This is a genomic window from Marinobacter sp. F4216, assembly GCF_019931195.1.
Taxonomy (GTDB): domain Bacteria; phylum Pseudomonadota; class Gammaproteobacteria; order Pseudomonadales; family Oleiphilaceae; genus Marinobacter; species Marinobacter suaedae.
Map to the genome: position 1 here is coordinate 230,687 of NZ_JAIOUO010000004.1, position 56,462 is coordinate 287,148.

A 56,462-nucleotide genomic window follows, 5' to 3' on the forward strand; every position below is an offset into this window, starting at 1 on the left:
GATGAATCCACCGCTGTCGGCGCTCGACGAGCCAAACTGGGGGTACAGGAAACCGGTCTTTCGACGGTCATCGATAGGAAAGCTGGCCCAGGGCCAGTAGAACACCGGCACATCCAGCACCTCCAGGCGCAGATGCTTTGCCGTACCGAAGCCTTCGGCCCGATCCAGCTCGATGTCCGACGCCACAATCGCCCAGTCATTCTGGCCCGGGCCGCAGGTGGTCAGCATGCCATCCTGAATCAGTACCAGATTATTGCTGAGCCGGGTAAGGCTACCGGCGCTGCCCCGCATTTCCTGTTCGTGGAGAAGGAAGGTGGCGGTATTCAGATCGAATTGCCCGGAGTCCACATCGTACCGGGCCGAGTCACCGGTCATCAGGAAGCCTTCACCCCGGCTGACCAGGCCGCCATCCACCGACACCGTACCTTCGGTCTGGCTGTATCGCGCCTGGGAGCCCTGCACCTCAAAGCTGCCCTGCCGTACCCGAACATCGCCTTCCAGGTAGAGCGTCTGGTCAATCTCATAACGCGCACTCAAACCGCTGGCCTGCAGCGGTTGGCCACTGTTGTCCACGCGCCCCTGCGGGGTATCCGTCACCGCGCCCGACGGCAGATAGCCGCCCTCGCAAAACACTGGCAGTTCCGCACGAACGGATTCCGGCAATTCGGCCCTCTGCCGCCAGTCAATTTCTGCCGCCGACGATGACGTTTGTTCCTGCGCCAGGGCAACCGACACTCCGCCCAGCGCAGCCAGCGCAAGGCTCCCTAACCGGGACACTGAGGTCAGCAGACGGCGTTGTGAGATTGGCACAGTAACAGGTCCCTGTTGCAGAAAAGTGGGCCGGGTAAGAAATTCAGGCGCCTAGTTTACACGGGCCCTGAAGGCTTGTTAACGGAAACACCACCACTTGTGTATCGCCGTATTCCGCATGGTGTACCTGCCACCTGACGCGACTGGTCAGCGTCCGGCCGGTCTGCTAACTTTCGCTGACAGCGATTCGCCAACACTTCAGGATAGCAGTCCCCACCATGGATTCCCGTCTGCAGATGCTGACCGACTGGGTCAGACAGTTTTCCGGCCTTGAGCAGGCCGAAGCCGAGCCGGTTTCCGGCGATGCCAGTTTTCGCCGTTACTTCCGGGTTCATCGCCGGGGGGGGGCAGGGCAGTCCACGCCCCTGATCGTCATGGACGCACCGCCTGAACACGAGGATTGCGTACCGTTCGTGACACTGGCCGGGCACTGGCACCAGCATGGTGTTGGTGTGCCCGATATTCTGCAGGAGGACCTGGACCTGGGCTTCCTGCTGCTGGAGGACCTGGGCGACGACCTGATGCTCGGCCAGCTCAACGAACAGACCGCCGACCGGCTTTATCGGGGTGCGCTGACCGAACTGGTGGACATCCAGCGGCTCAAGTCACCGGAAACCTACTCTCTGCCCCGATACGACGAAGCCTTGCTGGATCGTGAAATGGCCCTGTTTCCGGACTGGCTGCTGGAACAATATCTGGGGCTCTCGCTGGGCAACAGTGAACGCGCCCTGCTGGACACCACCTTTGCCTTTCTGCGGGAAAGTGCCCTTGCCCAGCCCGAGGTAACCGTGCATCGGGACTACCACTCCCGCAACCTGCTGGTTCGCCCCGGCACCGACCGCCCTGGCGTCATCGATTTTCAGGATGCCGTCACCGGCCCGATCACGTACGACGCGGTCTCTCTGTTAAAAGATTGCTATATCCAGTGGCCCGAAGAAAACATCTGCGACTGGCTGGAGATCTTCCGCACTCAAAGTGCCGATGCTGGCCTGCACCGGGCGGATCCGGAGACCTTCCGTCAATGGTTTGAGCTCATGGGTATGCAGCGCCACCTCAAAGCCGCCGGCATTTTCGCCCGCCTGTGCATCCGTGACGGCAAGCAGGGCTACCTGGGCGACATCCCCCGAACCGTGGGTTACCTGAAGACCGCCAGCAGTCGCCAGCCTGCGCTCCGGCACTTCCATGAATGGCTAGTAGACAAGGTGATCCCGGCGATCGAGCAACGCATTGCCCCGCTGCCGGAGCAGCCATGAGAGCCATCGTCCTGGCTGCGGGCAAGGGCGAACGGATGCGACCGTTAACCCTGACCACCCCCAAGCCCCTGCTGGAAGCCGGCGGCAAACCGCTGATCGTCCACCATCTGGAGCACCTTCAACGGGCAGGCTTCCGGGACGTGGTCATCAACCACGCATGGCTGGGTTCAAAAATCGAGCAGGCACTCGGTAACGGCGAACAGTTTGGCCTGCAACTTCATTACTCCCGCGAGGGCGAACCGCTGGAAACCGCCGGTGGCATTGCCCGGGCACTGCCCATGCTGGCAGACGAACACAACGAGTGGTTTCTGGTGGTGAACGGCGATGTGTGGAGCGACTTTGAATTCGCCCGCCTGAGCCCGCCTGCACAGGGCGATGCCCTGCTGGTGATGACCGACAACCCCGACCACCATCCCGACGGGGACTTTCACCTTGGCGAAGACGGTCTACTGGTTGAAGATAAGTCGCCGAAACTGACATATACTGGCATCAGCCTGCTGCATCGACGACTGTTCGATGGCCTGGACGACCAGTCCGGCAAACTGGGACCCGTGTTGCGCCAGGCGATGAACAATAAACGTGTACACGGCCTCTACCATTCGGGAAAATGGGTGGACGTTGGCACCCCGGAACGACTCAGGGAACTGGACGAACAACTCCAGCACAGGGAGCTTTAAAGAATGGAGGAAAGCCCGCAGCAGCCGGCCCTGCCGCGCCGCCTGGAGGCGGAATTTACCAGTCTGTTGCGGGAGCTGTCCGCCTGTGGGCACCAGACCACCACACTGCTGGAACGAGTCGGCCTGCCTTTCTGGTGCCGTCAGTCACTGTTCTTTTTTCTCGGTTACATTGCCAAATCCGAAGGCCGGGTGACCGAAGCCGACATCACCTACGCCGAGGGACTGATCAAGGCGCTCCGCCTGTCTCGGCGCCAGCGCCGGAAAGCCATAGGCTGGTTTCAGGACGGAAAAACCGTTGAGGATCTGCCTGCGCGAAGCGGCCTTGCCGTGCGGATCACCCGACGACTGATGCCGGTGCCCTCGCTCATTACAGCCTTCTGTCTTTGCCATGCCTCGCAACTGAAGGGCCGCCCCACCCGGGCCCGCCGTTACCGCTGTGAAGACGCCATTGACCAGATGGGCCTGCCCGTTATCGTCAGCGACGACATCTTTGACAGCTACGCCCGCAAGATCTGGATTCGCCACGCCGAAAACCTGGCCCCACCGGTCAGTTACGAACAGGCCTGCAATCTTCTGGGCGTAACCCGGCGGGACTCACTGCCCATCATCAAACGCGCCTACAAAAAGAAGGTGTCAGGCTGCCATCCTGACAAATTGTCACAACAAGGTGTCACTCCCGAAGAAGCCGAACTGGCGAAACAACGCTTGCTGACCTATCAACAGGCCTGGGAACTGGTCAAGCGCCGTCATCGTGTTGCCAGGTGAACGGCGCTTTTTGCCCATCCGGCACTGAGAAATCACCGGGCATGCTGTTAAACTAAGCCGCGATTTCACATGGCATGGACGGCCGACCACTGATTCTGAACGGATTCGCGCACACAGTTATCGAGAGAGCCTTCATGAACCCATATCTCATCGCACCATCTATCCTGTCTGCCGATTTCGCCCGACTCGGAGAAGAGGTTGATCACGTTCTCGCGGCCGGCGCGGATATCGTTCATTTCGATGTCATGGACAACCACTACGTCCCCAACCTGACCATCGGCCCCATGGTGTGCGAGGCCCTGCGCAAGCACGGCGTTACCGCCCCCATCGATGTACACCTGATGGTCTCCCCGGTCGACGACCTGATCCGCATGTTCATTGATGCTGGCGCCACTTACATCACCTTCCACCCGGAAGCCAGCAACCACATCGACCGCTCCCTCCAGCTGATCCGTGACGGTGGCTGCAAGGCTGGCCTCGTGTTCAACCCGGCCACACCACTGCATTACATGGACCACGTCATGGACAAGCTCGACATGGTGTTGCTGATGTCCGTCAACCCGGGCTTTGGCGGGCAGAAGTTCATTCCGGGCACCCTTGACAAACTGCGGGAAGCGCGCCGACGAATCGATGAGAGCAACTTCAACATCCGTCTGGAAATCGATGGCGGGGTGAAAACCGACAACATCCGTGAGATTGCCGAAGCCGGCGCAGACACCTTTGTCGCCGGCTCGGCAATCTTCAACACCGATGACTACAAAGCCACCATCGATGCCATGCGCCTGGAACTGGAGCAGGCTCGCGGGAGCCTTGCCTGATGAGTCTGTCTGGCCTGTTTAACCCCCGGTGGCCCGGTGTCGCCCTGTTTGACCTGGACGGAACTCTGGTCGACAGCGCACCAGACCTGACCGCCGCCGTCGACCAGATGCTGGCACATTTGGGTCGGTCTCCCGCCGGCATTGACCGTGTCCGCCAGTGGGTGGGTCTGGGCTCACCGGTCCTGGTTCGCCGGGCTCTGGCCGGCGACATTAACTGGGAACCGCCCCGGCCCAAAGACGATGCCCTGTTCAACGATGCACTGAACATTTTCTACCACTGCTATGGGCAGATAAACGGCCAGCACGCCAAGGTCTACGAGGGTGTTGAGTCCTGCATCTACAGGCTCAAGGAACATGGCTGTCGACTGGGCGTGGTCACCAACAAGCCAGAGCAGTTTGTGTCACCTCTCCTGAAACGACTGAGACTTGACCACCATTTCGACATCCAGATCGGTGGCGACACCCTGCCCCAGAAGAAGCCCCATCCATCGCCCCTGCTCCATGCGATGGAAGTGCTCGGCGGCACCCGGGGCACCACGGTGATGGTGGGCGATTCGGCCGCGGACGTGTCGGCGGCGCAAGCCGCGGGCATCCCCTGCGTGGCGGTTCGATACGGGTACAATTTCGGCAAGCCGGTGGACTCGCTGGGCGCCGACGCTGTTGTTGATTCACTGGCCGAGCTTTTGTAAGCTCCCGAGACACTTACACTGACCTTCTGATCTGGGAGATTCCTGCCGTGCAGGGACTGAAGCTGACAGCGAGGCGAGGCGTTCTGACCTCCCGCGCAACACGATGGTGGCGATGGCGCAACGGCTGATGAAAGCCCTGCGGCAGACCGGCACGCGCCCGTCTGTTGCGCACTCACCCGGCAGGCACCGGCACAGGCCGACCCGCCAAGGAAAGCAGTTCAGACTCCAGGAAACCCGATCATGACACCCGAGCAGTTTGCCAAGCTCACACAAGACGGCTTTAACCGCATTCCCGTTCACCGCGAAGTCCTCGCGGACCTCGACACACCACTGAGTACCTACCTGAAACTGGCCAGCGGCCCCTACTCCTACCTGTTCGAATCCGTTCAGGGCGGTGAAAAGTGGGGCCGTTACTCGATCATCGGCCTGCCCAGCCAGGAAGTACTGAAAGTGTTTGATCAGCGGATTGAAGTGCGCCGGTACGGTGAGCTGGTGGAAGAAGCGGAAGTCGAGGATCCGCTCGCTTTTGTCGAGCAATACCAGGCTCGGTTCCGGGCACCGGATCTGGACCACCTGCCCCGATTCAATGGTGGCCTGGTGGGCTACTTTGGCTACGACACCGTTCGCTATATCGAAAAGCGGCTTCGCCAGACCTGTCCGCCGGACAAGATCGGCACGCCGGACATCCTGCTGATGGTGTCTGATGAAATCGTCGTATTCGATAACCTGCGGGGCAAACTGCACCTGATCGTGCACGCCGATCCCGCCATTGAGGGCGCCTTCGAACACGCCCAGGCTCGCATCAACGAACTGGAAAACCGCCTGCATCGCCAGACCTCTGACGCACCGCGCACCCCCGAGCACCTGCGCGGCAAGGCTGTGGATGAGAGCGACTTTGTGTCCGGTTTCAGTCAGGAAAAATTCGAAGCCGCCGTGGGCAAAATCAAGGAATACGTGCTGGATGGCGATGTCATGCAGACCGTCATCTCCCAACGCATGTCCATCCCCTTCGAAGCACCACCCCTCAACCTGTATCGCTCATTGCGCGTGCTCAATCCGTCCCCCTACATGTACTTCCTTGACCTTGAGGATTTCCACATTGTTGGCTCGTCACCGGAAATCCTGGCCCGGGTCGAAGACGACGAAGTGACGGTGCGCCCCATTGCCGGCACCCGCAAACGCGGCGCCACCGACGCCGAAGACAAGGCGCTGGAAGCGGAACTGCTGGCCGACCCGAAAGAGATCGCCGAACACCTGATGCTGATTGACCTGGGCCGGAACGACGCCGGGCGAGTGTCGGAAACCGGCACCGTCAAGCTAACCGACAAGATGATCGTCGAACGCTATTCACACGTGATGCATATCGTCTCCAATGTGACTGGCCGATTGAAGGAAGGCACCAGTTGCCTGGACGTACTGCGGGCGACCCTGCCGGCCGGCACCCTCAGTGGCGCACCGAAGATCCGCGCCATGGAGATCATTGACGAGCTGGAACCGGTCAAGCGGGGCGTTTACGGCGGTGCTGTCGGGTACCTGTCGTTCAACGGCAACATGGACACCGCCATTGCCATCCGCACCGCGGTGATCAAGGACAACACCCTGCACATTCAGGCAGGGGCCGGCGTGGTGGCGGATTCCGTGCCCCGCCTTGAGTGGAAGGAAACCATGAACAAAGGTCGCGCCATTTTCCGCGCAGTCGCCATGACCTACAACGATTTCGACCACTGAGGCGGAGGAAAGATTATGTTGCTGATGATCGATAACTACGATTCCTTCACCTACAACGTGGTGCAGTACCTGGCGGAACTGGGCGCGGACGTGCAGGTATACCGGAACGACGAAATCACCATCGAAGAAATCGAAGCCCTGGCGCCGGAGCGTCTGGTAATTTCACCGGGCCCCTGTACGCCCAACGAGGCGGGCATTTCCATGGAGGCCATCCGTCACTTTGCCGGCAAGCTGCCGATTCTGGGTATCTGCCTGGGGCACCAGTCCATCGGACAGGTGTTTGGCGGTGACGTCATCCGTGCCGGCAAGGTCATGCACGGCAAGGTGTCCCCGGTGTATCACCAGGACACCGGCGTGTTCCGTGGCCTGAACAACCCGCTGCAGGCCACCCGCTACCACAGCCTGGTGATCGACAAGAACACCCTGCCCGACTGCCTGGAAGTGACCGCCTGGACCCGCCACGACGACGGCTCCGTCGAGGAAATCATGGGTGTGCGACACAAGACCCTGCCCATTGAAGGGGTGCAGTTCCACCCCGAATCCATCATGACCGAACAGGGACACGAATTGCTGCGCAACTTCCTGCGAAGCTGAACCTGACCATCAAGAGGCCGCAACACATGGATATGAAACAAGCACTCAATCGGATCGCCTCAAACCTGGACCTGTCCCGGGACGAAATGAAACAGGTGATGCGCGTTGTCATGCAGGGGGAAGCCACCGACGCCCAGATTGGCGCCTTCCTGATGGGGCTGCGCATGAAGAGCGAGACCATCGACGAAATCACCGGCGCCACCGAAGTGATGCGCGAGCTGGCCACCGGCGTTGACGTCAGCGCCGAGCCGCTGATCGATATCGTCGGCACCGGCGGCGATGGCGCCAACCTGTTCAACGTGTCCTCGGCTGCCGCGTTTGTCGTTGCTGCGGCAGGCGGTCACGTGGCCAAGCACGGTAACCGGGGCGTGTCGTCCAGCAGCGGCAGCGCCGACCTGATCGAGAAGGCCGGCATCAACCTGAACATGACGCCGGAACAGGTGGCCCGCGCCATCGAGGAAATCGGTGTCGGCTTCATGTTTGCTCCGGCCCACCACGGCGCCATGAAGCACGCCATCGGCCCGCGCAAGGAAATGGGCTGCCGGACCATCTTTAACATTCTCGGCCCCATGACCAACCCGGCCGGGGTCAAGCGCCAGCTGCTGGGTGTATTCACCCGCGAACTCTGCCGCCCGATGGCAGAGGTTCTTCAGCGCCTCGGTTCCGAGCACATCATGGTGGTGTGCGCCCGTGATGGCCTGGACGAAATCAGCCTGGCCAGCCCGACGTATGTGGCCGAACTGAAAGACGGCGAAATCACCGAATACGAGATCACCCCGGAAGACCTGGGCATCCAGAGCCAGTCACTGGTAGGGCTCAGTGTGGATTCGGCCGAGGAATCCCTGAAACTGATCCGTGCCGCTTTCGGCCGCGGCCACGACGACATGGCCGAAAAGGCCCGCGACATGATCGCCCTGAACGCCGGTGCCGCTATTTATGTGGCTGGTTTGGCGGACACCCCGAAAGCGGGCGTGGACATGGCCCTGGACGCCATCGGCTCTGGCCTGGCGGCGGGCAAGATGTCCGAGCTGGCTGATTTTTCCAAGTGTTTTTGAGCGACAGCTGACATGACCGACCGACACAACGACCGTACCCCCACCATCCTGCGCAAGATCGTCGAGCGCAAATGGGAGGAAATCGCCGAGCGTAAACCTCGGGCATCGCTGGAAGATCTAAAAGCTCGTGCCGGAGACCAGCCGCCAGCCCGCGGGTTCGCAGCTGCCATGGCACAGCGCATCGGTGAGCGTCAGCCGGCGGTCATTGCTGAGATCAAAAAAGCGTCCCCCAGCAAAGGCGTACTCCGGGATCCGTTTGAACCTGCCCCCATTGCGGAGAGCTACGAGCAAGGCGGCGCCACCTGCCTGTCCGTGCTGACCGACAGGGACTTTTTCCAGGGCAGTGAAGACTACCTGCAGGCCGCACGCGCTGCCTGTTCATTACCGGTCATCCGCAAGGACTTCATGGTGGCGCCCTATCAGGTCTACGAAAGCCGGGCCATCGGCGCCGACTGCATCCTGCTGATCGCCGCCTGCCTGACCAAAGACCAGATGCAGGAACTGGAAGGCATCGCCCACGAGATCGGGCTGGACGTGCTGGTGGAAGTCCACAACGACGAAGAAATGGACGACGCCCTGACCCTCACCACTCCATTGGTGGGTATCAACAACCGCAACCTGCACACCTTCGAGGTGTCATTGGACACCACTTACACATTGCACGAGCGGATTGGTTCTGAGCGACTGGCGGTCACCGAAAGCGGCATCATGACCCGCGAAGACGTCATGGCCATGACTGACAGAGGGATTTACGGTTTCCTGGTGGGCGAATCGTTCATGCGGGCCCAAGAGCCCGGACAGAAACTAAAAGAACTGTTTTTCCCGGCAGACTGAAAACCATAGTCTGCACAAGCCAGAGGGTCAGGCCTTCGAAAATCGTACTGCGCCAAGGATGGCGCAGTCGAGCGTACAAGGATGTATTCACAGCGTATTTTCGAAGGCCTGACCCTCTGGCGTTACCTCGATTCTTTAATTACACAGTGCCTAGCCAACCTCAACTCTCCGGCTCCGCCAACGCCTCCTGCAACAATGCCAGCAAATGCTCCGGCATACCCTCTGCCAGCGTCAAAGCTGCCTCATGGCCCCGCGGTGACATTTTGCCCCAGGTCCGGCGCACAATCCGTAGCCATTTCTCCCGATCGTAGTCCGCCTTCTCCTCGTAGAAACCGGCGAAATACTTCTCCAGAAACACCATGCACGCCACGTCCTCCAGCAACTGGGTGTCCGCATCCTTGCGCAGTTCCCGCTTGGTCAGAATGGTTTCCACCCGCTCACACTCGGCGGCGTCATAGCCGCACTCGGCCATAATCTCCGCCGCCCGCTGGCCATGCATGCGACCACAGGCCTGACGCCACTGGTAATAGGCTTTGCGCCCTTCCGGGTAGTCACTGCGCGGCATGGTCCAGCGCTCAATGTGCTGGGCCCGGCAGGCAATCTGCATGCGCTCCGACGGGTTGGGCTCCAGGGCAAACAGCCAGCGGGTCATATGCTCACTGTAAGCCAGCTCACGTGGCACCGCCTCGCCATCCAGCAATTCCTCGTTGGGGTCTGCCCGGTTGGCTCTGTCGATTTTTTCCAATGCACAGGTCAGTTGTGCCGAGGCGGTCATGCCTTACTCCTGGTCGTTCGCTGTTTGGATATGTAAGCCCGGATTTACCGGGTCACCATGGTCTGGGCATGCTTGATCAGTTCATCCGGCTTCTTCGGCCGTTCGGGGCGGTGAATCCCTCTCTGGCAACCCGGACGCTCATAGAGCTCGTCCATCCAGCGCTTCAGATATGCCAAGCCGTCGATGGAGACCCCGGACCAGTTGTAGGTCCGCACCCAGCACCAGTTGGCAAAGTCAGCGATGGTAACTTCGTCTCCCGCCAGATACGGGGATTCTGCCAGCCGGGTGTCCAACACCTCAAACAGGCGCCGGCACTCGTGGTGGTAACGATCGATGGCCGCCGGTATTTTCTCCGGAAAATACCGGTAAAACACATTCGCCTGCCCCATCATCGGACCAACGCCGCCCATCTGGAACATCAGCCACTGCAATGCCCGTGAACGCACCTTTGGGTCAGCCGGGTAAAACTGGCCGTATTTTTCGGCCAGATAAATCATGATGGCCCCGGACTCGACTACCACAAAGTCGTCGTTATCCCGATCCACAATCACCGGGATCCGACCATTCGGATTCATAGCCAGGAATTCTGGTGTCTTCTGATCGCCCTTGGACAGATCAACCGGAATCAGGTTGTACTCAACCCCTAACTCCTCGAGCAAAACAGACACCTTGTAGCCGTTCGGCGTGGGTGCGGTATACAGATCAATCACAGCGTCCTCCTGTGGACAACTCAACATCAAACCTGGGCGGATGGTCGTGCGCTGATACGCTCATACCAGGCCTGGAGATTCGTTTGCTCGGGCTTGATACGGACCTTGATCACCCGGGCAAAGGCAACGGTGACAAAAGCATTGATATCGGCGGCTGTGAACCGGTCCAAACAGATGTACTCTTTTCCCTCAAGCTGGTCGTTCAGAAACGCCATGAACTTCTCGACCTGCTGCACACACTCTGCACCCCATTCCTTGACGGGATTCATTCGATCCTTGAAGTAACCGGTACTGTGCTGGAAGCCCATGCCGGTAGGCAGGAAGAAAAACAGCTCAATCCAGCGCAGCCACTGTTCCAGATAGGCCTTTTCCAGGGGGGTGTCGCCCAGCAAGCTGGGAGCATTGGGGTAGGCCTCTTCAAAGTAGCGGCAGATGGCCATGGTTTCGGCGATGCAGGAGCCATCGTCCAGCTCCATGACCGGGACTTTCTTCATCGGGTTACGGACGACATATTCCGGGGTCAGGTTTTCGCCTTTTTCGATATCCACCTGAATGAACTCGGCCTGATCCAGCAGACCTTTTTCCGCCATGAACATGCGAACGCGGCGGGGATTCGGTGCGGTACTGGTTTCGAATATTTTCATTGTTTTTGACTCCATTCCGGGCAGGTATCTGATGGACAGACGTTCAAATCAGGCTTGAGCCTGCCGGGAACCAGCGGGCGCGTCAAGCGGGGGAAAACGGCCCCGTGGCCCCCGAATCTTTTACATTTCAAAAAATCTTTAGGGTTGTAACTTTTTTCAGGTTCTCTATCCTGAAGAGTGAACATTCAAAACGGGATCAAAGACTTGAGCGAACAATCCTGGTTTCTCACAAGACGTCTTCCCCTGATCGGTTCCGATCACAGTCCCGTAATTTCCCTACACCTCAACATAAATTCAAGAGTGACAGGAGAAGTCATGCGTAAACTTACATCTGCTGTATTGCTATGCGCCGCTGCTGCACCGTCTATGGCACAAGCCAACGAGTGTGGCCAGGTTTCCATTACCGAAATGAACTGGGCTTCCGCCTCGGTGGTAACCAACGTGGCAAAATTCATCATGGAACAAGGCTATGGCTGCGACGTCGCCGTGGTTCCGTCTGACACTGTGCCTGCCGTCACCTCTGTTGCGGAAAACGGCGAGCCGGACATCGTCACCGAGCTGTGGCTGAACTCCGCTGGTGAGGCGTATACCCGTCTTGAAGATGCCGGCAAAGTAGAGCGACTGAGCGAGGTTCTGTCTCCCGGTGGAGTCGAGGGCTGGTGGATCCCGACCTACCTGGTGGAAAAGCACCCGGAACTGAAAACCATCGAAGGCATCATGGCCAATCCAGAGCTGGTTGACGCGCAGTTCAACAACTGCCCGGACGGCTGGGGCTGCCGTATCGTAAACGACAACCTGGTTGAAGCCCTGGACCTGGAAGCTTCCGGTATCGAAGTGTTCAACCACGGCTCTGGTGAAACCCTGGCGTCCTCCATGGCCGCTGCGGTACAGGACGGAGAACCCTGGTTCGGCTACTACTGGGGCCCGACCGTTCCGCTGGGCAAGTTCGACATGACCCGCGTAGATCTGGGTGAGTACGATGCCGACGCGCATCTTGCCAACCAGAGCAAAGACAACGAAAACCCGAAAGTGTCTGACTTCCCGGCTGCGCCGGTTCTGACCTCCGTCACCACTGACTTCCGCGAGCGGGAGCCGGCGGTTGCTGACATGCTCAGCAAAATGACCTTCAAGACCGACACCATGAGCGCTGTCCTGGCCTGGAAGAGCGAAAACAACGCTTCCGCCGAGGAAGCCGCGGTGTACTTCCTGAGCAACAACACCGATACCTGGAAGGAGTGGCTGAACGATTCAGCCCAACAGAAGCTTGCCTCGATTCTGGGCAACTAATCCTTCCACTCCAAGACAGGGCCTCTAACGGCCCTGTCTGCTTCCAAGCGATCCCATTGATGCTTACCTGGCGACTCTCACGCGCAGGAAACGGATAGATCATGGCTACTTACGATTTTGTTTTTTCATCACTGGGTCTGGATGACTGGTGTTCTGCGGGCAAGAGTGACGGCCCCATGTCCATGGCGGACCTGTTATCCAAGGCCAATGGTGGCAAGCAGGAGGACACGTCGATCTGGGACCTGCCGTTCCCCTCCATGGACGCCTTGAACGAAGCTTGCCCCGCGTTCCCCCAATCCCGGGAACTGACCAAAGGGCTGGAGCAAGGCTTCCTCGACATCAAGGACAGCCTCAGCGTTGTACTCGACCCCATTACCCAACCACTGAGCTGGGCACTGGATGGCACCCTGTATGCCATGCTCAGCGCGCCCTGGTGGATTGTGATTCCCCTGTTGCTCGCCGTGGTGTTGGTGGTCAGTAAATCCTGGAAGCTGGTCACCTTCGTTGCGATCAGTTTTTTCACCCTGGCGTTTATTGATTACTACGAATACGCCATGCAGACCCTGGCCATCATATTCGTCTGCGCCTTCATATGTGTGTTACTTGGGGTGCCGATCGGTATCGCCATGTCCCGAAGCGACACGCTGCAGCGCATGACCATACCGATACTCGACATGCTGCAGACCCTGCCGCCCTTCGTGTACCTGATTCCGCTGATCTTCCTGTTCAGCGTGACCGAGTCCAAGCTGTATGGCATTGCCATCATCCTGTACGCCATCGTTCCGGTTATCCGCCTGACCAACCTCGGGATACGACTGGTGGACAAGGATGTGATTGAGGCCGCCGATGCCTTCGGTATGACCCCGCGACAGAAACTGTTCAAGGTACAGATCCCTCTCGCACTGCCGAACATCATGGCAGGGGTAAACCAGACCATCATGATGAGCCTGGCCATGGTGGTGATTGCCTCACTGGTATCGGCACCGGGTCTGGGTGTACTGGTACTGCGAGGCATCCGCAATCTTGAGTTGGGTGTAGGCCTGGTTTCCGGCCTCGGCATCGTAGCGCTGGCCGTCATTCTCGACCGCGTCACCAAGGCATCTCTTGCGCGCATCAATGCCGCCCAGAAGCAGTAAGGATCGAGACATGGCAAACGACATCAAGATTTCCATCAAGAATCTGTACAAGATCTTCGGTCCGACACCGGACGTGGGACTGGAATACGTCAAGCGCGGCATGGACAAGAACGACCTGCTGGAGAAGCAGAATCACGTGCTTGGCCTGAAAGACATCAACGTGGACATGCGAGAGGGCGAGATCACCGTGATCATGGGGCTGTCCGGCTCCGGCAAGTCCACGCTGATCCGCCACCTGAACCGCCTGATCGAACCCACGGCTGGCGAAATCCGGTTCGACGGCGAGGATGTGCTGGACTACGGCGAGGAAGACCTGCGCAAGCTCCGCCGCGAGCGCATGTCCATGGTATTCCAGAAGTTCGCCCTGCTGCCCCACCGCACGGTTCTGGAGAACGCCGGCATGGCCATGGACGTTCGTGGTTTCAAGACGGCGGACTTCGAGAGCGAGGCCCGCAAGTGGCTGGCCCGGGTCGGTCTGGAAGGCAACGAAAACCAGTACCCCCACCAGTTGTCTGGCGGTATGCAGCAGCGGGTCGGCATCGCCCGTGCCCTGGTGTCCAACGCGCCGGTGATGCTGATGGACGAGGCCTTCTCGGCGCTGGACCCGCTGATCCGCTCGGACATGCAGGACCTGCTGCTGGAATTGCAGGAAGAGTTGCAAAAAACCATCGTGTTCATCACCCACGACCTGGATGAGGCCCTCAAGCTGGCTGACCACCTGGTCATACTGAAGGATGGCGAAGTAGTCCAGCAGGGCGACCCGCAGGATATCCTGCTGAATCCGAACGATCCTTACATCGTCGACTTCATCAGTGACATCAACCGCGCCCGCGTACTGCGGACCCGGTCGGTGATGACCGAAGGCGTCGATGACAGCCTGCAATTCGCCGGGGATGTGTCTGACCAGGACAATCTGGAAACCGTGCTTTCCCGCTCCGGCGGCGATACTTCGCTGACTTTCCGGGTCATGCGAGAGAATGAACCGGTGGGTACCCTGGACATGAAAGCTCTGACCAGGGCCTTGGTGCCAACCGAAGCCTCCAGCGAACGGGAAAAGCGCTCAGCCTGAGTGCTTTCCCCGAACAAAAGCCCCCGACGTTCCGGCGCCAGGGCTTTTTTATGTATTCAGCCCGGGGGATCCGGCGCTATCGAAGCTGGCTGTCTTTGCTGCCTCTGCGATTGATGCCCCCGGCGCGGGTATCCTGCTTTTCATGGGCCGACTGGCAGTCTATGCACAACCGGACGCCGGGAATCGCCTTGCGCCGGGCCTCCGGAATCGGGGCGTCACATTCATCGCACTGCGTGGCGCTCTCGCCCCCGGCCAACTGACGGCGTGCGCGCTCAATCTCGTCTTCAACGCTTGCGTCGATCTGCTCCTGAACCGCGCCATCACGCGACCATCCGCCAGCCATAGTTCCCCCATACTCTGGATGCCTGTATCCATTAAAAGGTAGCATCCAGATGCGAATACACCGGAGTTAACGCTGCCGTCATCAGGAGACATCATGTCGTATACCAGCCACTACACACCCGAAACCCTGAGCCGTGACGAGCTGGACCAGAGTTCTGGCCCCATGGTGATCGAGTTCGGCGCTAACTGGTGCGGGATCTGCCGGGGTGCGCAGGCGGCGATCAGGGCGGCCTTGGACAATCACCCCGACGTCCCGCATGTAAAGGTTGAAGATGGCAAAGGCCGCAGATTGGGGCGGACGTTTGGCGTTCAACTGTGGCCGTCGCTGATTTTTTTGAAGGATGGTGAAGAAATGGCGCGGGTCGTCCGCCCGGAAAGCAGCAGCGAGATCGAACGTGCACTGCTAAAAATTTAGTGCTGCTGCCAGAATGACTGGCCCCTGGTCAAAACCTGGCGGTAGTCAGTCAAAACCTCCGTTTGCCTTTGCAGGAGTACCAGCGGCCTCATCACTCGCCGGCCCGATCAACCTGGTCGGAGGGAAATGCCTTGATCACGTCCCCTTCCGGGGTCGCCAGCAGGAGTTCGCCAAAACGCCCGATCCGAATGGAGGATGCCCGACTCAGGAGCTCCAGGAAGCGTTCTTCCTGCAACATGAGCTCCGGGGAACAGGCCATTCGTGAGCTGGCCATCTGACTGAAGCTCACACCACCTTCCTGATCCATCAGGTAGGTTCCGGAATACCGATTACAGGAAGCCGTGCCGGCTACCCGGTTACCGTTCAAAAAGCTGATGCTCATGCGCGAACGATTAATGATGTCAGCACCCGCCAGCTTACCCACCACCCATTCAGCCCCCATATACAAGCGTTCTGGATTGCCGCCACAGCCCACGTAGATGTCCTCGTCCACCGACAACCACACCTGATTGGGATACTGGGCACCCGACATAGAGTCCTGGCAAACCTGCCGGGTCACCGTCAGCTTCACGTTCATGCCTGCGCCGGCCGCGATGAACTGGCGACCGTATCGATCCGTTTTGTCCAGCTTGGCGGGCAAGCGCAGTGTGGTGTCCCGCTCAAATGGCCGGTTGAGGATTAACTCGTCCCCGATCACCCGGGCCTGCCAATAGGGCTCATTGCCCACTGCCCGGAACGGCATCTCTATGGCCCCCGGGGGGAGGCATTCCGGATATTGCTGGCCTCGAATGGTCAGCAAGGCGGTATCGCCGGTGCGCAGGAAGCGGGTACTTTCGTTGCCCGGGGCCACGAACAGTTCGCCCGCATCGCTTTCGGCGGGCTTCACGAGCAGCTGGTTGTCCTGATACGCAATAGTGAGCAGTGGATTCTCATCGTTCGACAGAACCGTGATATCCAGCTGACCACAGGCGTAGCCTTCTTCCACCTTGATCTCGGGTTCCGGCGAGCTCTGGCAGGCAGACAACAACAGGCCAACCATGGCGAGAAAGGGAAACGCCCGAAGGCCTGGTAGGTGCATAATCGGATTCCTTGATATCGAAGCCATTGGAAACAGTGTAAGCCCCATACCCGCGGCAAGCCATTTGTTGGACGCTGGCGATACTTCCGGTCGGGGCCTTCTTATCTTCCGGCCAGCCGATTAAGCTAGTACCAAAGCATCAGGAGGTTACCCATGGCTATCAAGCTGTACCAGTTCGCCATTTCCCATTACTGCGAAAAAGTCCGCTGGGCACTGGACTTCAAGGGTCTCAAGTACCAGACCGTTACGCTCCTGCCCGGCCAGCACATCAAGACCATCCGGCAGTTGACCAGGGGGAAGACCTCCTCGGTACCGGTATTGGAGCACGATGGCCATGTTGTGCAGGACTCCCCGAAGATTCTGGACTACCTGGATGAAACCTTTCCAGACAATCCACTGACCCCAGCCGATCCGGAGCTCAGGGAACAGGCGCTGGCCTGGGAGCAGCGGCTGGACGCCGAGGCAGGCCCGGCCGTACGCTGCTATGCCTACCACCATTTCCTGAAGCGCCCGAAAGTGGTCATCCCGATGCTCGCCGCCGGTACCCCCTTCTACAACCGCTATCTGCTGAGCCTGATCTTCAGTCGGGTGGAGGAGATGATGCGCCAGTGGATGAAGATCAACGAGAAAACCTCAGAACAGTCTCGACTGGTCATGGAACAACTGCTGACGGACCTGACGGAAGCCTATCAGAACAGCCCGTTCCTCGTGGGCGACAGCTTCACCCGTGCAGACCTGACGGCTTCGGCCATGTTTTCCCCCATGTTCCAGCCAGCCGCTTTCCCGGTGCCCTGGCCCAAGCCCGAGAAGATTCCGGCGGATGTCTCCGGCTGGCTGAACCAATGGCAGGAGCAGCTCCAGGTACTGTCCAACCTGTACGAACGGAATCGCCAAGCCGGGTAAACCCGCCCGGGTGTCGCAAACCGCCACCGGCTGTGTCGGAAAACGACAACGCAGCCGGAGCGTGTCCGTGCCAGAATAACACCACATAATAAGAGTAAAACGGATACACCCCATGGCCATCACCGACATGTTGCTGGCTGTCCTTGAGGACAGCGGACTGATGCCTCTCTGGCAGATGGTTGCCCCCTGGCTTGCCCTGGACGAACGCCAGTTGATCTTTGTGATCGCGACACCAGTGTTCATCGCCATCACCCTGTGGGAATACCTGCGCATACGGCATAATCCGGCGCTGATGGACGGGCGCGAGGCCATACGCAATTTTGCCCTGGGCGCCGGCTACCAGACCACGGAACTGCTGTTCGCCGGGCTGATTGCCTTTCCGGTCTATGCCCTGTGCTATCACTACCGCTTGTTTGACCTCGAATTGAACGCGCTGACGGCGTTTCTGACCTTTATCGGCGTGGAATTCTGCTTTTACTGGATGCACCGGACCAGTCACCGGGTGCGCTGGTTCTGGGCGGCGCACATTGTCCACCACTCCTCGGAGCGCATGAACTTTTCCACCGCCATGCGCCAGAACGCCACCAATATTTTCAACGGCAACTGGCTTTTCTACCTGCCCCTGGCTCTGCTGGGCTTCAATCCGGTCTGGATAGGCGTGGCCTACGCCCTGTCGCTGGTCTACCAGTTCTTCATCCACACCACCCTGGTTGGACAGTTGCCGGGCTGGATTGAACTGATCTTCAATACGCCAAGCCACCATCGGGTCCATCACGGCCGAAATCGGGGCTATATTGACCGCAACTTTGGCGGCGTACTGATCATCTGGGACCGTCTCTTTGGCACCTTTACTGCCGAAGACAGCCAGGAGCCGCCAACATACGGCGTCACTACACCGCCCCCGTCCAACAACCTGCTGGTTCTGTGGACTCACGAATACGTCGACCTGTTCCGTGACATGGCTCAGCCGGGAAGATTAATGTTACGGATCAAACACCTATGGAAACCGCCGGAATGGAAACGCCCGGCTTCGCCAAACTCAGGGACCGCCCATGCACGAACACCCGTTAACACTGACCAGTGAGGACGATCACCTCATCAAAGGCACGACCTTTACCACCGATCGCCCTCAAGCCGTTCTGGTCATTGCCCACGGCATGGCTGAACACAATGGACGATACGCGGATTTTGCCCGCTGGCTGGGCCAGCACGGAATTGCGGCAATTACCTTCAATCATCGGGGCCACGGCCCGGACTGCTCACCGAAAGATCTGGGGCATTACAGCGACCGGGACGGCTGGCACAAGGTAACGGACGACTTGCACCGGGTGCTGACCCATGCCCGGCAGCAGTTTCCGGGAATACCGGTCATCCTGCTGGGACACAGCATGGGCTCGTTCATCGCCCAAAGCTGCCTTCAGCAGCACGGCAATGCGGCGGATGCCCTGATCCTGAGCGCCACCAACCGGATCAACAAGCCCGAACTACTGGCCTACCGGACACTGATCATCGGGCTCAAGAAGGTGTTCGGCAAACGCCATCAAAGCCCGATACTGGCCAACCTGTCCTTCGGTCGCTTCAACAAGCACTTTGTTCCGGCCCGAACGGACGCGGATTGGCTTAGCCGTGACCCAGACCAGGTGGATGCCTATCTGGCCGACCCCCTGTGTGGCTTTAATTGCACCAACGGCCTGTGGCACGACCTGGTTCAGGGCATGCTGTCTATCAACCCCAGAGCCTGGCGCAAGGATCTGCCGGTGCACCTGTTTGCCGGCACCGACGACCCGGTGGCAGAGATGGGCAAAGGGGTCACCCGGCATTTTCGGACCATTCGCAATGCAGGGGTAAAACGGGTTACCTTCCGGTTGTTCAATGGCGGCCGACACGAAATGCTGAACGAAACCAATGTGGAAGAAGTTCGCGAGTACATCCTGGCACTGTGCCAGTCTCATCTGCCCAAGGAGGCTCCCGAAAAACAGACCACAGCACCGACAGCCTGATCCGCAACAGCGCCCTATGATGTTTTTCCTTGCCGCCGATGAAGAAGCGCCCCGCCCGGCTGGAGTATGAGGGGGCGGTGTGGATGCAGATAAAGTCAGTGGCGATTGTGGCTCAGGTGGAGAAAGGAAAGGGAGGTCTGGGAGCACGCCGTGCGCAATGGGAACACCCCGGCGAATGATGCCGGCCAGCTCCCTTCCCGGAGCCAGCCTTGCGCCATGCAGAAAGAGCGGTTAGCGGGTGCCGAACACCACCATGGTTTTACCTTTGACCCGAACCAGCCCCTGGTCTTCCAGGGTTTTCAGAACCCGACCAACCATCTCGCGGGAACAACCCACGATACGGCCGATTTCCTGCCGGGTGATTTTGATCTGCATGCCGTCGGGGTGAGTCATGGCATCCGGTTCCTTGCACAGATCCAGCAGGGTGCGGGCCACTCGTCCGGTCACGTCGAGGAACGCCAGGTCGCCCACTTTGCGGGTGGTCTGGCGCAGACGCGATGCCATCTGTTCGCCGATAAAGTAAAGGACGCGGGGATCCTGCTGAGCGATTTCCCGGAACTTGGTGTAGGAGATCTCTGCGACCTCACACTCAGTCTTGGCCTTAACCCAGGCACTGCGGGAATCCAACTTATCGAACAGCCCCATCTCGCCAAAGAAGTCTCCGGCGTTGAGGTAGGCCATAATCATTTCCCGGCCATCATCATCCTCAATGATAACGGTGACCGACCCCTTGACGATGTAAAACAGCGAATCGCTTTTGTCACCTGCGTAGATAATGGTGCTCTTCGCCGGATAACGACGACGGTGACACTGAGAGAGGAAGTAGTCGAGATGCTTGGTCTTCTGCTCAACCGGCTTGATGATAGTGGCCATAATGCGAGCTGTGCCTCCTGAATGCGGGCGCTTCCCAATGGTTATTGTTTATCCCGCCTTCCATGCGGGTTCATTACATTTCGTTCAAAATCACGCACACTTATAGCAAGAAGGCCCACACTGAGCAACAGCAAAACCACTACAACATGTGCTCGCAAGCCCGTCCATTGGCTGTTCGCACCGTTGGTCTGTGCTAGCATCCCGCCAAACCCTGGCAGTACTGGTCTTGCACCGGTATTTTACTGATTGATCATGGAGTGTTTTCGATGAAAGCAACTGTTGACTGGACGGGTAACGTCAGTTTCAAGGCCACCAGTGGCACCGGACACGAGGTCCAGATGGACGGACCACCACACGATGGCGGTCAGAATCTTGGTCCCCGTCCGATGGAAATGCTGCTGATGGGCGTGGGCGGCTGCTCTTCCTACGATGTGGTCACCATCCTGAAAAAGAGCCGTCAGGATGTCACCGCCTGCCACACCGAACTGGAAGCCGAACGTGTCGATGCCGTGCCGGCCATTTTCACCAAGATTCACCTTCACTTTGTGGTCACTGGCCGGGGCCTGAAGGAAAACCAGGTCAAGCGCGCAGTCAGCCTGTCTGCCGAGAAATATTGCTCCGCCTCCATCCTGATGGAAAAGGCGGGTGTGGAGATCACCCACAGCTACGAGATCCGCGAGGCGGAATAACCGCCCAAACAACCATCTTACGGCCGGGCGGCGATCTGTCTGCGAGCACGCCTCCCGGCACCACGTCAAAATGTTCACTTTCGGTACTATTCACGCCCGATGGCTGTGTGCATAATACGCAGCCTCTAAGCCGACCTGATCAAAAGACGTACAGTTTGATCAAGGACGGCCTCGGCAGGGCTCCGGCGAGCTTACTGTTGTCATTCAATCTTTTGCACGGAGGGGGCTGAACATGGAAAACAAACTTCAGCTACACGGGTTCAACAACCTGACCAAATCCCTGAGTTTCAATATTTACGATATCTGCTACGCCCAGACCGAAGAGCAGCGCGAAGCCTATATCGATTATATCGACGAGATGTACAACGCCGAGCGTCTGACCCAGATTCTGACTGACGTGGTCAAGATCATTGGAGCCAATGTACTGAACATTGCGCGCCAGGACTACGACCCCCACGGCGCCTCCGTGACCATGCTGATCGCCGAACATGAGCTGACCAGTCCCGGCGAACGGGATAATGAGGAATCACCAGGCCCCCTGCCTGACGCCATCGTGGCGCATCTCGACAAAAGCCACGTAACGGTTCACACCTATCCGGAAAGCCACCCGCACGACGGCGTCAGCACGTTCCGCGCGGACATCGATGTATCCACCTGTGGCCTGATTTCACCCCTCAAGGTGCTCAACTACCTGATCCACAGCTTCGATTCCGATGTAGTCACCGTCGATTACCGGGTACGCGGCTTTACCCGGGACGTGGACGGCACCAAGCACTACATTGATCATGACATCAACTCGATCCAGAACTACCTGACCGAAGATACCCGGAACGCCTATCAGATGATCGATGTGAACGTGTATCAGGAAAACCTGTTCCACACCAAGATGATGCTGAAGGAATTCAACCTCGAGAACTACCTGTTCGGTTTGAAGCCCAGCGATCTGGATCCGGAAGAAGCGCGGTCCATTGAAGATCGCCTGCGTACTGAAATGCTGGAAATCTTTTACTCCCGCAATCTGGGTTAATCGTCCCGGCGGGCGGGTCTCCTCCAGACCCGCCCAATCATTCAATTATTTTGAATATTCCTGCCAGTTTTCTCCGTTTTATACCGTCGTCCAGAGCGCGTTAAATAGCCTCATATCCTGTCATTCTCACTTGGGAGAACGCATATGAGCCACACCATTCTTGTTGTTACCGCCAGCATGTTTGGCAAGCAAGGCCAGTCATCTCAACTGGTTTCCCGCACACTGGAAAGCTTGAAGGACAACTATCCGGACGCCGAAGTAAACTATCGGGACCTCGCCAGCGAACCCGTACCCCATCTGGATGCAGAACGGTTTCAGTCCTTCCTGACGCCGGAAGAGGATCTCAACGCGGAGCAGAAAGCAGCCCTGAACCACTCAAACGAACTGATTGATGAACTGAAGCAGGCCGATGTCGTTGTGCTTGGCGTTCCCATGTACAACTTCGGCATTCCTTCAGTGCTAAAGGCTTACTTCGACCACATAGCCCGGGCCGGAATTACCTTCCGCTACACGGAGAACGGCCCTGAGGGATTGCTTGAGGATCGTCCGGTTTACATTCTGGCAGCCCGTGGCGGCATGTATGCCAACACACCGAACGACAGCCAGACTCCGTATCTGCGTTCGTTCCTCAATTTCCTTGGCCTGAAGGACCTCCACTTCGTTTATGCCGAAGGGCTGAACATGGGCGACGACCAGAAGCAAAACGCGCTGGAGGAAGCCCACGAACGTATCGAGGCCGTCACGGTCTGACAATACATCTATGGAGGACAGCGTATGACCAGTCGTACCGTGCAAAGAGTCATTCCAGCCCTGGAAACCTCCGATGGCGCCGGCGTTCGCATCAAGCGTTCGCTGGGCCAACACCCGAGCGTGCGGCTGGACCCCTACCTGATGCTGGATGAGTTCGGCTCCGACCAGCCCCAGGACTACATCGCCGGCTTCCCGGCGCACCCGCACCGGGGCTTTGAAACGGTCACCTATATGATTGAGGGGCACATGCTCCATGAAGATCATCTGGGCAACCGCGGCCATCTGCGTAACGGTGGCGTGCAGTGGATGACGGCGGGCCGGGGCATCGTGCACTCGGAAATGCCGCAACAGGAATCCGGCCTGATGCGGGGCTTCCAGCTCTGGCTCAATCTGCCTTCGTCCGAGAAGATGCAGCCAGCGGGATATCGGGATATCCAGCCTGAGGACATTCCGCAGATCCACCAGAAGGGCGCAACGCTGAAGCTGATTGCAGGCTCCCTGAATCTGGCGGAGTCCACGCTCGAAGGCGCCGTGTCAGGTGGTTCAACACGCCCCCTGTATGCAGATGTACAGCTTGAGGCGGGCGCCGACATCCGTATTCCGGTTCAGGCTGGCAATAATGCCGTGGTCTACCTCTACGAGGGCGAGGCCTCGGTCGTAGCGGACAGCGAGAGCAAACCATTACAGGGCTCTGCCGCCAGCGTGCTGACGGACGGCGACGAGGTGCACCTGCGGGCGGGAGGCCAGCCAGCGAGACTGCTGGTGATTGCTGGCAAGCCCATCGGCGAGCCGATCGTGCAGTACGGTCCGTTCGTGATGAACACCCGCGAAGAGATCGAACAGGCCCTGCAAGACTATCGGGATGGACGCCTGACGGCCTAGGCGAAAGGCTTTCCGGCAATCAGCCGCTGCACCATGGGCCTGACCATCAGGTCCATGGCCAGCGGCATCTTTGTACCCGGAATCACCATGGTGTCGTGGCGGGATAAAGTGCTGCCGGGAATAACCTGCAGCAGGTAAGGCAAGTCCACTTCCGAGGGATCACGGATGTGGATCACCAGCAGGCTTTCATCCTCGGTCGGCACATCCCGAACCACAAACGGATTGGAGGTATCCACCAGCGGAATTCGCTGGAAGTTGATGTGGGTATGGGAGAACTGCGGCACGATATCGTGCACGTAGTCATCCATCCGGTTAATGATGGTCTCCACCACCGCATCCTGGCTGTAGCCCCGCTTGTGGGTGTCCCGGTGGATTTTCTGGATCCACTCCAGATTGACGATCGGCACCACGCCAATCAGCAGGTCGACGTACTGGGCGATGTTGTAGCTCTCGGTTACAACCCCACCATGCAATCCCTCGTAGAACAGCAAGTCCGTGTCTGCCGGCAGGGACCCCCAGGGGGTAAAGGTGCCCGGCTTGTGTCCCAGCTCCATCAGCTCCCTGTCTTCATCATGCACGTACTGCCGATAACGTCCGTTGCCGGTGTGAGCGTAGTCGTAAAACAGGGCTTCGAGCTTATCGATGTGATTGGCCGCCAGCGCGAAGTGGTTGCGCTCACCGAACTGCCCCTTGGCCGCCAGTCGCGCCATTTGCTCCCGGTTGTACCGATGGAAACTGTCACCGGTCACCATGGCGGCAGTCAGGCCTTCGCTGGCAAACATTCGGCTGAAAATCTGGCCTGTGGTTGTGGTTCCAGCTCCGGATGAACCGGTTACCGCGATAATCGGGTGGCGTTTGGACATAATTCCTTGGTCCGAAGGTCAGGTCAGGCTCTCCAGTAGCCTTGGCTTTTCGATGGCGAAACCCTGAGCGTAGTCCACACCCAGCTGGGTCAGGATATCCAGTACCTCGCGGGATTCCACCTGGGCGGCAATCACCTCGCGCCCCATGTAATGCGCCATATCCACCATGGATTTCACCATGGCCCGGTCAGTTTCGCTCAGATTGAGCTGGTTGGTAAAGGTGCCATCGATCTTGATCATGTCCACCGGCAGGGAGCGCAGGAACTCGAAAGACACCGGGCCACTGCCAAAATTACCGAGGCAGAACCGACAGCCCAGTTCCTTGATCTCCCGCATGAACTCCACCACAGACTCGATATCCCGGATCGCCGATGCTTCGGTCAACTCGAACCACAGCCGCTCGATAGGCGCGTCCTTGTGGCTGAGCTTTTCGTAGATGAACTCGAGCAAGGATTTGTCATTCAGGGAATAGCCGGACAGATTAATGCAGATACCACCCAGGTGACGCGGATCCGGCGCGGTTTCCTGAACCCAGTCCAGCATGTGCCCCACCACCCAGCGATCCACCGCCTGCATCTGGTCATACCGTTCAGCCATGCGGATAAAGTCCCGGCCCGAAATCAGATTGCCGACATCGTCGTACATGCTGATCAAAATCTCGTACTGGGGCGACATACTGGCCTTGGCGTGCAGGGGGATGATCTTCTGGCAGCGCAGGAGCATGCGCTCCTCATCCAGGTTGCCCAGACTCGCCACGCGGGCGGCGATCTGCGCCTTGCGCGCTTCATCTCCGGCATCGATGGGGGCCACGTTCACTTTGCCAGCGCCCTCGTGCTTGGCGTCCTTCAGTGCGTGCTCACAGGCTCTCATCCAGCGCTCCGCGCTGACCATCGAGGGCACTTCCGGTACCACGCCAATGTTTGCCGACAAATGATAGGTCCGGCCTTCGAACTCGAATTCCGCGCTCTCTACCGCCTGCACCAACGCCTGTGCGATCGACTCCGCGTTATCCGAAGGCACCAGCATGGCAAATTCGTTGCCGGCCAGGCGGGCCAGTGAAACCTGCTCGCCCGCCAGCTTGCGGAACACCTCAGCAATTTCTTTCAGCACCGCGTCGCCGGCTTCTTCACCCGCAGTGTCATTGAGCAGGCGGAAGTGCCGTAGGTCGATTCTCAACAGGGCCTGGAGGCTCTCACGCTGAACCAGATGCTGATTGACGGTACGTTCGAATTCCCGGCGTCCCAGAACACCAGTCAGTTCATCGTGGGTAGCGGCCCAGGAAAGCTGGTCGTACACCTTTCGCACCATCCGATCGATGCTTTCATCCACCAGTGGCCGCTCGTACTGGTCATCCTCGACGATCGTGCCGTCCCGCATCCGCTTGGCCAGCGCATCCAGATCCAGATCCACCACCCGCATACCCTGATGGTTAACAAACACGTAGCGGCTACTGCCGCGGGCAATCCACACCAGACGAATGTACTGGGGTGTGTCTGGTTTTTCCTGGTCCCGCAGCCAATCACCAACCTTGAGATGCTGAACGCGCTGCACCCAGCGCTGCAGATCTTCCTGGCCCTGACCGGACGCCTCGCCGGCATCGGCTTCCCCACCGATGCCGGCGGCAGGCACGTCAACCATCTCCGGCGTCTCCCCCGGGGTCCGCACAAGGAAACGTTTCAGGTCTTCGCGGATTTGTGAGGCCGGCATCTGATTGCTGGAAATGGACGCCAAGCCGTCCTGAATCACCCGCAGCATCTCGGCCATGTTGGGCGCGTTTTCCGGATCATCGGCAAAGGTCAGCAATGAATCAATCACGGCCAGGTAGTCGACCCACAACTGGCTGTCCGGCCCCTGGCGAATCCAGGTCAGCGACAGCAGATCCCGCCAGCCGCCCTCAACCAGGGTCATCACAGCCCTGGGCACCCGACGACCCGCCAGTCGCTCATCCAGGATCTGGGCGACCGCCTCCTTGGATTCCGCAACTTTCTGTGCGCCCTCGGCCGCCGCGGTTACCCGCTCGACGTTACGACGGTACACCAGATTCTGGCGCTCAATCAGGGCATCCAGCTCATGCACCGTTTGTTCGAAAACACCGATATCCTGCTCAAATTCGGTGGTGATCCGCTGCACCAGTTCATCGACCCGCCGTTGCAACACAGGATTACTACGCCCGCCCTTCACACCCAGCTGGGCAAGACGGTTCATCACCCCGCGCACCGGGCTGTTCTGGTCATCGAAAAAGGCCGGATCCCGCATAACCACTTTCAGTACCGGAACTTCCAGCTGACGTACCCGTTCGCGGGCATCGTCGCTGAGTTTCGGGCTCTCCACCACAGACCGGAAAAACCGGTCAACCACATCCAGGGTTTCCTGCTGGGCATCATCCAGCTTGGCCGGCCCACTGGCACGAACGCGCTCTACCACGCGCTCTTTGAGCGTTCCACTGCCCTCGGCAGCTTCCACCGGCTCAACCTGAAGACCCTGCAACTCCCGGAACAGCTCCCCGCTCGACAATGGCTTCGCATCAGCGGCGAAGGTCGCCTTTTCTTCTTTTACCTGAGGCGAACGACTGGCCGACAAGCTGGCAAGCAGATTGCGCACCGTAGCAAAGGCAGACTGGGCAGCTTGCGTCTGGCTGTTCCATTCACCGCTGAGTTGTGATGCCGATTTCGCTCGCCCGGCCCGCTGGCGAACCGGAGCTTCCACGGTGTCAGTGGCGTCAGCTGCCTCAGACCTGGCAGACACCGAAGTAGCCTGTGGCTTTGGCGCGCTGGCTGCCTTCGGTGCGGGCTTGGGTGCCGGTTTTGGAGCAGGTGGCGAGCGGCGGGCCGGAGCAGCGTTTGCTTCCTTACCACTCAGGTATTTACTCAGATCGAGATCGGGCAAGACGCCCTGACGAATCAGGATGTCATTCAATTCTTTATACAGGGGGGCCAGTTTCTGCAGAACGGTCTGCTCAAAGACTTTCAGGCAGACCTTCTCAACATCCCTGGACAGTTTGAGCTGACTGAGCCCGGTATGGAAGGCCTCACACACCAGCGAGGGCCCAAGGGGATTATGATGGCCAGTCGCATTGGCGACCCCGAGCTTGTCGAGTCGCAGCTTGAGCTGAAGCAGGTCACCACGGTACTGGGTGTCCGCCTTGGTCACCATCACCCGAATAGTGAGCCAGTCCTCGAACTCCCCCTTATCGACAATGGACAATTCAGAACCCGGAAAGCCCTTGGGAACGGGCTTCATGGGTGATTCGAGATTGCGGGACATCTGGTGCCAGATGACACGCTGACGCGCCTGCAGCTGACCACTGGCATCCATCAATTCGTTGGCCTGCTGGTCATTCAATGCTTTCTGGGCGGCGCTATTCAACGCCTCGACCATTTGGGGAAAGCAGTTCTCCATCAACGGCTGAATGTATTGAACCACTGCCTTCGCCGTCTGATGCAAGACAAACTGGAGGTTATCGGTCGGTGCCTTGAGGCTCGGACGATCCTGCTCTTTCGACGCACCACAAAGCTGAAGCATCGCGTCCACAGCTTCTGGATTGGGGCGGGTGAAGCACACACCCATGGCACCTTCTATGCGACGGACAATCGACACATGGAGTTCATGGCGGCGACCGTCCGGGCTGCGGAAACGAACCAACACCTCGGGCAACTCGGTTCCGCTAAGCGCACGCTCAAGATGACGGGAAGTGTCGCCGGAGAAACGGACAAACAGCCCTTCGGCGCAGAAGTCAGCAATCTGGCATGGCCAGGACTGGCCAGCACCAAGTTCCAACTGGGCAGCCAGCTTGATCGCTTTTCGGGGGCTGCCTCGGCGTTCTCTCGGATCCATGAACATCCTGATGATATGAACAACGGGCCGAAAGGAATGACCGTTTCCTGGTCCCCGGCCCTCGTCCCTGAAAACGGTAGTAATCGTCTGCTGCTACTGTGAAAACTTTCCCTGTACTGCAGCCTCAGGCTTCCACCTTACCACCCCACCAGTATAGCATTCGGACACATGAACCCCCTTAGCGTTTGCATCATTTTGCTAATTTTTACCTTTGTCAGCGGATGCTCGACAGTGGCGTATTACGCCCAGGCCATCGGCGGTCACACGTCCCTGATGATGTCGGGCGATTCGATCGACGATCTGATCGACAGCCCCGCGACGGAAACGACGCTGCGCAACAGGCTGATACTCGTCAAGCAGACCCGGAAGTTTGCCCGTGACGAGCTGTCACTCCCGGTGGGCGACGCGTTCACCGACTACGTGGAACTGGAGCAACCCTGGGTGGTCGTCAATCTGGTGGCCGTGCCGGAGTTTTCCCTGAGTCCACACCAGTGGTGCTATCCCGTGCTGGGCTGCCAGGCCTATCGGGGTTATTTCCAGCTTGAGGATGCCCGCAGAGAGCAGAAGCAGTTCGACCAGTCCGGCTACGACACACTGATCGGCGGCGTGACGGCCTACTCCACACTCGGCTGGTTCGACGATCCCCTTCACTCCAGCTTTATCGCCCTGCCGGAAGAGCGGATGCTGGCCCTGATGTTCCACGAACTGGCCCATCGGGTGGTGTACATAGGCGGCGATACAGCGTTCAACGAGAGCTTTGCGACGGCGGTCGAGCTAGAAGGTTTGGCGCTCTGGGTCAGCCGGCATGGCAACCCCGAGTGGTTTGAACGGGCCAAGGAACGACTGCAGCAACGGGAACAGACACTTGCCCTGGTAAAACACACCACCAGTCGCCTGGATGAACTTTACCGGCAGGCGGGCCAACGCCCCGACACAGAACTCCGGGCTGAGAAAACCGAAGTACTGGATCAGCTTCTGGCCGAGTACGACCGCTTATCCGAGCAATGGCAACAACCCGGCCCTTTCGGCACTCAGCCAGAGAGCCTGAATAACGCGAATCTGGCGCTCTTCCGGCAATACAACCAGTACGTCGACGGATTCCGCCAGCTGCTCAGGGACCATGACTACGATTTCCCCGCCTTCTATGACGCAGTGGCAACCCTGGGAGCCCTGCCAGAGCCCGAACGCCAGCAACAACTGACGGCGTTAGTTGAGCGGTTTGAAGAACACCTTTGAGTTTCGGTTGGTGTTGTAGGCCGCGAGTTTCGGGCCGGGCAACTCCTGAACGGTAGACGGTTCGAAGCCCCGCTCTCGGAACCAGTGCTCGGTTTGGGTGGTCAACACGAACAGTTTCCGGAACCCATGGCCCCGGGCCAGCTTTTCGATCATGGCCAGCAGTTCGTCGCCCCGACCGGAACGTCGATAGGCGGGGTCCACCGCAAAACAGGACAGCTCGCCCGCCTGCTCATCCGGATACTGGTACAGGGCCGCGCAACCCACAATGCTACCATCTCTCTCGGCCACCACGAATCCGTCAATCTCCGTTTCCAGCATTTCCCGGGAACGTCGGATCAAAACGCCCTGCTCTTCGAGTGGTTGAATCAGCTCGATGATGCCGCCGATATCCTCGACCTGGGCCGGACGAATCTGCTCATAGAGGTCTCCACTGACCAGCGTTCCGGAACCGTCCCGGGTAAACAGCTCTTCCAGCAGCGCGCCGTCATCCACATAGCTGATGATGTGCGCCCGCCGAACGCCCTTCACGCAGGCCTCGCAAGCCGCCCGCAACAGGGTCGCATTCTCATTGGCCATGGTCTCCTGCGCGAGACGCTCCGAGGCCTGCCGGGCCGACAGCTCCCGAATCAGCTCTCCGCCGTTATCCAGCACGCCCTGACCGTCAATGAAGGCGATCAGTTTTTCCGCCTTCAGGGCCGCAGCCACCTGACTGCCGACATCTTCATAGGACAAGTTGAACGCATCTCCGGTGGGCGAATAGCCCAGCGGCGGCAATAAGACGATATGCCCTAACTCAAGCAGGCTTTCGATCCCGGACACATCCACACGGCGGACTTTACCGGTGTAGCCGAAATCGGTTCCATCCAGCACGCCGACGGGACGGGCAACCACATAATTGCCGCTGCTGACCCGGATTCGTGCATTGTGCATGGGTGAATTCACCAGTCCCATGGACAACTGGCTTTCAAGCACCGCCCGAAGGCCGCCGACCGCTTCCAGCACCAGTGGCAACTGTTGCTCCGAGGTAACACGCAGCCCCTGGGAAAAATCAGACGCCAAGCCAGCCGAATCCAGCCGTGCCTGAATCTGGGGCCTGGCGCCATAGGCCACCACCAGTCGAACCCCCAGACTGCTCAGCAGGGCAATATCATGGATGATGTTAATGAAGTTGCCGTGGGCAATGGCGTCGCCTGGCAGCGTCAGCACCACGGTTCGGCCCCGATGGGCATTGATATAGGGTGAGGAATGGCGGAATCCGTGCAGCCAGTCGTTCGATTTCAATCCGGGCTCCCTATCAACTCAATTACAGGCAGAACTGCCTGATCAATCCTTTCAGAATGCGTACCGCCGGCTCCAGCTGAGCCAGCTCCAGAAACTCATCCGGCTGATGAGCCTGATCGATGGAACCGGGCCCCATGACCAGGGTTTCCATGCCCGCCTTCTGTAACCACGGAGCCTCGGTGGCAAAGGCCACGGCCTGCGCCGAATGCCCGGTCAATGCCTCACAAGCCTTGACCAGAGCCGCATCTTCCGCAGTTTCAAAGGGCGGCACCCCTTCGAACAGGGGCTCAAATTCCAGCTCAAGCTCACGCCGCTGAGCGATGGGTTGGACCTGTTGCAAAATGGCCTGGCGCAATTCCTCCATACTCATACCGGGCAACGGGCGCAGATCAAAATGCAGTTCGCACTGGGCACAAATCCGGTTCGGGTTATCACCACCGTGAATGCAGCCCAGGTTCAGCGTGGGCACATCCACCTTGAAGTGAGGATTGCGGTACGTCTCCTGCCACTGACTGCGCAGCGCAAGTAACTCGTTCAATGCCTCGTGCATCCCCTCAAGCGCGTTGCGCCCCAGAGCCGGATTCGAGGAATGGCCGGAACGCCCCTCAAACTTGAGGCGTTCCATCATGATGCCCTTGTGCATGCGAACCGGTCGAAGCCCGGTCGGTTCACCAATAACCGCATACCGGGCTTTGGGCTTACCTGCGGCCGCCAGCGCGCGAGCCCCGCTCATAGAGCTTTCTTCGTCCGCGGTGGCCAGGATAATCAGTGGCTCTTTCAGAGGCTGGTCAACATACTCCCGGGCCGCCTCAATGGCCAAAGCGAAAAAGCCCTTCATGTCGCAGGTGCCAAGGCCGTACCAGCGGTTGTCCCGCTCGGTCAGCTGGAATGGATCACTTTGCCAGCGCTTGTCGTCAAACGGCACGGTGTCGGTATGGCCCGACAGCACCAGCCCACCCGGCCCGGACCCCAGCGTGGCTATCAGGTTGAACTTTCCGGGCACGCCGGGCACCGGCAGGATTTCCAGGTCAAATCCGAGCGGCTCCAGCCAGCTGGCAAGCAGATGGACGACCGCCTCGTTGCTGTAATCCCACTCAGCAGACGCGCTGCTGATCGATGGGATGGCAATCAACCGCTCCATCATGGTTTTCACACCGGGAACGGTAGCGGCCTTCTCATTCATCTGGGACATACTCCCTCCGGATCTACCCCGAGATCACTGTGTCTGGCCGCGGCGCCAGACTTCAAAACCGGTCACGGCGCGAATCAACATCGGATAGGCGACCTCACCGCCACCCACCTTGCGGGCGACTTCCAGCTCACGTTCGCCAACCTTCACCAGCCGCCCCTCAACCACATTGTCATTCGAGAGAGTCACTCTGACGGTATGGCCAATCCAACGGTCGGCCGTCTCTAACGACTGAGCATACCACCTTTTCTCCCGGGCCGATTCACCCGACTCGACAACCGGTACTGCGGCCCGGGAAACCGGCGCAGCCGGGGCCTGAGTCTTCTGCAGGTACACATCGGGCACAACGGCACTGTTATAGGTGACATCCCAGCCAGGCCCGGCAACACCGGCGGGATACACAGGAACACCGGCAAACTCACCATCCGGTCGGAGCACCGCCGTCACCTCACCACCTTCCAGTAACCATTGACGGTAGAGTGCTTCAAACTGATCGCTGGGCAGCAGACCACGGGCCTTCAGGGCACCCTCGAGGACCTGGACGGTTCGGCGAGCCCAGTCAGCTGGCTCAATACCCGCCCGTTCGCTGCAGTAGGCGGAAATGCGTCGCATCAGGCCGCTGTCCCGCAGCGTGACGGTAATAAGCTGGCTGGAACTATCCAGCACAGCCTCGGGATCATGAGGCTGGAAACGAGCACCTGGCCAATCGATCTCGATGCTCCCGGTGCCAGCGGTATTGAGCTCAATCAGCAAGCCATCGGGACGCTGGTGCATCAGTAGCTCACCGCCGGTGAGCCCCGGAATGCCAATATTCATCAAATCCTGACTGCTGATAGGCTGGTTTGGATCCGCGGAACAGGAAAGTACAAACAGCGGTGGCAGACTCGCCTGCGCAACGGTTTCATCGGTCACCCAGTTCCGCAGCATCGGACTGTTCAGGCTCATTTCCAGGCCTTCCGCCTGGAGTGTCCAGCCACCGGATAAAGACGCAGGATCCATCAGTGCTTCGATCAGGTCGAGAGGCGATCCGGCGTCGAATTCAAAGCGGCCAATCGCCAGCGGACTGGTCAGGCGAAAGTCCTGCCAGCTGGCATTCGACAACACGAGCTGCCCCTCCAGCCCCGACCTGATAGTGCCCCGTTCAAAGACGCCAAGAGGCTCCAGAGCCGTACGCGCATCAGCCGCTCGCTGATCCGCCAGCCACCACACTCCCGCCTTGAAGGCCGCCACCCCGACCAGCCCCAGAACCACCAGCCATTTCAACAGACGCAACATCCGGCAACTCCTACCTCTGTCTGATCAATTGCGCGATATCAGGGTACCCACACCCTCATCGGTGAAGATTTCCAGCAAACAGGCATGGGCAACCCGGCCATCGATGATGTGGGAGGTGCGCACGCCGTTTTCGACCGCGTTCAGGGCGCAACGGATTTTCGGCAGCATGCCACCGTGGATAGTCCCATCGTCGATCAGGTCGTTGACCTGCTGGGCGGTGAGGCCGGTCAACACCTGACCTTCCTTGCTCTTCAGGCCGGACACGTTGGTCAGCAGAATGAGCTTCTCGGCTTTCATGGCTTCTGCCACCTTGCCCGCTACCAGATCCGCGTTGATGTTATAAGAGGCGCCATCCGGTCCCACGCCAATCGGCGCAATCACCGGGATCACGTTGCTTTGGGTCAGCATGTCGATGACGTCCACGTTCACACTGGCCACTTCGCCCACATGACCGATGTCGATGATTTCCGGGCGCTCGAGTTCCGGCGAACGGCTGACCACTTCCAGCTTGCGAGCGCGGATCAGGTTGGCGTCTTTGCCGGTCAGACCGACAGCCGTACCACCATGGGCATTGATCAGGGACACGATTTCCTTGTTGACCTGGCCACCCAGCACCATCTCAACCACGTCCATGGTCTGGGCATCGGTGACCCGCATGCCGTTGACGAAGCGGGACTGGATATTCAGGCGATCCAGCAGGTCGCCAATCTGCGGGCCACCGCCGTGCACCACGATCGGATTGATGCCCACCAGTTTCATCAGCACCACATCGCGCGCGAAGCTGCTTTTGAGCTCCTCGTTCTCCATCGCGTTGCCACCGTACTTGATGACCACTGTCTTGCCAGTGAAGCGCTGAATGTAAGGCAGCCCCTTGCTCAATACCGACGCTACCTGAATTGCCGAATCACGATCCAATGCCATGCTGATGCCTTACCTTTCCATGCTGATAAAAATGACCGGCCGATACTCAGAGCTCGACCGTTACCTCCGGTGCGACTTTGGCCAACTGCGCCCGGAACACATCCTTGATCCGTTCCAGAGCCGCCTCGGTTTCTGCTTCAAACCTCAACACCAGAACCGGCGTGGTGTTGGATGCCCGGCACAAGCCCCAGCCATCGGGATAATCCACCCGCACACCATCGATGGTGCTGATGCGGCCATCGCCAAACTCACCTTCCTGTGACAGGCGCTCAACGATGGCAAACTTGGTGCTTTCCGTTACGTCCACGTTCAGCTCCGGGGTGCTGACGTCTTCCGGGAAGTCCTCAAAGACTTCACTACTGTGCCGATCCTCAGCGCCCAGAATCTCCAGAAGACGGGCCGCCGAGTAAAGGCCATCATCAAAGCCGAACCAGCGCTCGCCAAAGAAGATATGACCGCTCATTTCACCCGCCAGCAAGGCGCCGGCCTCCTTCATCTTCGCCTTCATCAGGGAGTGGCCGGTTTTCCACATAATCGGTCGCCCGCCTGCTTCGCTGACGGTATTCGCCAGCCGTCGGCTGCATTTTACGTCATACAGGACGTCCGCACCGGGATTGCGGGAAACGACATCCCGGGCAAACAACATCAACAACCGGTCCGGCCAGATGATCTTGCCGGTATTGGTCACAACGCCCAGGCGGTCGCCATCGCCGTCAAAGGCCAGGCCGATGTCCGCGTTTTCCTCTTGTACCCTGGCAATCAGGTCCGCCAGATTGGCAGGCTTGCCAGGATCCGGATGATGATTAGGGAAGTTACCGTCCACGTCACAGTAAAGCGGGATAACCTCGCAACCGAGCTCATCAAGTAGCATCGGTCCCAGTTCTCCGGCAATGCCGTTCCCGGCATCCACCACAACTTTCATGGGCACAGCCACGCCAACATCCTGCAGGATGCGATCCAGGTAGGCGCGACGAACATCCTGCCGGGATGCGTTGCCCTGCCCCGTCGCCAGATCGCCGGTCCGCACCCGCTGGTACAGTTTCTGAATCGCCTCGCCCGAGAGCGTTTCGCCACCCAGCATGATTTTCAGGCCGTTGTAGTTGGCCGGGTTATGGCTGCCTGTCACCATCACACCGGAGCCAGTCCCAAGCTCATGGGTGGCGAAATAAAGGACCGGCGTGGGCACGGCACCAACATTGATGACATCACACCCGGTCGCCATGATGCCCTCGCCCAGCGCTGCGGCAAGACCCGGGCTCGAATGACGACCATCGTAACCAATGCAGATAGCCTGAACGCCACGGACCAGGGCTTCGGAACCAATGGCCTGGCCGATAGCCTGCACCACCTCTTCTGAGAGGCTCTCGCCAACAATACCGCGAATGTCGTAGGCCCGGAAAATCTCCGGAGAGAGATTTACCGACGGCTGGGCACCCCCGCCCACGTCCAGCGCATCGTCGCCAAAGAGCGAGTCATCGCCGCTGCCCAGATTGAGCACATCCTCGTCTTCACTGAGCACGTCGATATCCAGGGAATCCTCCCCCTGGAACAATGGTTCGTCATCCTCAGGCAGTGTTGAATCAAGACTGGCTGGCTTTCGTGGTTTGGCGGAACCCGCAGCCTTGGCAACTCGCTTTTCCACCATCTGGGCCATGCGGTTCATGGCCTCACCGGCAGAGCCCACCATCTCCCAACGAGCGATCGGCGGAGCGGCCCGTTCGCCAGCGAGGGCTTTCTGGGCCCACTGGATCAACCGGGACACATCGGTCCTCAGGCTACGCTGAGCCCCGGTCAGCAATAACCAGACCAAAACAGCGGCGAGCAGGACAGGAACCCCGATCAGACCAGCAAGCAGGATGATATTGACCGGTGCCTGGGGGCCACTGGCGGGCATATAGGCCACGGACCAGTCCGGGTTGATCAGTGCCCGGGTTTCTGAAGCCGCAGAGACCTGGCCACTGCCCGCTACGGTACGAACAGTACCGGAAACCGACTGGGTCAACGCCAGCGTACCGCCAAGATCCGCATTGACCACCTGCAACAGCGGCTGCAACCGGGCAGCCTCAAAAATTACCAACAGGCTGCCAAGAGTCTCGTCACTGCCCGTACGCTGGACCGGTGCGGCCATCTGAAAGTACCAGCGACCGTCGCGGGGGAAGGCATCCGCCACCGACGCTTGCCCCTCCTGGGCTTTGCGTGCCAGCTCCAGACCAGCAAAACCCAACAGCCCACTGCTGCCCGCCGACCGGGGGATTTTCTTGTTGGCAAACAGATGGGCGTCCTTCAAACCGGGAAGCGCATGATCCAGGCTATCCAGAACGGCTTCGACACCACGTCCCGAGGTGACCGCGGACACCACATCTGAACGGGTTGCCAGGCTATTCACACTCTCCTGCAATTGAGTCAGGTGCAGATTCAGTCGCTGGGCAGCGGCATCCGCTTCGACGGTTTTTTGCGCCGAGTGGTGAGCCTGGGTGGCAGGCTGAACCACCAGAAAGTGCACCAGTACGACCGCAACAATGCCTGCCAGAAACACCGCCAGGGCCTGCTTGAGGGCAACGGAATCCAGGCGTTTCTGTTTCAGACCCGGCCCGGAACTCCCGACCTTGCCACTCTTCGCCTTCTTTGCGGAAGGCTCGGACGCTTTGTCTTTACCCAACTTCATAATGGTTCCCGTCTTTGTCGTTGTTGTTCCGAGTTATGGTTTTCTTAAGGTTCTGTACGTTATCGCGGGCGTATCGCCCGCTCAGTGCTTGCCGGTAGAGCCAAATCCACCTTCGCCGCGTTCACTGGAATCAAATTCTGAAACCACTTCAAAATCCGCCTGAACTACCGGGACCAGCACCAGTTGAGCGATCCGCTCACCCACCTCAACCGTAAAGGTCGTATCGCCCCGATTCCAGCAAGATACCATCAGCTCGCCCTGATAATCAGAATCGATCAGTCCAACCAGGTTGCCCAGCACGATACCGTGCTTGTGTCCCAGACCGCTGCGGGGGAGGAGCATTGCCGCCAGCGAAGGGTCGGCGATATGGATGGACAAGCCCGTTTTGATTAGCTGGGTCTGGCCCGGCTCCAGGGTCAGCGGCGCATCCAGGCACGCGCGCAGGTCCAGCCCAGCGGAGCCATCGGTCGCGTACTCGGGAAATGGAATGTCCTTTCCGATACGGTCATCCAGCACACGCACTTGCAACTTCTTTCTGGTCATAACGTTTTCCACAACAATGAAACAGGGCAACCGGGTAGTCAGCCGGCCGCCTCGAGGTGATTACGGATCAGGGCCATCAGGTGCCCGGCGATCTGCCGTTTTGAGTCCGGTCCGAAGGACTCACGCCCCTCCGGCCAGAACACCGTGACAGCGTTATTTTCGCTGTTGAACCCCAGCCCGGGCACCGACACATCATTGGCAACGATCATGCGCAACTTTTTGCGCTGGAGCTTATCCAGGGCGTACTTTTCAACATCCGCAGTTTCCGCCGCAAACCCCACCGTGAAGGGTGGATTGTCCCGGGCGGCAATGGTGGCCAGCGTATCGGGATTGCGAACCAGTGGCAGTGCCATCTCCTGGCTGGTTTTCTTGATCTTGTCCCCGGCGCAGGTTTCCGGGCGATAATCCGCAACCGCCGCACTGGCGATAAAGACATCGCAACCCTCATCGACGGCAGAGGAAGAAACCCGCAGCATATCCTCCGCGGTTTCGACCGTTCGGACCTCCACACCGGCAGGCGCAGTCAAATTGACCGGCCCGCTGACCAGCACCACGTCGGCCCCGGCATCGCGAGCGGCTTCCGCGAGGGCATAGCCCATCTTGCCGGAACTGTGGTTACTGATGTAGCGGACCGGATCGATGGGCTCGCGAGTCGGGCCGGCGGTAATCACCACCCGGCGGCCAGCCAGCGGGCCGGTGTCGCCAGACTGCTCAATCAGCCCGGCAAGTTCCACCGGCTCCAGCATGCGCCCGGCGCCCACATCACCGCAGGCCTGCTCACCCCGGTCCGGACCCCAGATCGAAATCTGAGGGTCTTCTTCCAGCAATCGAATGTTTCTCTGAGTCCGGTGGTTGCCCCACATGGCCTGATTCATGGCCGGCACCACAGCAATCGGAGCTTCGGTCGCGCTGCAGAGCGTCGCCAGCAGATCATCCGCCATGCCCTGAGCCAGGCGTGCGATGAAGTCTGCGGAGGCAGGCGCGATCACTACCTGATCGGCCCACTTCGCCAGCTCGATATGCCCCATGCCGGATTCCGCCTCCGGATCGAGCAGCGAGGTTCGAACCGGCTCGCCACTGAGCGCCTGAAAGGTAAGCGGGGTAATAAATGCCTCCGCGCCCGCCGTCATCACCACGCGAACGCTGTGGCCGGCTTTTTTCAGCAAGCGAACCAATTCGGCACTCTTATAGGCGGCAATACCGCCGGTGATGCCAAGCAGAATGCGTCTGGCAGCCATAAGGCCCCTATCCTCATAAAAATAAAGGCTTATAAGATAGCATGCCCGGCCCTTGCAGACAGCCTGCCCACGGCCCCGGACGTTTACCATTTGTTACTGTTTCCAGTAACCTTTGTAATCCTCAGACCTCGCGCCAGCCAAGGACAGGCTGGTTAGTCAATTCGCTGCAAGGAAGACAGCCATGGCAGACCCAAACTGGCCCTCGGACGAGCGCCCCCGGGAACGATTACTCCAGCACGGCCCGCAGTCCCTGTCAGACGCCGAACTGCTCGCCATTTTTCTTCGTACCGGCACCGCCGGCACGCCGGTTCTGACCATGTCCCGGGATCTGGTGACCCGCTTTGGCGGACTCCGGGGATTGATGACCGCTTCCCGGCAGCAGTTTTGCAGCATCAAGGGACTGGGACAGGCCAAATACGCCCAGGTACAGGCCGCCATGGAGATGGCCCGACGAGTGATGGACGAACCCCTGCGACAGGGCGACCCTCTCAAATCCCCGGACGACACCCGACGTTTTCTCGCCAGCCGGCTGGCCACCTACCCTCACGAAGTGTTCGCAGGTCTTTTTCTGGACAACCGTCACCGCGTCCTGCAGTACCGAGAGCTGTTTAGGGGCACCATCGACAGCGCCGCCGTCTACCCCCGCGAAGTGGTGCGCCAGGCTCTGGAAGACAATGCTGCGGCGGTCATTTTTGCCCACAACCATCCCTCTGGCGCAGCCGAACCGAGTCAGACCGACATCGAACTTACCCGCCGACTGAAAGATGCACTGGCATTGGTGGATATCAGGGTTCTTGACCATATGGTTGTCGGCCACGGTGAGGTAATATCGCTTGCCGAACGGGGACTGATGTGAACAACCGGACACCACCGCCGAAAAGTTGGCCAAATTCCCAACAATTTTTTGCGTTGGGGCATGAGTTCTGGTATAAAAGCGTCCCTTTCTGGCGGCGTCTGGCGAGCAGCGTTCAGTTTTAGCGGCGCGAACAGGAGCTTGAAGCTCCTCAGAAACCAGAGACGCATTAAAAACGAATTCGTATGATTGAGACCATTGCTCAGGTCGGAGGCAAGTATGTCCAGAGTTTGTCAGGTTACCGGTAAGCGCCCGGTCACCGGTAACAACGTATCCCACGCGATGAACCACACCCGTCGTCGCTTTCTGCCGAATCTGCAGAACCACCGTTTCTGGGTTGAAACCGAGAAGCGTTTCGTGAAGCTGCGCGTATCTACTAAAGGCATGCGCATCATCGACAAGAAAGGCATTGACGCTGTGCTGGCCGACATCCGTGCCCGCGGCGAGAAAGTATAAGGAGCCGCATCATGCGCGAGAAGATTAAGCTGGTATCATCAGCAGGCACTGGTCACTTTTACACGACCATGAAGAACAAGCGTAACACCCCGGAAAAGATCGAGATCAAGAAGTACGATCCGGTTGTCCGTAAGCACGTTGCGTACAAGGAAGCCAAGATCAAGTAATTGATCCGGCATCCAAGAAAAAACCCGGCCATGCCGGGTTTTTTTGTGCCTTCAATACGCTTTACCCAAAGACTGTATCGCCGGGACGATTATTAGAACGTTTTTACATAGCCCTTCGGCAGCGCAATATCCATGGCAATAGGCAGGTGGTCTGAAACCGGGAAACTGACCACCTCAGAACGCCGGATTTCCAGGGACGGACTCACCAGAATATGATCCAGCGCTTTCTCCGGACGCCAGCTCGGAAAGCTATGCGCAGACTCCGGCAGGGGCACCAGATCGGTTTCTTTCAGGGGCGTCTGGGTCAACAACTCTTCCGCATGGTTATTCATATCGCCCATCAACACCACGTGCTGATAGTCCGCGATCAGCTCCCGGATATACCCCAACTGCCGCTGCTGCCCGGACTTGCTAAGCGACAAATGCATCAGCACCAGCACCAGCGGATCATCCTCTGCACCGTAGCGGGCAATGATGGCGCCTCGGCCGGGAATCAGCCCCGGCAACTTGTGCTCCGTCACATCCAGAGGCCGATAACGGCTCAGTAAGCCATTACTGTGCTGGGCAATCTGCCCCAGGTTCCGATTGAGTTGCTGGTACCAGAAAGGGATGCCCGCGGCTTCGGCCAGATACTGCACCTGATTGATGTAACCACTGCGCAGGCTGCCGCCATCACATTCCTGCAGCGCCACCACATCGTAATTGCCAATCAGATGGGCAATGCGATCGAGATTCTGGATGCGGTGCCGATGGGGCAGCACATGCTGCCAGCTGCGGGTCAGGTAATGTCGATAGGAAGACGTATTGATGCCCACCTGGATGTTGAAGGTGAGCAACCGGATGTGGCGATGAGGCTCGAAATCGGGCACATGCTCCACCCCGGAGGAGGTGCCACGGGGCTCACCGGCAACATTGAGAAACTCGCTCACCTGCTTGCGGATTCGCTTGTACATGGCACCTGTTCCACCGTCATACCGGACATCAGCTCAACCGCATCCCTTGCAGCTTATTCGGCCGCCTCGCCCTGCTCTTTGGCCACCAGATAATCAACGACCTCAAGCACCTGCTCGTGACCGCCAGCCATGGAGGCACTGGTTTTGTATTTACCGTTAACCAGCATAGCCGGAACCCCGGTGATACGCGCCCCACGAATTTTCGCCTGCGCCTGCTGCATCCGGGCATTCACACCGAAACTCTTGTAAGTACTGAGGAAAGTATCGGCATCCACACCGTAGCCCGCGACGAAGTCTGCGATCTCTTCCGGCGTATTCAGCGGTCGACGCTCGCCGGCCAGACGGTCGAACAGGGCATCGTGCACCTTATCCAGCTCACCCATGGCTTCCAAGGCGTAGAAGGCCCGGGCATGCGGCTCCCAGGAACGCCCCAGCGCAGCCGGCATCAGGACGAACTCAACACCTTCAGGCAGATCCTGTTCCCAGGCTTCGACCAGCGGCTTGAAACTGTAGCAGTGCGGACAGCCGTACCAGAAAATCTCAGCAACCTCGACATCACCCTCGGTGGCGGTTCTGACCGGCGTTGTGAGGGTTTCGTAGTGCGTGCCCTCTTCCCAGGTCTCGGCGCCGGCCTGCGCACCGAAGCCGACCGTCACCGCGAGAACAGCTGCTTGTCCGAGTTTTCTAATCATCAGGCATCTCCACTTTTATTGAGTAACTTGCTAACGGGTGATTATGACCCAGGCGCTTGAAAAAGTTCCACCGCACCAACAAATCATCAGGTTACAGATTGGAAAGCAACAAAAAACCCCGCAAGTTGCGGGGTTTTTGACGACGAACGAACGATCAATCAGTTCAGTCCAGACACGTAGCTGGATACTGCCTCGATTTCCGCATCGGTCAGCTTGGCCGCCACGTCCATCATGATCGCGGCGTTCGCGCCATTGTTACGCTCGCCGGCACGGTAAGCTTTCAGCTGCTTGGCCACATACTCGGCATTCTGGCCACCCAGGGCCGGATAACCGCCTGGCTCGTTGCCCTTACCTTGCGGGTTATGACATCCGGCACAGGCTGGCACACCAGAGGCCAGGTTACCACCACGGTACAATGCAGCGCCCTGCTCAACCAGTTCGGGATCCGCCTGACTGACGACCATCTCGTTGCTGTTGAAGTAAGCGGCCAGGTCCTGCAGTTCCTGGTCAGACTTGCCGTCCAGCAAACCCGTCATCTCGGCAATGACGCGCTCACCATCGCGAATAGCCGCCAACTGGTTGTACAGGTATTTCTCGCCCAATCCAGACAATTTGGGGTACGCGCCCATCACCGGCTTCTGGCCACCCTGACCATGACAGCCCGCGCAGACGGCGGCATTCTGCTCGCCCGCTTGAGGATCTCCTGCCCCGTGCGCCATCGCTGTGAGGCCAACACCGAGAACAACTCCTGCGATCAGTTTTTTCATGCTCGCTCCGCTTCTCTCATCCATCTATAAAGGTAGTCTTCATCGTGCAGCCGGCAGGCACTGATCAGTCAGGCTCAAAACCGGGGCTGTCAGCGGCCGCGCTCAGCGCGCCGCCCGGAATTGGTGTAGCATTATACATTAATCCCTGATAACTGAAATCCAAAGGAAAGCCGACCGCTGTGGACCCCGATCTGACTCCGAAAGCCATCTCCTATAACAGTGCCCGTTTCCTCATCAGCGCCTCCCGCCTGGACGAATGTCCGCCCGATATGGGCTCGGAGGTAGCCTTTGCCGGTCGCTCCAACGCCGGCAAATCCAGCGCACTGAACGCCATCACAGCAAACGGAAAACTGGCCAGGACCAGCAAGACCCCCGGGCGCACCCGGTTGATCAACTTCTTCACCCTCAACCGTGAAGGCTGCCGCCTGGTGGACCTGCCCGGGTACGGCTACGCCAAGGTATCCCGGGACATGAAGGACGACTGGCAACAACACCTGGGCCACTACCTGAACGACCGGCGGTGCCTGCGCGGCCTGGTGCTGGTAATGGATATCCGCCACCCGCTGACCGATTTCGACCAAATGATGGTGGATTGGTGCGAGCATAACAACCTGCCACTGATGATTCTGGCCACCAAGGCGGACAAACTGAAGTTCGGACAGGCCAAAACGGCCATGCTGGGCATCGCAAAGAAGCTGAAGCCGTTTGCTTGCGTGAAGCACCTGATCATGTTTTCGGCCACCTCGAAACGAGGCGTGGAGGAGTGCCGGGAAGCCCTGACCGACTGGCTGGAAAGCGCCGACCCCGCCGAATAATTTGCATAGCCCATACAAAAAGCCGGTCTGCCCAAGGACAGACCGGCGAAACGTCAGGGTTTGCGACGTGTGCTAAAACCTGAGAACTCACTCAGGAGACGCAGAAAGTCCGAATTTTCTACGTCACGAGTTTGGATAAGAGCAATCGGTGAAAGTTCCCAAAATCGCCTAATAATTGACCATGGTTTCGGTTTTTACCTAGCCCGATGTCTCACTTTCGTTCCGATCTGGCAAAGTCGGCCGATACTTTTCCCTCAGAGCGAGCACCCGGTCACGATACCCAGACGTGAGATAGGGAACTTCAAGCGTCAGAACCTGGTAAATACCCTGCTTCAACTCGTTGATCGTCAGGTTTGCGTAGGTCTCCTCGGCGTGCGCCGTCTTCAGGAAGGCCATCCAGTTGGTGACCACCAGCCAGACGTTCAGCGACATAGCCGTGCGCAAATCCTCTGGCTGAGCCTCAATGATGCCGGCTTCGGCCAGCTTCTCGAAAATACGATTGATGGCCTTCAGGCAGCGGTTGGTGAACTCACGATAGTCCTGACGCAGGCGCGGATCGCTGTCCAGCAGATACTCCAGATCCCGGTGAAAGAAGCGATAGCTCCATAAACCATCAAACACCGACTCCAGATAGAACATCATGTCCTCCGCAGTCATCGCCCGGTCTTCAGGAATATCCAGGTAATAGTCCACCAGCTTTTCGTACTCGAGGAAAATCTCGTAGATGATGTCCGACTTGTTTCGGAAGTGGTAGTAAAGATTGCCCGGCGAAATCGCCAGGTGGGCTGCGATGTGATTGGTGGTGACATTGCGCTCACCCCGCTCGTTAAATAGCTCAAGGCTCGCAAGTATGATCTTGTCTCTTGTTTTCATACACCTGCCGGCATGGGTAACGGTCGTATTTCTGGATGGCCCGATTGACCACCGCCTTAACTTGACTGGCTAGAGTATATACTCTAATAATACAACCAAAGGCAAATTGAGCATTTTTCCAACAACATTAATCAGCGCCTGCCGCAACAAAAAAATTGGAGACTCGAGTATGGGAGCCACCGTCGTCCAGCTCACCGAGAGCAAGAAGCAGATCCAACATACCCACCGGACGTTCGACGATCAAACCAAGGCGTTCCGTAAGAATCCCATGCCGTCGATCTCCGAACGTAAGGAAAACCTGAAGCGGCTTAAGCGCCTGATCCTCACCAATCAGGATCGGCTGATCGAAGCCATCGACCGCGATTTCAGCTGCCGCTCGAAAGATGAGACGCTGATCGCCGAGGTCATGCCCTCGATCCAGTCCATCAACTACACCCTCAAGCACCTGGACGCCTGGATGAAGCCGTCCAAGCGACACGTATCCATGCTGTTCCGGCCGGCCAGCAACCGGGTTCATTATCAGCCCAAGGGCGTCGTTGGCATCATCGTGCCCTGGAACTACCCGCTGTATCTGGCCGTTGGTCCGCTCGTAGCCTCTCTGTCTGCCGGCAATCGCAGTATGATCAAGATGTCGGAATACACTCCGCACACGTCGGCTCTGTTCAAGGAAATCATCGAAGGTTCCTTCGCCGGAGACCTGGTCACCGTGATTACCGGCGAAGCCGATGTGGCCGCCGATTTCTCCGCACAACCTTTCGACCACCTGCTGTTCACCGGCTCCACATCCGTGGGCCGTATGGTCATGAAGGCCGCCGCGAAAAACCTGACTCCGGTGACCCTGGAACTGGGCGGCAAGTCGCCCGCCATCGTTTCACCGGACGTACCGATGGAAGATGCCGCCCAACGCATCGCTTTTGGCAAGGCGTTCAACGCAGGCCAGACCTGTGTCGCGCCGGATTACGTACTGTGCCCGGCGGATCGGGTCCAGGCCTTCGTGGACGAATTCCGGTCTCGTTTTTCCGAAATGTACCCAACCATTCGGGACAACGACGACTACACCGCCATTATTAATGAGCGGCAATACGCACGCCTGCAAAGCTACCTGGACGACGCCCGTGCAAAAGGCGCGAAGGTCATTGAAATCAATCCCGGTCGGGAAAATCTGGGAGATGGTACCCGCAAGATTCCACTGACTCTCCTGCTCAACACCACTCCGGACATGAAGGTCATGCAGGACGAAATTTTCGGCCCGCTGCTCCCGGTTGTCGGTTACACCGACCTGGAGGAGGCCATTCATTACATCAATGAACGGCCGCGCCCCTTGGCCCTTTACTTCTTCGGGTACGACAAAGAGCAGCAGCAATACGTGGTGCACCAGACTCACTCCGGCGGCATGTGCATCAACGATGCACTGATGCATGTGGCCCAGGACGACCTGCCCTTCGGAGGAATTGGTGATTCGGGCATGGGTCACTACCATGGCAAAGAGGGTTTCCTGACCTTCTCCCATCACCGGGCCATTTTCACCAAGCAGAAGTTCAACAGTGGCCAGTTTGTCTACCCACCGCACGGAACGCCACTCCACAAGATGATATACAAACTGTTCATACGCTGACTTTTCTGCGCGGCCACCGGCTTGTTCGGTGGCCGCTCGGCAAAACAATAACAACAAGACAGGACGTCATGACACAGCCATCTTCCTGCCCCGACACCCCCACCGATGTCGCCAAACTCGACCGTCGAAGCTTCCTGAAAACCGGCCTGGGTGGCACCCTGTTCCTTGGTGCCGTCAGTACCACCATGACGCTTACCGGCTGCGCCTCATCCCCCTCTGAGCGCCTGCCAGCGGTGGGAACCCGGATGGATGCGCGCTATCAGTTCCGCTTCCTGACCGACACCGATATCGAGATTTTCGAAGCGCTGCTTCCGGCCATTCTGGGCCCCAGCTTGCCAGAGCAGCCACAATCCCGGCGGCTGATCATCGCCCACACCATCGAGCGCATGGATGCTGGCATCACCCAGTTTGGCCCGGCCAACCAGAGCGAGCTACGGCGCCTGCTTGATCTGCTGGGATTCAGCTTGACCCGCATCACCATTGCCCGGGTCTGGTCCAGCTGGCCAGACGTGACCACTGGCGAAGCCGAAGCCTTCCTCCAGCGCTGGCAAAACAGCAGCATCGGGCTGTTCAACAATGGCTACATGGCGCTGGTGAAAATCAGCAACGTCGCTTTTTATGGCCATCAGGACCAGTGGCACCTTTCCGGCTACCCGGGGCCACCCCAGTGGGCTGTCGAGGCCCTGCCCCAATTCAAAAACGCCTGATCCCACCATCCGCCCAGAAGTAATGGAGTCATCATGTCAGTAAATGATCCTTTCACCGAAGGCCTGGAGTTAGGCTGGAAAGTCACGGACGGCGCCTCGCTTACGGAGAATCAGACCATTGAGGCCGATGTGGTGGTCATCGGCACCGGCGCCGGCGGTGGGACCAGCGCAGAAATCCTGGCGCGGGCCGGACTGTCAGTGATCCTTGTGGAAGAAGGCGGGCTGTACCACCAGAAAGACTTCAAAATGAACGAATTAACGGCCTACGCCAGCCTGTACCAGGATGGCATGAGCCGGGTAACACAGGATGGAGCCATCGCGATACTCCAGGGCCGCTGCGTCGGAGGTTCCACCACCGTGAACTGGACGTCCAGCTTTCGCACCCCGGACGAAACGCTGAATTACTGGGCCAACCAGCTGGGCATGGGCGACCTCACCCCGGACGCGATGGCGCCCTGGTTTGATGGCCGAGAGCAACGCCACAACATCGAACCCTGGGCGGTTGATCCGAACACCAACAACGATGTCCTGCGGCAAGGCTGTGAACAGCTCGGCTACGCCTGGCAAATCATCCCCCGCAACGTAAAAGGCTGCTGGAACCTGGGTTACTGTGGCGTTGGCTGCCCAACCAACGCGAAACAGGGCGCCCTGACCACCACCATCCCGGGTGCTCTGGCGAATGACACCACCCTGATTCACCGCCTGCGGGCGGATCGGCTGGTCATGAACCAGGATCGCATTGACCACCTGCTGGCCAGTGCCATGAGTGCTGACGGGGTATCACCCTCGGGAGTAACCGTCACACTGAAAGCCAGGCACTTTGTTGTGGCCGCCAGTGCCATCGGCTCGCCCGGATTGCTGTTGCGATCGGACATTCCCGACCCCTTCAACCGAATCGGCAAGCGCTCCTTCCTGCACCCGGTGAATGCCACCACGGCAATCATGCCCGAGAAGGTTGAGCCGTATTATGGCGCGCCTCAATCCATCTATTCCGATGAGTTCAACTTCAAGGAAGGTGTCGATGGGCCGGCAGGCTTCAAGTTAGAAGTACCTCCCCTGCATCCCGCCATGTCTGCGGGCGTGATCCCTCACCATGGCCAGAAACAAATCGATGCCATGACCAACCTGCCGTGGACCCAGTCGACCCTTGCTCTGGTGCGGGACGGATTCCATCCAGACAGCCCTGGCGGCAACGTGAGCCTTCGGGGTGATGGCAGCCCGGTTCTGGATTATCCGATCTCCGACTATCTGTGGACCGGCCTGCGCAAGGCGTTTGGCATTATGGCGGAGCTTCAGTTTGCTGCCGGTGCCAGAAAAGTGAGTTTCGTACACATGGATTCCGACTGGTACAGCAGTTGGGCCGAGGCCAGTGCCGCTCTCGACAAACTGCCTATGGAAGCTCACCGCGTCCGGCTGTTCACCGCTCATCAAATGGGCGGTTGTGGTATGGGGCGGCATCCCGAGAATTCCGTGGTCAGCAGCTTTGGCGAGCATCATCACGTCAGCAACCTGAGCGTGCACGATGCCTCGATTTTCCCCACCAGCATTGGCGCAAACCCCCAGCTGTCGGTGTATGCTTTGGCAGCAAGGAACAGCAGCCGACTGGCAAGTAAACTCACCGGATGATCTTCACCGTTTTGGGAAATCGGGCAAACTGGTATCCTATACAGCCCGACGAGAGGAGCGATGAATGCGGAAAGTCATCTACCCGGGCACCTTTGACCCAATTACCAACGGTCATACAGATCTGATTGAACGTGCCGGACGCATGTTCGACGAAATTGTGGTTGCCGTTGCCTACAATCCGAACAAACAGCCACTGCTCGATCTTGAGGAACGCTGCGAACTGGTACGACTGGCAACCGCCCATCTACCCAATGTCACCGTCACCGGATTCAGCAACCTGCTCGCGGACTTTGTTCGGCAACAGGGCGCCACGGTGATCCTGCGGGGCCTGCGCGCGGTGTCGGACTTCGAGTTCGAATTCCAGCTGGCCGATATGAACAGGCGCCTGGCTCCAGAGGTAGAGAGTGTGTTCCTGACCCCGGCCAATCACCTGTCCTACATTTCGTCGACACTCATTCGTGAGATCGCATCACTGGGCGGAGAGATATCGGAGTTTGTCGATCCGGCCGTTGAAGCAGCCATGAAAAAGAAGTTTAACCAGTCCTGAGGTATCCAGCAGATGGCCCTGATCATTACTGACGAATGCATCAACTGCGACGTCTGTGAGCCTGAATGCCCGAATGAAGCGATTTCAGCGGGCGAAGAGATTTACGTGATTGATCCGAACAAGTGCACCGAGTGCGTGGGGCACTACGATGAACCCCAATGCCAGTTGGTGTGTCCGGTGGACTGCATCCCCCTGGATCCGAACCACAAGGAAACCCAGGAAGAGCTGATGGAGAAATACCACCAGCTGACCGGCCAGTAAAGGTCGCTCTCAGGGGACGCTGACTTACAGCAGGGGCGGCAGCGGAAACTCCGTCCCGTTAACATCCAGAACCAGATCTTCCATCTTCCCGTTCATCACCAGCCGGTCACCTTCGGACACCAGCAGGCCCTCTTTGATCAAGGGCGCCATCTGTAGCCGCAGATCCGGATAATTGTCGATCAACGCCCGTGGCAGACTCAGCCCGAAATCCCCGGTCAGCTGCTGCATGACCAGCAGCATTCCGGCCTTCTGCTCCCCGGAGAGTTCCGGGTGGCGGATTTCTGCGTGCCCGGTGATCTCACCCTCCGGGGTCGTTACCATCAGCTCCGGCATAGCTAGCGAAAAACCCGCTGCTGCAACATCCCGCAATGAAGAGCTCACCTGATCCATAACCGCATGCCCCTGCTCCTGAGCCGCCAAGCTTCCGTCGGCATGCAGAGCCTGCATACTGGAAAAGGCGTCCAGAAAGGCATTCCAGCTGGCGATATCCAGATTATTCAGTGACAAGCCAAGCTGGTGAGGGCCGTACGACTGGTCACCCTGAATAACCTCATCCACATTCAGGGCAACTGACGAACTCAGACGAGTATCGTTGTGCTGCGCCTCTGCCTGAGTGTTCATGCGCAGGCCCTGTAACCGGGTAGCAGGCAGGCCCGGTTGAGCCATCTCAACGGAACCAACCGAAAAATCCATCTGACCGGTCCATACATCACCGGCCAGGTGCTCCATGTCCTGCTCCATGTGCAGGTCAGCAAGCCGGATATCCAGCTCGGGACCCGACAGGCTGACGGACGGCCAAACCATCAGCGCCCGCGACCTGGCCCCGGCACCGGCCAGTTCCAATCGTGCGAGACCTCCGCTTGTCGTCAATGACTCGCCGGTACTGGCATCACTGATGGTCATCAGCGGCGCCTCCAGCTCCAGCGTAGCCTTGCCCCACAGGCGAGTTTCCAGCGTCAGCTTTGGCTCCGCCTCCGGAAACCAGTCAGTTCCAGCAGGTGACCAGCCACCCTCGGGCTCAAACGACAACAGGCTTCCGACTACCCCATGACTCACCCGGGCATGGTAGTGCCAGCGATGGGATTCACCGGTCTCCGGGTTGGAAAACACCAGAACGCCTTCGACATCCGAACCCAGCACACCCCGGCGATAATCGGCCGTTTCCATCTGTAAAAATGGCTGTGCCCGATTCATCTCCTCAGTGGCTTGCTGCCACTGGATTTCAGTGACATAGCCCACCACCCAGGGCAAGGCGCCTGTCACCGCGAGGGTAACGGCACCAGCAATCATCCATGATTTTTTCACAGCGAATCTCCGTATCACGGTTTGCCCGCCAGGCGCTCCAGCAGCACCAGCTGGGAGGCGAACCGATCTTCCTCTTCGGCTGGCTGGTTCTGGACATACTGACCATCCGGTTGCAGCTCCCAGGACTGGCAGTTATCCGCCAGGTAGGTATCCAGATCCTCCCGCAGCCTTGCGACCAGATCCGGATCCTCTATCGGGAATGCCACCTCAACCCGGCTGAGAAGGTTTCGTTCCATGCCATCAGCACTGGAGCAATACACCTGCGGGCGACCGCTGTTGCCAAAGTAATACACCCGGGTGTGTTCCAGGAACCGGCCAATGATGGAGCGCACCCGGATGTTCTCCGACAACCCGGGCACGCCGGGCCGCAAACAGCAGATACCGCGAATGATCAGGTCAATTTGGACTCCAGCCTGGGAGGCCCGGTACAGGGCTTTGATCAGCTGGGGTTCGGTCAGGGAGTTGAACTTGAAGACCAGACGACCTTTTTCGCCCAGGGCGGCCTCGCGCTCGATCAGTTCCAGCAAACGCGAATGCAAGGTGAATGGCGCGTGGAAAAGCTTCTTGATTTTCAGCGCCTTGCCCATACCGGTGAGCTGTTGGAACAGCTTGTTCACGTCATCACCGATGGATTCATCGCAGGTCATGTAGCTGTAATCGGTATACAACCGCGCGTTACCAGCATGGTAGTTGCCGGTTCCCAGATGCACATACCGACGCAAACGGCCCTCTTCCCTTCGTACCACGAGAATCATCTTCGAGTGGGTTTTGTAACCCACTACCCCATAGACCACGATGACGCCGGCTTCCTGCAACCTCGAGGCGAGCTCCAGGTTCTCCGCTTCACTGAAGCGGGCCCGCAACTCGATCACCGCGGTTACTTCCTTGCCCCGCTGGGCTGCATCGGCCAGGGCGGCGACGATTTCAGAATCGACGCCGGTCCGATACAAGGTCTGCCGGATCGCCAGCACGTGCGGGTCTTTGGCCGCCTGGCGGAGAAGATCCACCACCGGGCTGAAGTTCTCGAACGGGTGCAGCAACAGAATAGGGCGCTTGCTGATGCTGTCGAACATCGAATCTTTGCTGCGAATCTGTTTCGGAATGCTCGGGGAGAACGCGGAATAGTTCAGATCCGGGCGATCCACGAGTCCACTCACCGCCATCAGGCGGGTCAGGTTCACCGGCCCATGCACCCGGTACAGATCCCGCTCGGTCAAGCCGAACTCGGTGAGCAGGAACTGGGTCAGTTCCTCCGGACAGTTATCCGCAACTTCCAGCCGGACACCATCGCCAAAACGACGACTGAGCAACTCGCCGCGCAGGGCGGAGGCGAGGTCTTCGAGATCATCCTCCAGCTCCAGGTCGGCATTCCGCGTCAGGCGGAACTGATAACAGCCCTTGACCTCCATGCCCGGGAACAGCTCATCGGCATGGGCGTGAATCATCGACGACAGAAACACCAGGTTCTCACCGCCAGTGCATACTTCATCTGGCAGGCGCACCAGCCGCGGCAGGGAACGGGGTGCAGGTACAATGGCCAGGCCGGTTTCCCGGCCAAAGGCGTCCTTGCCGTCCAGCTCGACAATAAAGTTCAGGCTCTTGTTCACCAGCCGTGGAAACGGGTGAGAGGGGTCCAGCCCAATGGGGCTGACCACCGGCAGGATTTCATCTTCAAAGTAATTGCGCACCCATTCGGCCTGGGCAGGCGTCCATTCGCGCCGGCGGACGAAATGGATGTCTTCTTTCTCCATTTCAGGGATCAGTACATTGTTCAGGATCTCGTACTGCTCCTGAATGTACTCGTGGGCCACGCGGCTGATCTCCGCCAGCGCCTGTTCCGGCATCAGGCCATCCATCCCGACGGTTTCCCGGCCATACTTCATCTGCTGACGCAGCCCGGCAACACGGATCTCAAAAAACTCGTCCATATTGCTGCTGAAGATGCAGCAAAAAATCAGCCGGTTGATCAGCGGATGCGTGGTATCCAGCGCCTGCTTGAGTACCCGGTAATTGAATTGCAGCAGGCTGATTTCCCGGTTGAAATAGTTTTCGCTGGCGTCCAGATCAATGACGTTGAGTTCAGAGTCCTCGGACTCCGCCCCGGCGACCACCCCCGTGCCGGCTTCCGCGCCCGGGTCTTGCGTGATTTCCGTTGCCATAGTTACATCCTTTTTCACTGCGCCCATGCTTTGGCCTGAGCCAGGCACTCCAGAATCTTAACGGCGCTGATCGCGCATCAGGCGAGCAGCCCGAACCGCAAAGTAGGTCAGAATGGCGTCCGCACCTGCCCGCCGCATGGCCATCAGGCTCTCCATCATCACGGCATCGCCGTCCAGCCAACCATTTTGTGCCGCAGCCATGTGCATGGCGTATTCGCCGCTGACCTGATAGACAAACGTCGGCGCCTGCAGCTCCGTTTTAACCCGGTGCACAATATCCAGATACGGCATGCCGGGCTTGATCATCACCATATCCGCCCCTTCAGACAGATCCATGGCCACCTCGTGAATGGCTTCGTCCGAGTTCGCCGGGTCCATCTGGTAGGAAAACTTGTTGCCCTTGCCGATGTTGCCGGCAGATCCCACCGCATCGCGGAATGGACCGTAATAACTCGAGGCATACTTGGCAGAATAGGCGAGTATGCGGGTATTCACGTGGCCCGCAGACTCCAGTGCTTCGCGAATGGCCGCCACCCGACCATCCATCATGTCCGAGGGTGCAACCACGTCGGCACCGGCATCCGCATGGGACACCGCCTGTTTGACCAGTGCTTCAACGGTCACATCATTGAGCACATACCCGTCATGATCGATGATGCCGTCCTGACCGTGGGTGGTAAACGGATCCAGCGCGACATCGGTGATCACTCCCAACTCGGGCTGCGCCTGTTTCAGGGCTCGCACCGCCCGCTGGGCCAGCCCATCCGGGTTCCAGGCTTCGGAACCCGACAAGCTTTTCTGTTCGGCGGAGACTACGGGGAACAGGGCCACGGCTGGAATTCCCAGCGCCACCAGCTCGCCGGCCAGCTCCACCAGCAGATCGATGCTCAGGCGCTCAACCCCGGGCATGGAGGGCACCGCCTCTCGCTGTTGCTCGCCTTCAAGAACAAACACCGGATAGACCAGGTGGTCCGGAGTCAGTTGATGTTCCCGCACCAGACGACGGGAAAAATCGCTGGCCCGATTACGGCGAAGTCGGGTTGCCGGGAAAACACGGGGCGTCGAACGGGGCACAGATAACCTCCTGGAGTGATAACGGGTGAGTAAATCTGCCACCATCATACACCGCCACAGCCCGTTGTTGCAGGCTGACAGGAGACTCTGGGGGATGGGTATGACGAGCGTATTACCGGATGGAATCGGTAAAGAAATGTGCGGCGAACACAATCATAAACCGGCCGGACAGTTCTGCCCGGCCTGAAAAGACAAGGCTTACAGTGAGCGATTATTGAATCCGACACCGACCTTGCGAGGCGTATCAGAACGAAGCGTGGTGTCCACTTCCTGAATCCGACCACCGCCACTGAGGAACGCCTCGATATCTGCTTCTAATTGGGCGCGGACCCTGGCCCGACTGGCGAGGGAATGGCCGCCGTCATTGTCACCGCTCCAGCTCCCGGATTGCTCCAGGTTGCTTTCGTCGAATTCGCTCATGAACCTCTCTCCATCAACGAAAACAGTCGTTGGAGTGCCGCCCGCTCCAGAGAGGGCTACACTCAGTCTCGGCGACGCGCCCTTTGGCATCACCTTGGCGACTTTATAATCCGGTTTTTTGGGCCGCGCCATCCACCGTTAATTAATTTTTTGTTAGGTTTTAACAGCAATTACAACCTGTTGATTTTTTTAGGCACCAAATCCGGAGATAATAGGCAGTCGGACGTTGACACAAAGAATGAATATTGATTCACTATTTCCAAGGGAGCCCCATGGCCTACCGGGAAACTGAGAAGATGCGCCAGCGCAAGGCGATGGCGCGACAAAAAATTGTTGACTGCACCTACGCCTGCGTCTCAGACGGTGGATTCCGAAGTGCACGAATCACTCGGATCGCGGCTCTGGCAGACGTTGCAACGGGAACCATTTACCGGCATTTCGAGTCCAGAGAAGACCTGTTCGCCGAAGTCTTTCGCCTCGCGACTCAACGTGAAGTGGACAAGGTAGCGGAAGCACTGGCAACTGAAGGCGATGTAACTGCGCGTCTTGAGCATGCCCTTCGCCAGTTTGCCGAGCGGGCCATTCGTGGCCCGGTCATGGCCTGGTCGCTGATCGCAGAACCCGTAGACCCGAAAGTGGAAGAGGAACGACTGAAGTACCGAAGGGCGTACGCAGCCTTGTTCGAAGGAGCGATCCGGGAAGGCATTCAGAACCAGTGCATTCCCGACCAGGACGCCAGCCAGAGCAGTACCTGCCTGGTGGGCGCCATCGCGGAAAGCCTGGTCGGACCATTATCCCCGGCGCAAGCAGACGGTAACGTCTCCATTGCAGCGGAAGACAAAGACAGGCTGGTTAACTCCATCATTCGCTTTTGCATGCAGGGGTTAACGGGCGCACGGAACTAAAACGAGGCACATGATGGACGCTCAGCGGTCTGACTATGACACCTTCACCACCGGTACGGACCGCTGTCTGGCGACGACCCACGAGGTCATCAACCAGCCACCGGTGCTGCAAGACTACAACCTGTTCGAGCAAGACACCGCACTGCGCGAGGCCGCCTCTCGCGAAGGGGCCAACTGGGCCCGGGAGGAGCTGAACCGATACGGAGCGCTGACCGGGACCGCTGAGATGATCCATCGGGGTTTCGAGGCCAACCGTTTCAAACCGGTTTTCCACAGCCATGACCGCTTTGGCCATCGCATCGATGCCGTCGAGTTTCACCCGTCCTACCACGACCTGATGCGCACAGGCCTGGAACACGGGCTTCACAGCAGCCCTTGGACCCGGAGCGGAAACGGCGCGCACGTTGCCCGAGCGGCCAAGTACTACATGCATTCGCAGGTCGAGGCGGCTCACTGCTGCCCGATTACCATGACCTTCGCGGCCATCCCCACCATCCGCCACCAGGCTTCGCTGGCCCAGGTATGGGAAACCAGGATTCTGGCAAATCGGTACGATCCTGCCAACAAACCGGACAGCCAGAAAGATGCCGTGACCATCGGCATGGCGATGACCGAAAAACAGGGCGGCAGTGATGTGCGCGCCAACACCACCAAAGCTTTTGCCATCGGTAAGGAAGGCCCGGGCGAAGCCTATGAACTGGTCGGTCACAAGTGGTTCATGTCAGCACCTATGTGCGACGCTTTCCTGGTGTTGGCGCAATCCCGGGGTGGATTGTCCTGCTTCCTGATGCCGCGCTGGCGTCCGGATGGCAGCAAGAATCCCTGCCAACTGCAGCGTTTGAAAGACAAAATGGGCAACGTCGCCAACGCTTCTGGTGAAGCCGAGCTGCGTGGGGCTCTGGCATGGATGGTTGGTGAAGAAGGCCGTGGCGTCCCCACCATCATCGAGATGGTCGCCCTGACTCGCTTCGATTGTATGATCGGCAGTGCCGCCGGCATGCGGCAAGCGATCGCCCAGGCCAGCCACCACGCCCGTCATCGCAGTGCCTTTGGCCACAAACTGGCGGACCAGCCACTGATGCAGAACGTACTCGCAGATCTGGCCATAGAAAGCGAAGCTGCGCTGGCCTTCACCATGCGTATGGCCCGTGCGCTGGATCACCAGGACCAGGAACACGAACGACTGCTGACACGACTCGCGACCCCGGTTGGCAAGTACTGGATCTGCAAGCGCTCGCCCAATCTCGCCTATGAAGCCATGGAATGCATCGGCGGCAATGGCGTGATGGAGGACTCCATCATGCCCCGGCTGTTCCGGGAATCACCGGTTAATGCCATCTGGGAAGGCAGTGGCAACATCCAGTGCCTCGACACCCTGCGAGCCATGCACAAGGCGCCGGAAACCCTCGACGCCTTCCT

Annotated in this window: 56 protein-coding genes (2 of these 56 running past the window's edge); 32 read left to right on the forward strand and 24 right to left on the reverse strand. The window is 58.8% G+C overall.

The window, feature by feature from the left end; translation table 11 throughout:
- A protein-coding gene (locus tag K8I84_RS10495; protein ID WP_411722671.1) for an LPS-assembly protein LptD crosses the window boundary here: on the reverse strand, positions 1 to 810 show its 5' portion. It extends 1,557 nt beyond the left edge of the window; the window shows 810 of its 2,367 coding nt (coding positions 1-810); it begins with the start codon at positions 808 to 810; its stop codon lies off the left edge, out of view.
- A 218-nt stretch (positions 811 to 1,028) separates the two neighbouring features.
- Between K8I84_RS10495 and K8I84_RS10500 the strand changes: the two genes are divergently transcribed.
- The 9 genes from K8I84_RS10500 to trpC all read left to right on the forward strand — a co-directional run bounded on the left by K8I84_RS10500 (position 1,029) and on the right by trpC (position 9,223).
- Complete coding sequence (locus tag K8I84_RS10500) at positions 1,029 to 2,063, forward strand: aminoglycoside phosphotransferase family protein (RefSeq protein WP_223794711.1); 1,035 nt, start codon at positions 1,029 to 1,031, stop codon at positions 2,061 to 2,063.
- On the forward strand, positions 2,060 to 2,740 hold the full coding sequence (murU, locus tag K8I84_RS10505; RefSeq protein ID WP_223794712.1) for an N-acetylmuramate alpha-1-phosphate uridylyltransferase MurU: 681 nt from the start codon (positions 2,060 to 2,062) through the stop codon (positions 2,738 to 2,740). The genes K8I84_RS10500 and murU overlap by 4 nt, the downstream gene beginning before the upstream one ends.
- Positions 2,741 to 2,743: 3 nt before the next feature.
- A complete protein-coding gene (locus K8I84_RS10510; protein ID WP_223794713.1) occupies positions 2,744 to 3,505 on the forward strand; it encodes a molecular chaperone DjlA in 762 nt (253 codons plus the stop codon).
- Between the two features lie 134 nt (positions 3,506 to 3,639).
- The gene (gene rpe / locus K8I84_RS10515) at positions 3,640 to 4,323 is read left to right on the forward strand and encodes a ribulose-phosphate 3-epimerase (RefSeq protein WP_223794714.1); all 684 of its coding nucleotides are present in this window, start codon (positions 3,640 to 3,642) and stop codon (positions 4,321 to 4,323) included.
- Complete coding sequence (locus K8I84_RS10520) at positions 4,323 to 5,012, forward strand: phosphoglycolate phosphatase (protein ID WP_223794715.1); 690 nt, start codon at positions 4,323 to 4,325, stop codon at positions 5,010 to 5,012. Before rpe ends, K8I84_RS10520 begins: the two co-directional genes overlap by 1 nt.
- Before the next feature lie 240 nt (positions 5,013 to 5,252).
- Positions 5,253 to 6,740 (forward strand): anthranilate synthase component I, encoded by a 1,488-nt coding sequence (trpE, locus tag K8I84_RS10525; protein WP_223794716.1) that lies wholly within the window; start codon positions 5,253 to 5,255, stop codon positions 6,738 to 6,740.
- Between the two features lie 15 nt (positions 6,741 to 6,755).
- Entirely contained in the window at positions 6,756 to 7,334 is a 579-nt protein-coding gene (locus K8I84_RS10530; protein WP_223794717.1) for an aminodeoxychorismate/anthranilate synthase component II, read from the forward strand.
- A 26-nt stretch (positions 7,335 to 7,360) separates the two neighbouring features.
- Positions 7,361 to 8,389: an anthranilate phosphoribosyltransferase gene (trpD, locus tag K8I84_RS10535; protein ID WP_223794718.1), complete on the forward strand. Its 1,029-nt coding sequence runs from the start codon at positions 7,361 to 7,363 to the stop codon at positions 8,387 to 8,389.
- A 12-nt stretch (positions 8,390 to 8,401) separates the two neighbouring features.
- On the forward strand, positions 8,402 to 9,223 hold the full coding sequence (trpC, locus tag K8I84_RS10540) for an indole-3-glycerol phosphate synthase TrpC (protein ID WP_223794719.1): 822 nt from the start codon (positions 8,402 to 8,404) through the stop codon (positions 9,221 to 9,223).
- Between the two features lie 160 nt (positions 9,224 to 9,383).
- Here trpC and K8I84_RS10545 read toward each other — a convergent pair whose 3' ends face one another.
- Genes K8I84_RS10545 through K8I84_RS10555 form a run of 3 tightly spaced genes read right to left on the reverse strand, consistent with a single transcriptional unit; the run spans position 9,384 to position 11,352 of the window.
- Complete coding sequence (locus K8I84_RS10545) at positions 9,384 to 9,998, reverse strand: DUF4202 domain-containing protein (protein WP_223794720.1); 615 nt, start codon at positions 9,996 to 9,998, stop codon at positions 9,384 to 9,386.
- A gap of 44 nt (positions 9,999 to 10,042) precedes the next feature.
- Positions 10,043 to 10,708 carry a glutathione S-transferase family protein gene (locus K8I84_RS10550; protein WP_223794721.1) on the reverse strand — a complete coding sequence of 222 codons (666 nt, stop codon included), beginning with the start codon at positions 10,706 to 10,708 and terminating at the stop codon, positions 10,043 to 10,045.
- Between the two features lie 26 nt (positions 10,709 to 10,734).
- Complete coding sequence (locus K8I84_RS10555) at positions 10,735 to 11,352, reverse strand: glutathione S-transferase family protein (RefSeq protein ID WP_223794722.1); 618 nt, start codon at positions 11,350 to 11,352, stop codon at positions 10,735 to 10,737.
- Positions 11,353 to 11,667: 315 nt separating this feature from the next.
- Here K8I84_RS10555 and K8I84_RS10560 point away from each other — a divergent pair, with 315 nt between their 5' ends.
- From K8I84_RS10560 to K8I84_RS10570, 3 genes are all read left to right on the forward strand, one after another.
- Positions 11,668 to 12,639, forward strand: coding sequence for an ABC transporter substrate-binding protein (locus K8I84_RS10560; protein ID WP_223794723.1), 972 nt, complete (start codon positions 11,668 to 11,670; stop codon positions 12,637 to 12,639).
- 101 nt (positions 12,640 to 12,740) lie between these two features.
- The gene (locus K8I84_RS10565) at positions 12,741 to 13,775 is read left to right on the forward strand and encodes an ABC transporter permease (RefSeq protein ID WP_223794724.1); all 1,035 of its coding nucleotides are present in this window, start codon (positions 12,741 to 12,743) and stop codon (positions 13,773 to 13,775) included.
- Positions 13,776 to 13,785: 10 nt separating this feature from the next.
- Complete coding sequence (locus tag K8I84_RS10570; protein ID WP_223794725.1) at positions 13,786 to 14,844, forward strand: betaine/proline/choline family ABC transporter ATP-binding protein; 1,059 nt, start codon at positions 13,786 to 13,788, stop codon at positions 14,842 to 14,844.
- Positions 14,845 to 14,920: 76 nt separating this feature from the next.
- Here the strand turns inward: K8I84_RS10570 and K8I84_RS10575 are convergent, their stop codons facing one another.
- A complete protein-coding gene (locus K8I84_RS10575) occupies positions 14,921 to 15,187 on the reverse strand; it encodes a DksA/TraR family C4-type zinc finger protein (protein ID WP_223794726.1) in 267 nt (88 codons plus the stop codon).
- 93 nt (positions 15,188 to 15,280) lie between these two features.
- Here K8I84_RS10575 and K8I84_RS10580 point away from each other — a divergent pair, with 93 nt between their 5' ends.
- Positions 15,281 to 15,601, forward strand: coding sequence for a thioredoxin family protein (locus K8I84_RS10580; protein ID WP_223794727.1), 321 nt, complete (start codon positions 15,281 to 15,283; stop codon positions 15,599 to 15,601).
- A 91-nt stretch (positions 15,602 to 15,692) separates the two neighbouring features.
- Here the strand turns inward: K8I84_RS10580 and K8I84_RS10585 are convergent, their stop codons facing one another.
- Positions 15,693 to 16,679 carry an META domain-containing protein gene (locus K8I84_RS10585; RefSeq protein ID WP_223794728.1) on the reverse strand — a complete coding sequence of 329 codons (987 nt, stop codon included), beginning with the start codon at positions 16,677 to 16,679 and terminating at the stop codon, positions 15,693 to 15,695.
- 153 nt (positions 16,680 to 16,832) lie between these two features.
- Here K8I84_RS10585 and K8I84_RS10590 point away from each other — a divergent pair, with 153 nt between their 5' ends.
- The 3 genes from K8I84_RS10590 (at position 16,833) to K8I84_RS10600 (ending at position 19,582) form a co-directional block, all read left to right on the forward strand.
- Positions 16,833 to 17,582 carry a glutathione S-transferase family protein gene (locus tag K8I84_RS10590; protein ID WP_223794729.1) on the forward strand — a complete coding sequence of 250 codons (750 nt, stop codon included), beginning with the start codon at positions 16,833 to 16,835 and terminating at the stop codon, positions 17,580 to 17,582.
- Positions 17,583 to 17,694: 112 nt separating this feature from the next.
- Complete coding sequence (locus tag K8I84_RS10595; RefSeq protein WP_223794730.1) at positions 17,695 to 18,666, forward strand: sterol desaturase family protein; 972 nt, start codon at positions 17,695 to 17,697, stop codon at positions 18,664 to 18,666.
- Positions 18,635 to 19,582 (forward strand): alpha/beta hydrolase, encoded by a 948-nt coding sequence (locus K8I84_RS10600; protein ID WP_223794731.1) that lies wholly within the window; start codon positions 18,635 to 18,637, stop codon positions 19,580 to 19,582. Before K8I84_RS10595 ends, K8I84_RS10600 begins: the two co-directional genes overlap by 32 nt.
- Positions 19,583 to 19,813: 231 nt before the next feature.
- Here K8I84_RS10600 and crp read toward each other — a convergent pair whose 3' ends face one another.
- The gene (crp, locus tag K8I84_RS10605; RefSeq protein ID WP_223794732.1) at positions 19,814 to 20,455 is read right to left on the reverse strand and encodes a cAMP-activated global transcriptional regulator CRP; all 642 of its coding nucleotides are present in this window, start codon (positions 20,453 to 20,455) and stop codon (positions 19,814 to 19,816) included.
- A gap of 266 nt (positions 20,456 to 20,721) precedes the next feature.
- Between crp and K8I84_RS10610 the strand changes: the two genes are divergently transcribed.
- The 4 genes from K8I84_RS10610 to K8I84_RS10625 all read left to right on the forward strand — a co-directional run bounded on the left by K8I84_RS10610 (position 20,722) and on the right by K8I84_RS10625 (position 23,803).
- Positions 20,722 to 21,144 carry an OsmC family protein gene (locus K8I84_RS10610; RefSeq protein ID WP_223794733.1) on the forward strand — a complete coding sequence of 141 codons (423 nt, stop codon included), beginning with the start codon at positions 20,722 to 20,724 and terminating at the stop codon, positions 21,142 to 21,144.
- A 232-nt stretch (positions 21,145 to 21,376) separates the two neighbouring features.
- The gene (gene speD / locus K8I84_RS10615) at positions 21,377 to 22,171 is read left to right on the forward strand and encodes an adenosylmethionine decarboxylase (protein WP_223794734.1); all 795 of its coding nucleotides are present in this window, start codon (positions 21,377 to 21,379) and stop codon (positions 22,169 to 22,171) included.
- Between the two features lie 144 nt (positions 22,172 to 22,315).
- Positions 22,316 to 22,921: an FMN-dependent NADH-azoreductase gene (locus K8I84_RS10620; protein ID WP_223794735.1), complete on the forward strand. Its 606-nt coding sequence runs from the start codon at positions 22,316 to 22,318 to the stop codon at positions 22,919 to 22,921.
- A 24-nt stretch (positions 22,922 to 22,945) separates the two neighbouring features.
- The gene (locus K8I84_RS10625; protein WP_223794736.1) at positions 22,946 to 23,803 is read left to right on the forward strand and encodes a pirin family protein; all 858 of its coding nucleotides are present in this window, start codon (positions 22,946 to 22,948) and stop codon (positions 23,801 to 23,803) included.
- Here the strand turns inward: K8I84_RS10625 and K8I84_RS10630 are convergent.
- Together K8I84_RS10630 and K8I84_RS10635 are read right to left on the reverse strand one after the other, a co-directional pair.
- Positions 23,800 to 24,666, reverse strand: a complete 867-nt coding sequence (locus tag K8I84_RS10630; RefSeq protein WP_223794737.1) for a phosphoribulokinase — start codon at positions 24,664 to 24,666, stop codon at positions 23,800 to 23,802. The two genes, K8I84_RS10625 and K8I84_RS10630, sit on opposite strands and share 4 nt — an antisense overlap.
- An 18-nt stretch (positions 24,667 to 24,684) precedes the next feature.
- Complete coding sequence (locus K8I84_RS10635) at positions 24,685 to 28,500, reverse strand: DUF1631 family protein (protein ID WP_223794738.1); 3,816 nt, start codon at positions 28,498 to 28,500, stop codon at positions 24,685 to 24,687.
- A gap of 231 nt (positions 28,501 to 28,731) precedes the next feature.
- Between K8I84_RS10635 and K8I84_RS10640 the strand changes: the two genes are divergently transcribed.
- Positions 28,732 to 29,736 carry an aminopeptidase gene (locus tag K8I84_RS10640; protein ID WP_317848212.1) on the forward strand — a complete coding sequence of 335 codons (1,005 nt, stop codon included), beginning with the start codon at positions 28,732 to 28,734 and terminating at the stop codon, positions 29,734 to 29,736.
- Here the strand turns inward: K8I84_RS10640 and argA are convergent.
- The 7 genes from argA to coaBC all read right to left on the reverse strand — a co-directional run bounded on the left by argA (position 29,707) and on the right by coaBC (position 38,848).
- The gene (gene argA / locus K8I84_RS10645; protein ID WP_223794740.1) at positions 29,707 to 31,017 is read right to left on the reverse strand and encodes an amino-acid N-acetyltransferase; all 1,311 of its coding nucleotides are present in this window, start codon (positions 31,015 to 31,017) and stop codon (positions 29,707 to 29,709) included. The two genes, K8I84_RS10640 and argA, sit on opposite strands and share 30 nt — an antisense overlap.
- 22 nt (positions 31,018 to 31,039) lie before the next feature.
- The gene (gene argE / locus K8I84_RS10650) at positions 31,040 to 32,209 is read right to left on the reverse strand and encodes an acetylornithine deacetylase (protein WP_223794741.1); all 1,170 of its coding nucleotides are present in this window, start codon (positions 32,207 to 32,209) and stop codon (positions 31,040 to 31,042) included.
- Between the two features lie 24 nt (positions 32,210 to 32,233).
- Positions 32,234 to 33,481 carry an acetylornithine deacetylase gene (locus K8I84_RS10655; protein WP_223794742.1) on the reverse strand — a complete coding sequence of 416 codons (1,248 nt, stop codon included), beginning with the start codon at positions 33,479 to 33,481 and terminating at the stop codon, positions 32,234 to 32,236.
- Between the two features lie 24 nt (positions 33,482 to 33,505).
- On the reverse strand, positions 33,506 to 34,402 hold the full coding sequence (gene argB / locus K8I84_RS10660; RefSeq protein WP_223794743.1) for an acetylglutamate kinase: 897 nt from the start codon (positions 34,400 to 34,402) through the stop codon (positions 33,506 to 33,508).
- A 46-nt stretch (positions 34,403 to 34,448) separates the two neighbouring features.
- On the reverse strand, positions 34,449 to 37,067 hold the full coding sequence (locus K8I84_RS17015) for a phosphomannomutase/phosphoglucomutase (protein WP_317848213.1): 2,619 nt from the start codon (positions 37,065 to 37,067) through the stop codon (positions 34,449 to 34,451).
- Between the two features lie 81 nt (positions 37,068 to 37,148).
- Entirely contained in the window at positions 37,149 to 37,610 is a 462-nt protein-coding gene (dut, locus tag K8I84_RS10670) for a dUTP diphosphatase (RefSeq protein WP_223794744.1), read from the reverse strand.
- A 38-nt stretch (positions 37,611 to 37,648) separates the two neighbouring features.
- Positions 37,649 to 38,848, reverse strand: coding sequence for a bifunctional phosphopantothenoylcysteine decarboxylase/phosphopantothenate--cysteine ligase CoaBC (gene coaBC, locus K8I84_RS10675; protein WP_223794745.1), 1,200 nt, complete (start codon positions 38,846 to 38,848; stop codon positions 37,649 to 37,651).
- 181 nt (positions 38,849 to 39,029) lie between these two features.
- Here coaBC and radC point away from each other — a divergent pair, with 181 nt between their 5' ends.
- The 3 genes from radC (at position 39,030) to rpmG (ending at position 40,324) form a co-directional block, all read left to right on the forward strand.
- Positions 39,030 to 39,704: a RadC family protein gene (radC, locus tag K8I84_RS10680; protein WP_223794746.1), complete on the forward strand. Its 675-nt coding sequence runs from the start codon at positions 39,030 to 39,032 to the stop codon at positions 39,702 to 39,704.
- Positions 39,705 to 39,920: 216 nt separating this feature from the next.
- The gene (gene rpmB, locus K8I84_RS10685; RefSeq protein ID WP_206644468.1) at positions 39,921 to 40,157 is read left to right on the forward strand and encodes a 50S ribosomal protein L28; all 237 of its coding nucleotides are present in this window, start codon (positions 39,921 to 39,923) and stop codon (positions 40,155 to 40,157) included.
- A gap of 11 nt (positions 40,158 to 40,168) precedes the next feature.
- Positions 40,169 to 40,324, forward strand: a complete 156-nt coding sequence (rpmG, locus tag K8I84_RS10690; protein ID WP_071263342.1) for a 50S ribosomal protein L33 — start codon at positions 40,169 to 40,171, stop codon at positions 40,322 to 40,324.
- A 92-nt stretch (positions 40,325 to 40,416) separates the two neighbouring features.
- Here the strand turns inward: rpmG and K8I84_RS10695 are convergent, their stop codons facing one another.
- The 3 genes from K8I84_RS10695 to K8I84_RS10705 form a co-directional block, all read right to left on the reverse strand.
- On the reverse strand, positions 40,417 to 41,277 hold the full coding sequence (locus tag K8I84_RS10695; RefSeq protein ID WP_223794747.1) for an endonuclease/exonuclease/phosphatase family protein: 861 nt from the start codon (positions 41,275 to 41,277) through the stop codon (positions 40,417 to 40,419).
- Positions 41,278 to 41,330: 53 nt separating this feature from the next.
- On the reverse strand, positions 41,331 to 41,969 hold the full coding sequence (locus K8I84_RS10700; RefSeq protein WP_223794748.1) for a thiol:disulfide interchange protein DsbA/DsbL: 639 nt from the start codon (positions 41,967 to 41,969) through the stop codon (positions 41,331 to 41,333).
- Between the two features lie 158 nt (positions 41,970 to 42,127).
- Entirely contained in the window at positions 42,128 to 42,736 is a 609-nt protein-coding gene (locus K8I84_RS10705; protein WP_223794749.1) for a c-type cytochrome, read from the reverse strand.
- A 179-nt stretch (positions 42,737 to 42,915) separates the two neighbouring features.
- Here K8I84_RS10705 and yihA point away from each other — a divergent pair, with 179 nt between their 5' ends.
- A complete protein-coding gene (gene yihA, locus K8I84_RS10710; RefSeq protein WP_223794750.1) occupies positions 42,916 to 43,551 on the forward strand; it encodes a ribosome biogenesis GTP-binding protein YihA/YsxC in 636 nt (211 codons plus the stop codon).
- Between the two features lie 198 nt (positions 43,552 to 43,749).
- Here yihA and K8I84_RS10715 read toward each other — a convergent pair whose 3' ends face one another.
- On the reverse strand, positions 43,750 to 44,424 hold the full coding sequence (locus K8I84_RS10715) for a TetR/AcrR family transcriptional regulator (RefSeq protein WP_223794751.1): 675 nt from the start codon (positions 44,422 to 44,424) through the stop codon (positions 43,750 to 43,752).
- Between the two features lie 169 nt (positions 44,425 to 44,593).
- Between K8I84_RS10715 and K8I84_RS10720 the strand changes: the two genes are divergently transcribed.
- The 5 genes from K8I84_RS10720 (at position 44,594) to K8I84_RS10740 (ending at position 49,180) form a co-directional block, all read left to right on the forward strand.
- Positions 44,594 to 46,039, forward strand: coding sequence for a coniferyl aldehyde dehydrogenase (locus K8I84_RS10720; protein ID WP_223794752.1), 1,446 nt, complete (start codon positions 44,594 to 44,596; stop codon positions 46,037 to 46,039).
- Positions 46,040 to 46,107: 68 nt separating this feature from the next.
- Positions 46,108 to 46,746, forward strand: a complete 639-nt coding sequence (locus K8I84_RS10725; protein WP_223794753.1) for a hypothetical protein — start codon at positions 46,108 to 46,110, stop codon at positions 46,744 to 46,746.
- Between the two features lie 33 nt (positions 46,747 to 46,779).
- A complete protein-coding gene (locus tag K8I84_RS10730; protein ID WP_223794754.1) occupies positions 46,780 to 48,372 on the forward strand; it encodes a GMC family oxidoreductase in 1,593 nt (530 codons plus the stop codon).
- A 64-nt stretch (positions 48,373 to 48,436) separates the two neighbouring features.
- Positions 48,437 to 48,919 (forward strand): pantetheine-phosphate adenylyltransferase, encoded by a 483-nt coding sequence (gene coaD, locus K8I84_RS10735; protein ID WP_223794755.1) that lies wholly within the window; start codon positions 48,437 to 48,439, stop codon positions 48,917 to 48,919.
- 12 nt (positions 48,920 to 48,931) lie between these two features.
- The gene (locus K8I84_RS10740) at positions 48,932 to 49,180 is read left to right on the forward strand and encodes a YfhL family 4Fe-4S dicluster ferredoxin (protein ID WP_223794756.1); all 249 of its coding nucleotides are present in this window, start codon (positions 48,932 to 48,934) and stop codon (positions 49,178 to 49,180) included.
- Between the two features lie 24 nt (positions 49,181 to 49,204).
- Here K8I84_RS10740 and K8I84_RS10745 read toward each other — a convergent pair whose 3' ends face one another.
- The 4 genes from K8I84_RS10745 to K8I84_RS10760 all read right to left on the reverse strand — a co-directional run bounded on the left by K8I84_RS10745 (position 49,205) and on the right by K8I84_RS10760 (position 54,138).
- On the reverse strand, positions 49,205 to 50,485 hold the full coding sequence (locus K8I84_RS10745; protein WP_223794757.1) for a DUF945 family protein: 1,281 nt from the start codon (positions 50,483 to 50,485) through the stop codon (positions 49,205 to 49,207).
- Between the two features lie 14 nt (positions 50,486 to 50,499).
- Positions 50,500 to 52,671 (reverse strand): polyphosphate kinase 1, encoded by a 2,172-nt coding sequence (gene ppk1, locus K8I84_RS10750; RefSeq protein ID WP_411722672.1) that lies wholly within the window; start codon positions 52,669 to 52,671, stop codon positions 50,500 to 50,502.
- 30 nt (positions 52,672 to 52,701) lie between these two features.
- Positions 52,702 to 53,718 carry a porphobilinogen synthase gene (hemB, locus tag K8I84_RS10755; RefSeq protein WP_223794759.1) on the reverse strand — a complete coding sequence of 339 codons (1,017 nt, stop codon included), beginning with the start codon at positions 53,716 to 53,718 and terminating at the stop codon, positions 52,702 to 52,704.
- 198 nt (positions 53,719 to 53,916) lie between these two features.
- Positions 53,917 to 54,138: a hypothetical protein gene (locus tag K8I84_RS10760; RefSeq protein WP_223794760.1), complete on the reverse strand. Its 222-nt coding sequence runs from the start codon at positions 54,136 to 54,138 to the stop codon at positions 53,917 to 53,919.
- Positions 54,139 to 54,410: 272 nt separating this feature from the next.
- Here K8I84_RS10760 and K8I84_RS10765 point away from each other — a divergent pair, with 272 nt between their 5' ends.
- Entirely contained in the window at positions 54,411 to 55,043 is a 633-nt protein-coding gene (locus K8I84_RS10765; RefSeq protein WP_223794761.1) for a TetR/AcrR family transcriptional regulator, read from the forward strand.
- Between the two features lie 10 nt (positions 55,044 to 55,053).
- On the forward strand, positions 55,054 to 56,462 hold the 5' portion of the coding sequence (locus tag K8I84_RS10770) for an isovaleryl-CoA dehydrogenase (protein ID WP_411722673.1). It continues 292 nt past the right edge of the window; only the first 1,409 of its 1,701 coding nucleotides appear in the window; it begins with the start codon at positions 55,054 to 55,056; its stop codon lies off the right edge, out of view.

Coding starts and splice junctions, on each gene's coding strand:
- K8I84_RS10600 (WP_223794731.1), top strand. CDS start 18,635: ATGCACGAACACCCGTTAACACTGACCAGTGAGGACGATCACCTCATC.
- K8I84_RS10560 (WP_223794723.1), top strand. CDS start 11,668: ATGCGTAAACTTACATCTGCTGTATTGCTATGCGCCGCTGCTGCACCG.
- K8I84_RS10610 (WP_223794733.1), top strand. CDS start 20,722: ATGAAAGCAACTGTTGACTGGACGGGTAACGTCAGTTTCAAGGCCACC.
- K8I84_RS10500 (WP_223794711.1), top strand. CDS start 1,029: ATGGATTCCCGTCTGCAGATGCTGACCGACTGGGTCAGACAGTTTTCC.
- crp (WP_223794732.1), bottom strand. CDS start 20,455: ATGGCCACTATCATCAAGCCGGTTGAGCAGAAGACCAAGCATCTCGAC.
- argE (WP_223794741.1), bottom strand. CDS start 32,209: ATGTCCCAGATGAATGAGAAGGCCGCTACCGTTCCCGGTGTGAAAACC.
- K8I84_RS10635 (WP_223794738.1), bottom strand. CDS start 28,500: ATGGATCCGAGAGAACGCCGAGGCAGCCCCCGAAAAGCGATCAAGCTG.
- K8I84_RS10595 (WP_223794730.1), top strand. CDS start 17,695: ATGGCCATCACCGACATGTTGCTGGCTGTCCTTGAGGACAGCGGACTG.
- K8I84_RS10545 (WP_223794720.1), bottom strand. CDS start 9,998: ATGACCGCCTCGGCACAACTGACCTGTGCATTGGAAAAAATCGACAGA.
- rpmG (WP_071263342.1), top strand. CDS start 40,169: ATGCGCGAGAAGATTAAGCTGGTATCATCAGCAGGCACTGGTCACTTT.
- K8I84_RS10570 (WP_223794725.1), top strand. CDS start 13,786: ATGGCAAACGACATCAAGATTTCCATCAAGAATCTGTACAAGATCTTC.
- K8I84_RS10715 (WP_223794751.1), bottom strand. CDS start 44,424: ATGAAAACAAGAGACAAGATCATACTTGCGAGCCTTGAGCTATTTAAC.
- K8I84_RS10725 (WP_223794753.1), top strand. CDS start 46,108: ATGACACAGCCATCTTCCTGCCCCGACACCCCCACCGATGTCGCCAAA.
- speD (WP_223794734.1), top strand. CDS start 21,377: ATGGAAAACAAACTTCAGCTACACGGGTTCAACAACCTGACCAAATCC.
- K8I84_RS10620 (WP_223794735.1), top strand. CDS start 22,316: ATGAGCCACACCATTCTTGTTGTTACCGCCAGCATGTTTGGCAAGCAA.
- K8I84_RS10530 (WP_223794717.1), top strand. CDS start 6,756: ATGTTGCTGATGATCGATAACTACGATTCCTTCACCTACAACGTGGTG.
- trpD (WP_223794718.1), top strand. CDS start 7,361: ATGGATATGAAACAAGCACTCAATCGGATCGCCTCAAACCTGGACCTG.
- K8I84_RS10740 (WP_223794756.1), top strand. CDS start 48,932: ATGGCCCTGATCATTACTGACGAATGCATCAACTGCGACGTCTGTGAG.
- rpmB (WP_206644468.1), top strand. CDS start 39,921: ATGTCCAGAGTTTGTCAGGTTACCGGTAAGCGCCCGGTCACCGGTAAC.
- K8I84_RS10510 (WP_223794713.1), top strand. CDS start 2,744: ATGGAGGAAAGCCCGCAGCAGCCGGCCCTGCCGCGCCGCCTGGAGGCG.
- K8I84_RS10705 (WP_223794749.1), bottom strand. CDS start 42,736: ATGAAAAAACTGATCGCAGGAGTTGTTCTCGGTGTTGGCCTCACAGCG.
- K8I84_RS10590 (WP_223794729.1), top strand. CDS start 16,833: ATGGCTATCAAGCTGTACCAGTTCGCCATTTCCCATTACTGCGAAAAA.
- K8I84_RS10520 (WP_223794715.1), top strand. CDS start 4,323: ATGAGTCTGTCTGGCCTGTTTAACCCCCGGTGGCCCGGTGTCGCCCTG.
- murU (WP_223794712.1), top strand. CDS start 2,060: ATGAGAGCCATCGTCCTGGCTGCGGGCAAGGGCGAACGGATGCGACCG.
- coaBC (WP_223794745.1), bottom strand. CDS start 38,848: ATGGCTGCCAGACGCATTCTGCTTGGCATCACCGGCGGTATTGCCGCC.
- K8I84_RS10585 (WP_223794728.1), bottom strand. CDS start 16,679: ATGCACCTACCAGGCCTTCGGGCGTTTCCCTTTCTCGCCATGGTTGGC.
- coaD (WP_223794755.1), top strand. CDS start 48,437: ATGCGGAAAGTCATCTACCCGGGCACCTTTGACCCAATTACCAACGGT.
- ppk1 (WP_411722672.1), bottom strand. CDS start 52,671: ATGGGCGCAGTGAAAAAGGATGTAACTATGGCAACGGAAATCACGCAA.
- K8I84_RS17015 (WP_317848213.1), bottom strand. CDS start 37,067: ATGAAGTTGGGTAAAGACAAAGCGTCCGAGCCTTCCGCAAAGAAGGCG.
- K8I84_RS10695 (WP_223794747.1), bottom strand. CDS start 41,277: ATGTACAAGCGAATCCGCAAGCAGGTGAGCGAGTTTCTCAATGTTGCC.
- K8I84_RS10655 (WP_223794742.1), bottom strand. CDS start 33,481: ATGTTGCGTCTGTTGAAATGGCTGGTGGTTCTGGGGCTGGTCGGGGTG.
- dut (WP_223794744.1), bottom strand. CDS start 37,610: ATGACCAGAAAGAAGTTGCAAGTGCGTGTGCTGGATGACCGTATCGGA.
- trpE (WP_223794716.1), top strand. CDS start 5,253: ATGACACCCGAGCAGTTTGCCAAGCTCACACAAGACGGCTTTAACCGC.
- K8I84_RS10765 (WP_223794761.1), top strand. CDS start 54,411: ATGGCCTACCGGGAAACTGAGAAGATGCGCCAGCGCAAGGCGATGGCG.
- K8I84_RS10760 (WP_223794760.1), bottom strand. CDS start 54,138: ATGAGCGAATTCGACGAAAGCAACCTGGAGCAATCCGGGAGCTGGAGC.
- rpe (WP_223794714.1), top strand. CDS start 3,640: ATGAACCCATATCTCATCGCACCATCTATCCTGTCTGCCGATTTCGCC.
- K8I84_RS10700 (WP_223794748.1), bottom strand. CDS start 41,969: ATGATTAGAAAACTCGGACAAGCAGCTGTTCTCGCGGTGACGGTCGGC.
- K8I84_RS10625 (WP_223794736.1), top strand. CDS start 22,946: ATGACCAGTCGTACCGTGCAAAGAGTCATTCCAGCCCTGGAAACCTCC.
- argB (WP_223794743.1), bottom strand. CDS start 34,402: ATGGCATTGGATCGTGATTCGGCAATTCAGGTAGCGTCGGTATTGAGC.
- radC (WP_223794746.1), top strand. CDS start 39,030: ATGGCAGACCCAAACTGGCCCTCGGACGAGCGCCCCCGGGAACGATTA.
- K8I84_RS10555 (WP_223794722.1), bottom strand. CDS start 11,352: ATGAAAATATTCGAAACCAGTACCGCACCGAATCCCCGCCGCGTTCGC.
- K8I84_RS10730 (WP_223794754.1), top strand. CDS start 46,780: ATGTCAGTAAATGATCCTTTCACCGAAGGCCTGGAGTTAGGCTGGAAA.
- trpC (WP_223794719.1), top strand. CDS start 8,402: ATGACCGACCGACACAACGACCGTACCCCCACCATCCTGCGCAAGATC.
- K8I84_RS10720 (WP_223794752.1), top strand. CDS start 44,594: ATGGGAGCCACCGTCGTCCAGCTCACCGAGAGCAAGAAGCAGATCCAA.
- K8I84_RS10575 (WP_223794726.1), bottom strand. CDS start 15,187: ATGGCTGGCGGATGGTCGCGTGATGGCGCGGTTCAGGAGCAGATCGAC.
- K8I84_RS10630 (WP_223794737.1), bottom strand. CDS start 24,666: ATGTCCAAACGCCACCCGATTATCGCGGTAACCGGTTCATCCGGAGCT.
- K8I84_RS10565 (WP_223794724.1), top strand. CDS start 12,741: ATGGCTACTTACGATTTTGTTTTTTCATCACTGGGTCTGGATGACTGG.
- K8I84_RS10580 (WP_223794727.1), top strand. CDS start 15,281: ATGTCGTATACCAGCCACTACACACCCGAAACCCTGAGCCGTGACGAG.